Here is a 54,955-nt window from a genome sequence, read left to right on the forward strand (position 1 = left end):
GGTGCGGATGCCCTGCAGGTCGGTGCCCGCGCCGGGCTCGGTGAGCGCGATGCCGGTGCGCCGCTTCCCCGTCGCGAGTTCCGGCAGGTACGCGGCCTTCTGCTCCTCGGTGCCGTGCCGGGCGAGCATGAAGCAGGACACCGAGTGGCTGCCGAGGATGCCCGCGATGCCCATCCAGCCGCGCGAGATCTCCTCGAAGGCCAGGGCGAACGACACGGTGTCGGCTCCCAGCCCGCCGTGCTCCTCTGGGACGGCCAGGCCGAACAGGCCGAGCTGCTTCATCCCCTCGACGATCTCCGTCGGATAGCGGCCGGAGTGCTCCCAGTCGCGGGCGACCGGCACGATCTCGCGGTCGACGAAGTCGTGCAGCGTGTCGCGGAACAGCCGTTGTTCGTCGTTGAGCTTGAAGTCCACTGCCTCAACCCTTCCCCAGCACGCCCGCTCGTCGCAGCGAGGCGATCTTGTCGTCGTCGTAGCCCAGTTCCCGCAGCACGCGGCCGGTGTCGGCACCCATCGGGGGCGCCCCGCGGGTCGGCACCCTGTCGGCGCCCGGCGGGCCGACGCGCACCGCGCTGCGCAGCGTGCGCACCGTCCCGAGGTCGGGGTGCTCGGTGCTGGCGACGAGGTCGCGCTGCAGGGTGTGCGGATCGGTCATCGCGGCGGCGACGTCGTTGATCGGTGCGCACGGGATCGACGCCGCGTACAGCGGTTCCAGCCACTCGTCGACGGTGCGGGTGCGCAGGATTCCCTCCAGCACTGGGAGGAGCTCCTCGCGGTTGCGGTCCCGGTCGGCGAAGGTCAGGAAGCGCGGGTCCTCGGCCAGCTCGGGCCGTCCGACGACCTCGGTGAGCCGCTGCCAGAACTTCTCCTTGGCGCAGCCCACCACCAGCCACCCGTCGGACGCCTCGAACGCCTGGAACGGCACCAGCGACGGGTGCGCCGACTGCCGGGTGCGCGCGGGCTCGTAACCCGCGGTCAGGTGCCAGGTCCCGGGATAGGTGAGCAGACTGATCGCGGTGTCGTAGAGCGACAGGTCGCAGTCGGTGCCCACTCCGTCGCGGCGGGCCGCGTGGATGCCCGACAGCAGCGAGATCGCCGCCACGTAACCGCCGCAGTAGTCCACGAGGGACAGTCCGGTCTTCTGCGGCGCGCCACCGGGTTCGCCGGTCAGCGACATCCAGCCGCCGAGGGCCTGCAGCACGTAGTCGTAGCCCGGTTCCCCCGACCTCGGCCCCGTCATGCCGAAGCCGGTCAGCGAGCAGCAGACGATCCTCGGGTTGATGTCCTTGAGGTCGTCGTAGCGGATCCGCAGCTTCTCCGGGACGTCGCCGCGCAGGTTGGAGTACACGGCGTCGGCGTCCCGGACCAGGTCCTCGAACACCTCGCGTCCCTCCTCGGAGCGGATGTCGAGGGTGATCGAGGACTTGTCGCGGTTGAAGGACTGGAAGAACAGCGAGTCGCCCTCGACGGCGTAGGGCGGCACCGTCCGGCCGACGTCGCCGTCGACCGACGGGTCCTCCACCTTGATGATCTGCGCGCCCAGCTCGGCCAGGTGCATCGAGCCGAACGGACCCGCGCCGTACTGCTCCAGCGAGATGATCCGCACGTCCTCCAGAGGCCTCATGACTCCTCCAGACTCAGCGGCTCGGCGGCCTGCGGGAACAGCGTTCCCGCCCCGCCGGCCTCCCGCTTGTGCACGTAGAAGGTGCGCTTGAACGACAGCACCTCGACGGCGTCCTGGTTGAGAGTGCGGGTCTTGACCGTGACGATGCCCGCCTGCGGGCGCGATCCGGACTCGCGCTTGGCCAGCACGATCGACTCCGACCACAGGGTGTCTCCGGCGTAGACCGGTGCGGTCAGCTTGAGCTCGTCGAGACCCAGGTTCGCGAACGCGTTCTGGGTGAGGTCGGTGACCGACTGCCCTATCGCGATGGCGATCGTCAGGGGCGAGACCACCAGCATCCGACCGAACTCCGACGAGGAACCGACCTGCGCGTTGAAGTGCGCCTGGTTGGTGTTCATCGTCAGCAACGTGAACCACGTGTTGTCGGTTTCGTTGACCGTACGGCCGAGGGGGTGCTGGTAGACGTCCCCGATCTCGAAGTCCTCGAAGAATCGGCCCTGCCAGCCGGGTTTCACAGCCACAGCCACGTTCCCTTCCGAGAGTGCGCCGATGTCAGGCGCGTTCGATTTCTTCCAACCGGCGGTTGGTGGTGCGCTCGCCGAACAGCAGCATCACCAGCCCCATCGCCAGTGCCGCGACGGCCAGGTAGACGTAGACCGCCGACATGCCCAGCCCGGAGTACAGTCCGGCGACCAGCAGTCCCCCGACCACACCGGCCAGGCGGCCGGAGCCGTTGGCGATGCCGGAGCCGAGACCGCGCAGGTGCAGCGGGAAGACCTCGGCGATGTAGGTGTAGAGCGTGGCGACACCGGTCTGCATGAGCATCGCCGCGCCGAAGCCGCAGATCAGGATCGCCGCCGAGTGCGGGATCAGCCCGAACAGCAGCAGCAGGACCGCGACCGCGACCTGGAGCCCGAAGATCACCGTCTTGCGCTCGAACCGGTCGATGATCGGCATCGCGAGCAGCGCACCGGGCACCGCGGCGATCGCCAGGATCGAGGAGAAGGTCAGGCTCTGCGCCGTGGTGTACCCGCGCTCGACCAGCAGCGTCGGCACCCACGAGCTGAAGCCGTAGAACGACAGGATCAGGAACACGCACGCCGCCGAGGCGACGATCGTCTTGCGCAGTGTGGCGCCGCGCAGCAGCTCGCTCACCTTGCCCGCCCCGACCGGGCGCTCCAGCTCGGGTTCCGGAAGCGGCTGTCCCGTGCGCGTTTCGGCCTGGGCCTCCAGCTTCGCGACGAGCTCTTCCTCACCGCCGGTCAACCCGTGCGCGGCACGCCAGCGCACCGACTCGGGCAGCGCCCGCAGCGCCACCACGCCGGCGATCGCGCCCAGGGCTCCGACGACGAAGATCCACCGCCAGCCGCCCTCGCCCAACGGCACCACCAGGCGCGCGGCCCACGCCGCGATGGGAACCCCGGCCAGGCCGATGGCCAGCAGCAACGCCTGGTACCGGCCGCGATGGGCGCGCGGGAACATCTCGCTGACCCACACCAGCAGCACACCGGTCATCGCCTGCAGACCGAAACCGGTGAGCACGCGCAGGATTCCCAGCGACCACGGCCCGACGGCGAAGGCGCTCAGCAACGAGAACAGCGAGTAGAAGAACACCGCGCCGATGAGCACCGGGCGTCGGCCGATGCGGTCGGAGAGTCTGCCGCCGACGATCGCCCCGAAGAACATGCCGACGAAGCCCGCCGAGGTGATCGCGCCGACGCCGCCGATCGAGAGCCCCCACTCGGCGCGCAGCGCCGGGGCGGCGAAGGCGAAGGAGTTGAGGTCGACCAGGTCGAAGACGAACAGGGAGCCGAGCAGCCACGCCCAGCGGTGGTGCGTCCTGGTGACGACCGGGATCCGGTCGAGGCGAGCGGCGAGATCGGCTGTCCCGCTGCCCGGCGGGGACACCCCGGCATCGGGATCGGATGGTCGAGACACCATTGGTCGTCCTCCCTCCGGCGCGCAACGCTGCGCGCCTGTCGGGCCCCGCGCCTCCTCGCGCGGAGCGACCGGGTGGTCCCGGCCACACCGGCGACATTAATCATCAGACATTTAGAAGCGCAAGCCCTCAGGCGCCGTTCTCGCTGTCGCCCGCGCGCAGCAGGATCGAGCGGGCCCGCAGCTCCACCGGGCGGTCGATCAGCTTCCCGTCGAGCACCGCCACCCCGCCGGATCCGGCCGCGACCAGCACTTTCCGCGCCCACTCGATCTCCTCGCGACTGGGAGCGAAGGCCCGGGCCACCGCCGCCACCTGGGCCGGGTGGATGCAGAGCTTCGCCGTGAAGCCGAGGGAGAGGGCGTGCGCGCAGTCGGCGAGCAGCACCTCCTCGTCCCGCACCGCCGTGGTGACACCCTCGATCGGCGCGCCGACCCCGGCCACCCGGGCGGCCAGGACCAGAGCGGATCGCGCGTGGCGCAGGGCCTCCACGTCGGCCGGGTCGACGCCGAGCTCGGCCGCCAGATCGACGCTGCCGAAGGCGGGCCGGACGACACCCGGCGCGGCGCAGACCTCGACCGCCCGGTGCACGCCGAGCGCCGTCTCGATCAGCGGGATCACCCGCGCGTCCGGCCCCAGCTCGGAAGCCAGCGCGGCGACCTCCACCGGGTCCTGCGCCTTCGGCAGCATCACCGGCACCGCGGGCATCGCCGCGACGTCGGCGGAGTACCACGGGGTCGACGGCGGGTTGATGCGCACGGCGACGCGGGACGGCCCGGTGGCCAGCCAGTCGCTGACGGCCTTCCTCGCCTCCGGCTTGGCGTCGGGCGCGACCGCGTCCTCGAGGTCGAGGATCACCAGATCCGCGCCGGACGCAACGGCTTTCGCGAAGCGGTCAGGTCGATCACCGGGAACGAAAAGGACGGTTCGGGCGCCGATCAGCGATTCTTCACTCATACGTCTGACTTTTACACAGAAGGCCCCCGCACGGTAGCCGTGCGGGATAAGGTGGGATGGCAGTCAGAGCGGGTCACGAGGCCGTGACACCGCGAGCAGCACTCCGGAGCGTGAACAGATGAGCTCGAACCAGGACCCCCGGGGCACCGCGTCCTCGCCGGCCGACGAGGGGCACACCCCCTCCCCGGCCGCGCCCCGAGCGCACCTGCGGGTGCAGAAGGTCCGGCCCGCCTACCGGCAGGTCGCCGACGAGCTGCGCTCCCAGATCATGCGCGGCGTGCTCGATCCCGGCTCCCGGCTGCCGTCGGAATCCGAGCTGACGGGCATGTTCGGCGTGAGCCGTTCCACCGTGCGCGAAGCGCTGCGCGCCCTGGCCAGCCAGCACCTGATCGAGACGCGGCGCGGCGTGCAGGGCGGATCGTTCGTCGCCGCACCCGAACCGAACAAGCTCGTCGACGACCTCGGCGGAATGCTCGGCGTTCTGGTCGCCACACCGCAATTGGGCATCGGCGACCTGCTCGAGGCACGCCTGCTGCTCGAACCGGCCGCCGCCCGGCTGGCCGCGCAACGCGCCGACCCCGACACCATCGACGCGTTGCGCGCCGCGGCCGAAGCGCCGCGCGATTCCCGCGACCCCAGCGGCTTCGTCACGCACATGGACTTCCACACCATGATCCTCATGGCGACCGGGAACCTGATGCTCACGATGATGGGCCAGCCCGTCAGCGACGTGCTGCGCACCCGACTCGACCGCGCTTCGGTCGCCCAGGAGCAGTGGGACCAGGTCGACACCTGCCACCTGAGCATCGTCGACCACATCGCCAACGGCGAAGCGGCCGAAGCCGAGGAGGTCATGCGCAACCACCTCCTCGACCTGCGCGACCTCTACGGCGAGACCTGGCGGAGCCAAGACCGAGACTGATCGCACGCTGACCCGAAACACTCACCAAATCCCAGTTTTAGTCCAAACCGAGGACCCTCGACGCCCGAAATGTCCGCTCAGTTTGGACTAAAACTGGGCGCGGACGCCCTCATTCGCCCGAACTCCCTCGCCTCAGGAAAGCCATGATCCGGTAGTTGACCTCGATGTCGCGGTAGGTGGCGCCGGGTGCCACCGGGGTCGGGAGGTTGGTGCGTTCGCTTCCCGAGGTGGACCGCTCGTCGGTGTCCCCGGAGAAGTCGACCCTGCTCTCCGGCGCTTCCAGGAAGGTGATCTCCTCGGCGCGCGCGGTGCTGGTGAACGACACGTCCGCGCGATGTTCCCGGCTCACCGGCGTCGTTCTCTCCTGGAGGGCGCATCGCGACCGCTGCGGCGCGCTCGCCGCACCGGCTCCCTCGGTGCAGCACGCCTTTTCGGCGATTCCTCACCTCCGGAGTCGTCGCCGACGACGTCGCGGGCGCCCCGGCCGACCTGCTCGGCCGCGTCGCCGACGTCCTCGACGGCTCGACCGGCGCCTTCGCCCACGTCCTCGGCGGCTTCACCGACGTCCTCCACGGCGGAGCCGGCGCCTTCGCCGACGTTCTCCACCGCACCACCAGCACCGGATCCGACCTCCTTCACCGCCGAGCCCGCACCCTCGCCCACGTTCTCCACGGCACCACCGGCACCGGCACCGACGTCCTCGACCGCCGATCCGGCACCCTCCCCGACGCTCTGCACGGCACTGCCGGCACCGGATCCGACCTCCTCGACCGCCGAGCCCGCACCTTCACCCACTTCCTCGACCGCTTGACCGGCGCCCTCGCCCACTTCTTTCACGGCGGAGCCGGCGCCTTCGCCCACGTCTTCCACTGCGCGGCCCAGGCTTCTGGTGAGGTTCTCCAGAATCTGAGGATTGCGGTCGATCGTCGTCAGCACCCGGTCGAGGACGTTGGCGACGTTGTCCAGTCGGACGTCGAGCCGGGCCTGCGCCTCGACACCTTTGATCTGCAGCGCGACGCGACCGAGCTCGGCATCGACACCCACGTTGAGCTTCAGGAGGTCGAGGACCTCGGCCTGGAGCGACACCCGCGCGCGGAGGTTCTCCACCTCCAGGCTGATCTCGTCGACCTTGACCACCGGGACATCGAGGTAGACGTCCGGATGCTCATCACGTCGCCTGGCCTCGGGCACGGGTTCGCCCTCAACACCGGACTCCACCAGCTCCGCGTTCTCCGGGCGCTCATCCTCAGCGGCCATGGCCGAACCCCCTCTCCAGCGGTAACGCGCTCGACTTCACCACCAGCCTTAGTCGGCGGCGTTCTCACCGGGTAAGAGGACTTCGGCCCTACCAGGCACCAGCTCGCGCTCCTAGTTTTGCGCTCACGAGCACTCGAACAGGAGGCCCGGATGAGCAAGGCGCAGATCGCGACGGCCGTAGCGGTCGGCTACGCCCTCGGCCGGACCCGCCGGATGAAGCTGGCGCTCATGGCCGGCGGGGTCCTGGTGGGTCGGCGCGTGAAGAGTCCCACCGACCTGCTGGCGAAGGCGGGAAGCTCGGTGCCGACCGAGCTCACCGGCACGCTCCGCGATCGCCTGGTCGATGCCGCCAGATCCGCTGCCGTGTCCGCTGCCAGCGGCAAGATCGACTCCCTGGGCGACGACCTGTCGGAGCGGGCCGCCAAGATCCGTGCCGGGAAGGACGAACCCGACGACCAGCACGCCGAGCAAGACGAGTCCGAGGACCAGCCTGCCGAGTCCGGCGACCGGCAAGAGGAGTCCAACGACCAGCCCGCCGAGTCCGATGGCCGGAAGCCGGCGTCCTCGCAGCGGTCGGAGACCCAGGACGCGCCCGCGCGCGCACCCCGAAAGCCGTCCGCCCCGAGGAAGCCCAGGGCCGCCTCCACCCGCAAGGCCGGTGGGAACGATGGCTGACGACGAGCGCCAGGAGACCCGCGGACTGCTGAAGGAACTGCCGTTCGACCACCTCAAGGACGCCGCTGCAGACCTCCTCGAAGCGATCGTCTCCCGAGCGGTCGGTTCGGTGACCGGCAAGATCACCGATCTCACCGGCAAGCTGACCGATGTCGCCAACGACGGCGGCTCCGGGACGACCGCGGCGCTCACCGGAGCGAAGGACCTGGCCGAGGGGAAGTCGCCGGTCAAGGCCGCGCTGAACGCCGGAGCCGCAGGCGCCAAGGACAAGGTCCAGCAAGCGCTGGGCGGCGGTGGTGGCGGCAGCAGCGGCGGGAAGGTCGTCAACATCATCGAGGAGTTCGACGTCGGTCTCCCGGTTCGCGTCGCCTACGACCAGTGGACCACGTTCGAGGACTTCCCCAGCTTCACCAGGAAGGTGGAGAAGGTCGAGCAGGAGTCCGACGAGACGATCACCTGGCGCGCCCAGATCTTCTTCTCCCACCGGGACTGGGAATCGACCATCGTCGAGCAGGTTCCGGACGAGCGGATCGTGTGGAAGTCGACCGGGTCGAAGGGCTACGCCGACGGCGCGGTGACCTTCCACGAGCTCGCGCCCACGATGACCCGCGTCCTGCTGGTCATCGAGTACTACCCGAAGGGCTTCTTCGAGAAGACCGCGAACCTGTGGCGTGCGCAGGGAAGACGCGTCCGCTCGGACTTCAAGCACATCAAGCGGCACATGATGACGCGCACCATCCTCGAGCAGGACGAGATCGAGGGCTGGCGCGGCGAGATCCGGGACGAGCAGGTGGTCAGAACCCACGAAGAAGCCCTCGACGAGGACCAGGACGACTACGGCGAGGAGAGCGAGGAGAACGAGCCCGCCTCTCGCCGAGGGTGATCGGCCCTCCCCCGGAGGGCCTCGGCACCTCCCGCCGCACCGACGTCGGTACTGGCGATCGACCCCTTCCCAGGTGTTTCCCAGCTCATTCACCGCCCGCGTGCGCATTTCCGGGCTAACTTGGTGGTCGGAAGCGCACCGGGCGGGAGGATCGACCATGAGCGGTCGCGGCGCACCGTCCCCGGGGTTGCTGGGGCGGCTTCGCGGTCACGTCGTCGGCCAGGCCGTGATGTTCACCGCGGTCGGAGCCGCGACCACGCTCGCCAACGCCGTGCTCTACCTGCTGCTGCGCGGCACGTTCAGCGCCGAGGTCTCCAACGTCCTGTCGGTGCTGACCACCACGATCGCCAGCAGCCTCGCGCACCGCTGGTGGGTGTTCTCCGACCGCGACGAGCACCCGATGCGGATGCACCTGCAGACCATCGCGGTGTTCAGCTTCTACTGCGCGTCGAACCAGCTCGCGCTGCAGTTGCTCGGCCTGGCGGTCGACGACCCGTCGAGCGCGGCGGAGGCCGGCGCCGTGGCCGCGATGGCGTTGTTCGGCGGGACAAGCCGGTTCCTGGCGATGCGCCTCTGGGTCTTCGCCCGGCGCGCGCGGGTTCGTCAGCAGGGGCCCGGGAGCGGACGCGATCGCGGCGTGGTGCGCGAGCGTCCCGGGCGCTGAGCAGAAGGAACGCTGGAGTGAATTCGGTTGCGGGCCCCACCGCGCGGAACTAGCGTTGATCGAACGTTCGAATCTCTGGGGGAATGTTCGATGCGCGATCAACGATGGCGCCGACTGTCGGCTGCGGCTCTCGCGGTCGGTCTCGGCATGAGCATGCCGGTGACCGCTGCCGCTGCGGATCAGCCGGCGGCCGATTCCAAGCCGGTGCTGCTGGTGCACGGCTACAACGAGGGCGCCGACGCGGCCTGTGAAGACTTGTGGAGCAAGGCGCGCGCGGAGTTCACCGGGCGCACGGTCAAGACGATCGGCTATTACAAGGGCGATTCCGGCTGCGACGAGGACGTCGACGGCGCGGGTGACAACACCACCAACACCGAGATCCAGCACATCGCCAAGGAATTCGCCCAGCACATCTACTCGCAGTACACGAGCAAGGGCCAGTCGGTGGACATCGTCGCGCACTCGATGGGCGGCCTGGTGACCCGAGTCGCCGTGCTCGGAACCCGTGAGGGCTGGAACGGATTCCCCCCGAAGGTCGAGGTCGACGACGTGGTCACGCTCGGCACCCCGCACGGCGGCATCACCAAGGCCCCCTGCTCCGATCCCGCGAAGTGCGAGTATCAGTGGTGGCAGATGACGCGCGAGGAAGACGGCGGCTCGGGATTCATCAGCAAGCTCCACGAGTCCGCGAAGGGAGCCCACGATCGCGGGTTCGACGACCCGTGGGCCGAGGGGATCGACTGGAGCCTGGTCGGGTCGGAGGAGGACACGACGGTCGCCTACGACCGGGCCATCGACAAGGGCTACTGGGCTCACCAGAAGTACGGGTTCGACGAGGATCTGAACAACAACGGCACGGCCGACTGCACGAGCCCGAAGAACATCGACCACCAGGCCATCCGGTGGGAACGCGACGGCGACTACTGCCTCCGCTACTGGCACCACGGCGCCGACGGCGGCCCGTACACCACTGACAAGGGTTGGGCGCCACTGGAGATCGCGCGCAACGCGATCAACCACAAGGGCGACAACCTGCCCCGCTGAGGTCGCGGCCGGGGCGCGGTGACCCGCGTCCCGGCCGTGGTCACGGCTGCGACCAGGCGACCGCGATCACGGCGGTGATCACGCCCGCACCGATGAGGAAGGTCGCCAGGCGAACGCCGCGGAACTTCAGCGCGCCGAGCCGCGAGATCGTCAGCAGCTGCTGCCGGTACCAGCGCTGCGGGTCGGCGGTGATGCGCTCGACGAACACCGCCATCTCCTCGTCAGTCGTGCGCCGGTTGCGGAAACCGCTGCCGCGCAGGTGCGGTCGCACCACCGCGAGCAGAGTCAGCACCGCCAGCATGAGCAGCACCAGCGCGCACCACAGCGCGACGCGCCCGGCGGGCGGGATCGGGATCCGGGGCAGCACCGCGGCACCCACCGTCACGATCGGCCCGAACGTGGCCAGCAGCGTGCTCGCCTTCGTGTCGGTGCGGGCGATCGCGGCATCGGCTCGCGCGAGTTCCGCCCGCAGCACCTCCACCTCGGCGCCGCCCCGCGTGCTCCCGCACTCGTCGCACTCCGACCCATCCGCGAGGTCGCGGCTCATCTCCGACTCCTACCGATCGCTCGAATCGCTCGGCCACGATACGTCCCGGCACCGCAGGATCGAGCGCGATCGCGGTCACGCGTTCAGATCTGCTCCCTTGGGTTCGCGGACCATCGTGACGGCGATGATCGAGATGACGCTCAGCACCATGATGTAGGCGCCGACCGCGTAGGCGCTGCCGGTGGCTTGGGTGAGCGCTTCGGCGATGGTCGGCGCGAAGGCCCCGCCGAGGATCGCGCCGAACGCGTAGCCGATGGACACGCCGGAGTAGCGCACCTTGGCCGGGAACATCTCGGCGTACATCGCCGACATCGGCCCGTAGGACAGCCCGATCCCGAACGAGAGCACGACGATGGCCAGCGCGAACATCACCGCGCTCCCGGTCTCCATCAGCAGGAACATCGGCAGCATCCACACGAACACGGCCCCGTACCCGATCTGGAAGGTGCGCACCCGCCCGATCCGGTCGGACAGCGCCCCGGAGTGGACCGTGAACACCAGCCATCCGACCGCTCCGACGATGGTCGCCAGCAGCACCGTCGGCCGGGACAACCCGAGGCTCTTGCCGTAGCTGAGGAAGTAGGCGATCACCAGGTAGCCGGCGGCGTTGTTGGCGACGAAGATCAGCGCGGCCAGCACGACGTTGCGGCTGTTGCTGCGGAACAGCTCGCGCAGCGGCGCGGACGAGTGCGCCTTGCGCTCCAGCATCTCCTGGAACACCGGGCTCTCCTCGACGAGCCGCCGCACCAGGTAGCCGAACACGATGAGCACGACCGACAGCAGGAACGGGATCCGCCAGCCCCAGGCCAGGAACTGCTCCTCGCTGGTCGTGGAGCTGATCAACCACAGCACGCCGGTGGCCAGGATCAGGCCCAGCGGCACACCGGTCTGCGGGTAGGAGCCGAAGTACCCGCGCTTGTCCCGGGGCGCGTGCTCCACCGCCATCAGCGCGGCACCACCCCACTCCCCGCCTGCGGAGAAGCCCTGCACGACGCGCAGCACGATCAGCAGGATCGGCGCGGCGGCCCCGATCTGCGCGTAGGTGGGCAGCAACCCGATGAGCGCGGTCGCGGACCCCATCATGATCAGAGTCATCACCAGCATCGCCTTGCGACCGAGCCGGTCGCCGAACCGTCCCGCGACCACGGCCCCGAGCGGCCGGAACAGGAAGCTGATGCCGATCGTGGCCAGCGACAGCAGGCTGGCCACACCGGGCGCCTCCTGGCTCACCGGCTTGAAGAAGTGCGGCGCGAACACCAGGCTCGCCGCCTGCGCGTAGATGAAGAAGTCGTACCACTCGATGGTCGTCCCGACGAGCGTGCTGGCCAGCAGCCGCCGCTCATCCCTGGTCCGACCAGCACCCGCAGCCCGCTGCACGGAGTCCGACATGCCTGAACCTCGTCGTTCGTCGTCCTTGTGTTGGATGTCTGTCTAGTCGCGACGACACGCCAGGTCGAGACCCCACCCAGACCCATTCACGATGAATCCTCGCCGCGAAGGTCGCGCCCGCTCGACATCATCACGCGGGGTCACGGCGAGAACCGGAACCGCCGACGACCGGATCAGTATCGCTCCGTGGCGGAAGCGCCCGGACCTGCGGGTTTCGGTAGGAGCTCGGCGAGGAGTTCGTAGGAGTGGCGGCGGTCGTCGTGGCCGTGGACTGGGGTGGTCACCATGAGTTCTCGAACGTGGGTCTTGCTCAGCACGGCGTCGAGCTGCTGGCGGATCGCGTCCGGGGTTCCGGTGAGCAGACCTCGGGTGCGGTGGGCGACCTCGGCGCGTTCGTCCTGAGTCCAGGTGACCTCGGCCGCGGCCTGCGGGGTGGGCAGGCGGATCCTGCTGTCTCTCAGGCGGCTGAGGGTCTTCAGGCGGGTGGAGCCCGCGAGCCATTCGGCTCGGGTGTCGGATTCTGCCGCGATGGCGGCGACGCTGATGAGGACCCGGGGTTCGGGGTTCGCGGCGGAGGGCCAGAACGCTTCCTCGTAGGTCTGGATCTGCTCCAAGCAGTCGGGGTTGAGGTGGTGGGCGACCGCGTACGGGAGTCCGTTCGCCCCGGCGAGCCGGGCGCTGGTGCTGGACTGGCCGAGCAGCCAGACGTCCGGGCGGTTCCCGACCGCCGGGATCGCCGCCACGGTTCCGCGTTCGGGCTCGCTCATCGCGAAGTAGCCGAGGAGTTCGGCGAGCTGGTCGGCGAGCTGGTCGGCGAGCTGGTCGGCGAAGTCGCCGCGATCCGGGGTGGTCTTGCGGACCGCTGCCACCGCTCGGGAGTTGCCGCCGGGTGCTCGGCCGATGCCCAGGTCGATCCGGCCGGGGTGCAGCGCTTCGAGGGTCCCGAACTGCTCGGCGATCACCACGGGCGCGTGGTTCGGGAGGAGCACTCCGCCACTTCCCACGCGCAGCCCGTTGGTGGCATCCGCGATGCGGGCCACCAGCACCGCCGGAGCCGCACTGGCGACTCCTCGCATGCTGTGGTGCTCCGGCACCCAGTACCGGTGGTAGCCGAGGGCGTCCGCCGCGCGGGCCAGGTCGACGGTGTTGTGCAGCGCCTCCCGCGCGGTGGATCCCTCCACGATCGGCGAGGTGTCCAGCACCGACAGGCGCACGTCGTCGTCCCGCACTGCCAACCGTCACCTCCGCACTGCTCAGATCGAGAACCGATCGTCCTTCACCGCGTCGAGGAACGCACGCCACTGGGCGGGACTCGCCGTGAAGTACCCCGTCTCCGGCGACTTGGAATCGCGCACCGCCGCGTGATCCGCCACGCGCCCGACTTCGACGCAGTCGCCGTTGGGGTGGCTGAAGCGCGACTTGCGCCAGCCGACCACGTGACCGACCTCGACGCAGTTGCCGATCGGATTGCTGCGGGTCGACTTCCGCCAGCCGTGGACCTCACTCATCTCGCACGCTCCCTCTCATCCGCGATCGTGCCGATGAGCTCCGCACTAGCCTCGGGGCTCAGTGCCAGCTTGCCGATCTCCAGCACGGCTTGTCGATACCCCCGCACCTCGGCGGCATCGACGACGAACGTCCCGGAGCGGTGGTGCTCGAAGTGGATCGTCGGCGGGGAATCCGGGAACTCGTAGAGGACGAACGGGCCCACGAGCCCCGGATGCCAGCCGACGTGCGAGGGAACGACCTGCAGCGTCACGTTCACCAGCTCCGCCGTGCTCCGCAGGTGGCGGAGCTGGTCGGCCATCACCTCGGAATCGCCGATCACGTCACGGATCGCGTACTCGCCGATCAACGCGTGCAGGCGCAGCGGAGACCTCCGCATGAGCACCTCGCGCCGGGACGCTCGCACCATCGCGCGGGTCTCGACGTCGCTCGGGGACAAGCCCGCCGCCAGCGACGCCGCGCGGGCGTAGTCGGTGATCTGCAGCAGACCCGGCACCGCCATCGGCGACCACTGAACGACATCGGACGCGGCTCGCTCGCATTCCACGACACCGGCGAGCTGATGCGGAATGCCGGGAATTCCCACGGCGAGCCAGTTCGGCTCGCCGGCGTTGCGGGCCATCTCGAGGAGCCGGCGCTTCTCGTCCCCTGTCACCCCGGCTGCCGCGAGCAGCGAGACCACGTCGGCCTGCGTGGGCACCCTTCGACCGGTCTCCCAGTGCGACATGGTCCCGTGGCTCATACCGAGCCGTTTGCTCAGCTCTCGTCCGCTGATCCCGGATTCTTCGCGAACCGTTCGAATGGCTGCGGCGAGCGCCCGAGCTCGCGGTGTCACCGCACCGATGTCTCCAGGCACGAATCGAATCGTAGGAACACCTGCCCGGTATATCCATCCCACTACCGGGTCATTGATCAATGACTACTAGACGTTGATTCTGTTCCTGACACCGAAAACAGCTGGGGGCTGGGATGTATCCATTTCACTGGGTTCCCACGAACGCGTCGCGGCACGCGAGCACCGATCGGCGACCCGAAGGCACTCTCGCGTATCCGACCGGAACCGCGGTCACGACGTTGTGCGGACTTTCCGGCCAGGTCGCCGACAACTCCGAACTCGCGTGGCTGTGGCCGTCCTGCCCGGAGTGCTACCGAGCAGCGGTCGAGATGGCCAGAGCGACCGTCGGATGAGCGCCGACACCACGCGGCTGGCGGTGTTGCTCCGCAGCACGCAGTGGATGCTCGACGATCTGGCCCACGAAGTCGGTTCCGGAGCGCTCAACAGCACCGAACTCGCCACGACCGCAACCGCCCTCGACGAAGTCGCCGCGCTCCTGCACGACCTCTCCCGAAGCCAACACCCATTCGCATGACCCGAACCATCGCAGACCGAATTCACGTCGAGAACTGTGCGCGCGAAATCCGCAGTTGTCCCGATACTTCTGAGGAAATCCACCTAGTAACTGTCTAGTATTGCGTCAGTTTCAGGTGTGGGACTCAGCTCGCACTCCGGGTTCTCGATCAGGCCGGGGCGCGCGGGCGAACCGACGAGCGCGAAGACCGAGCCAGGTCAGGAGTGCGAGCACCGCGACCACGAGGTACTCGATCAGCGGGATCCGGACGATCTCACCGAGATCGGCCAGCGAACGGGTCGAGTACACCCCGATCGCCGCCGCGAGGTAGCCCGAGACCAGCACCCAGCGGGTGGGTTTCGACAGGCCCAGGCCGTGCATCTGGGTGATGATGAAGACCCCGAGGAAGCCGAACAGGAACATCGGCCACAGCCCGTCCGGACCGGTGTTCATCACCGCCACCAGGGTTCCGTGCACGACGACCAGCACCTCCAGCGTCAGGGTCCACCAGCGGTCGGTGTGGGCGCGGGTGAAGAACAGGCTCCCCTGCAGCAGAAGCAAGAACATGTAGACGAAACCGATGAGATGGCCGCTGGTGCTCTCCATCGGGTGGAACCAGAACGTGTAGACGGCGGCCCAGCTGAACAGATAGCCGTGGTAGGTCCGGAAGAAGCGGGTGACCTCGGCCGAGATCGGCGCGGGCCGGCCGAAGAACATCCCCCGGCGGCGGTTCTCCATGATCAGCACGACGATCAGCAGCACGACCACCGACGCCTGCGAGCTGAACACCGACACGTCTTGGGCGAGCCCGTCGTAGAACACCTGCGTTTGCAGCTCGTGCAGCGCGATGAACGCGCCGTTCGCGACGAGCGCGACCACGTTCACCGGGTGCAGGCCCCGCGCGTACTCGCGGACGTGCCGCTGCGCGTAGAAGATCAGCCCCCAGCTGAGCAGCTGGTGCGCGGCGTAGCCGCCCCAGGCCGAAGCCCTGGTCCAGAACGTGGGCTCGGGCAGCTTCCAGTAGTACCAGGACGCGCCCCGATCGGGCAGCAGAGCGACGTCCAACCACCACCCACCTGCCCAAACACCGGCGGTGAGCAGCAGGCACGCGGCCACCCCCAGACCGAGCACGGTACGTGAGTTCGTCAGCATTCCCGGATTATCCACCCTCCGCGGACCGGAGATCACCGTCTTGACCAGGGGTGACCGGCGACGTAGCTTGCCTAGCAAGCGCTTGGTTCGGATGAGGAAGTGGTGTCAATGGCGATACCGGGTTCGGTGCCGGTTGCAGAGGCGGTGGACAGGGGCCAGGTGCGGAAGGTGGCCCTGTCTGGGCTGCTGGGCACCGTCATCGAGTACTACGACTTCCTGCTCTACTCCACGATGGCCGCGCTGGTCTTCGGGTCGCTGTACTTCCCGGGTTCGGACCCGGCCCTGGCCACGATCGCCGCATTCGGGACGCTCGCCGCCGGCTACGTCGCGCGCCCGCTCGGCGGGCTGCTGTTCGGCCACTTCGGCGACAAGATCGGGCGGAAGTCCGCGCTGGTCACGAGCATGGTGCTGATGGGAGTCGCCAGCGTGCTCATCGGCGTGCTGCCCACCTACTCCTCGATCGGGCTCACCGCGCCGGTCCTGCTGGTGCTGCTGCGCTGCGTGCAGGGCATCGCGGTCGGTGGCGAGTACGGCGGCGCGGCGCTGATGGTCATCGAGCACGCCGACTCACGGCGGCGCGGCGCGTGGGTGGGGATCATGCAGGCCGGGTCGCCGCTGGGTTCCCTGCTGTCGAACGGCGCGGTGGCGCTGGTGACGATGCTCCCCCACGAGGACTTCGTGTCCTGGGGGTGGCGGATCCCGTTCCTGGCGAGCGCGATCCTGCTGATCATCGGGCTCTACGTGCGGTTGAGCGTGGTGGAGAGCCCGCTGTTCAAGCAGGCGATGGAGAAGGCGGAGAAGCGGGAAACGCTGCCACTGCTGAAAGTGCTGCGGCACCCCCGCGCCGTGCTGCTGGCCTGCGCCGCGGGCATCGGCCCGTTCGCGATGACGGCGCTGATCGGCTCGCACAGCGTCGCCTACGCCAAGGGGCTCGGGTACGACCTGCCGGACATCATGCGCGCCCACCTGCTGATCAGCCTCGCCGGGCTGATCGGCATCCCGCTGTTCTCGGCGCTGTCGGACCGCATCGGCAGGCGCAGGGTGCTGCTGATCGGCGCGACGGGGGCGGTGCTGTTCGCGTTCCCGATGTACGCGCTGCTGGGCATGCGGACCGTGCCCGCGATGATCGCGGCGCTGGTGATCGCCCAGGTCTTCCAGAACCTGATGTACGCGCCGCTGGCCCCGATGCTGTCGGAGATGTTCGGCACCCGCGTGCGCTACACCGGGGTTTCGCTGGGCTACCAGATGGCGAGCCTGATCGGAGCCGGCTTCACCCCCATGATCGCCGCCGCGCTCGTCGCCGGGACGGGCGGGTCGAGCCTGCCGCTGAGCTGCATCATCGTCGGCGCGGTCGGGATCTCGGTCCTCTCGGTGCTGATGATCTCCGAGACCCGGGGCCGCGATCTCGGTGAGACGCCGTGAGCACGTTCGCCGAGATCGCGTGGTCCCGCTGCGGCGACCAGCGGGTCGGGCTGCGCTTCGAGGACCGGTCGTGGACGTGGGCGCAGGTCGTGGCCGAAGGCGCGCGGCGAGCGGGGCTGCTGCGCAGGCTCGGCGTCCGCCACGTCGGGTTGCTGCTGGAGAACGTGCCCGACTACGTGTTCTGGATCGTCGGTGCCGCGTTGGAGGGCGCGGTCGTGGTGGGGATCAACCCGACTCGGCGCGGGGCCGGGCTGGCTCGCGACATCCGGCACACCGACTGCGAGGTGGTCATCACCGAGCAGCGCCTGGCCGGACTGCTCGACGGACTCGATCACGGGGCGGCGGTGCTCGACGTCGACAGCGACGAGTACCGGCCCCTGCTCGGCGAGGAGACGATGCCCGAGGGGTTGCCGGATCCGGATCGCACGTTGCTGCTGCTGTTCAGCTCGGGATCGACCGGGGCGCCGAAAGCGGTGAAGTGCTCGCAGGGCCGTCTCGGAGCGCTCGCCGAATCGCTGGGCGAGCGGACCGAGCTCACGCGGGATTCGGTGTCGTACCTGTGCATGCCGTTGTTCCACGGGAACTCGGCGATGATGAACCTGGCGCCCGCCATGCACGTCGGGTCGACCGTGTGCTTGGCGCGGAAGTTCTCGGCGTCCGGATTCGCGCGCGACGTCCACCGCCACGGCGTCACCTTCGTCAACTACGTCGGTCGCGCGCTGTCCTACGTGCTCGCCCAGCCGGAGGGTGCCGCGGATCGGGCCAGCACACTACGACTCGCGGTCGGGACGGAAGCCTCGCCGGTCGACGCCGAGCGCTTCGCCGAGCGGTTCGGCTGCCGCGTGTCCGAGGGGTACGGGATGAGCGAAGGCGTGCTGCGGATCAACCGGACCGCCGACAGCCCACCCGACTCGCTGGGACTGCCCGTCGGTGGTGCCGACGTGCGCGTGCTGCGGGAGGACACCGCAGCGGAGTGCCCACCAGCGGAGTTCGACGAGCACGGCCGGCTGTGCAACTCCGCGGAGGCCATCGGGCAGATCGTCGCCCTCGGCAAGGCATCGGCGTTCGAGGGCTACTACAACAACCCCGAGGCTCAGGCCGAGCGCGTGCGTGGCGCGGACTTCTGGACCGGCGACCTCGCCTACCGCGACGCCGACGGCTACTTCTACTTCGCCGGCCGCACCGCCGACTGGATCCGCGTGGACGGGGAGAACTTCGCGGCGGCGTCGCTGGAACGCATCATCCAGCGGTGGGAGCCCGTCGAAGCGGTCGCGGTCTACCCCGTCGCGGACCCGCGCAGCGGCGATCAGGTGATGGCGGCGCTGCAGATCCGGGGCGAGTTCGATCCCGAGGTCTTCGCGAACTTCCTCACCGCGCAGCCGGATCTGGGAACCAAGTGGCTCCCCCGCTTCGTCCGCATCACACCCGAGCTCCCCACCACGGCCAGCAACAAGACGGCCAAGTCACCGCTGCGCCGGTCGGCCTGGCGAACCCACGACCCGATCTACCACCGCCCCACCCAGCACCCCACCTACAGCCTCTTCACCCCACACGCCCGAGAGCACTGGGAACGCGACTTCACCACCCACGACCGCACGTCCCTGCTACCTCCCGACCTCGGCATCTCCCAGTTTTAGTCATAACTGAGCCGACATTTCGGGCACGAAGCCTCCTCGGTTTGGACTAAAACTGGGAAATGCCCACGTCATCACCGCCGAGCCGGAATTCGTCGACGCAGCAGCGCAGCTCTTCTCCGCCATGACCAGCACGGCCGAGGCCAGGACGTCGCGCCGACCTCGACAGAGCGATCCGCGCTGCTGGTGGTGGATCTGCTGTGGGCAGCGCGGGGCGCCTGGGACGCTGTCGTGGCGGCATGGTCGGAGCATGGCCAACGACGAGAAGCAGCCGATGTTCGACCACCGGCTTCGCGAACGGTTCTACAGCCAGCGGGTCCTGGTGCTCGACGGCCCGCTCGACGACGACAACGGGACGGTGCTGATCACTCAGCTGCTGTCCCTCGCCCACGCCGATCCGGACAAGGACATCGCGCTGTGGATCCACTCCCCCGGCGGTTCGGTGCCCTCGATGCTGGCGATCCGCGACGTGATGCGGCTCGTGCCGTGCGACGTCTCCACGCTCGCGCTCGGATTGGCCTGCAGCGCAGGGCAGTTCCTGCTGTCGGCCGGTACCTCGGGCAAGCGCTTCGCGCTGCCGCACTCGCGAATCCTGATGCACCAGGGCTCGGCGGGGATCAGCGGCTCGGCCGTCGAGGTGGAGGTGCAGGCCGACGACCTGCGCTACACACGAGACACGGTGCTGGGGCTCATCGCCGAGGACACCGGTCAGCCCGTGGAGCGGGTGTTCTCCGATTCCCTGCACGACCGTTGGTTCAGCGCCCAGCAGGCGCGCGAGTACGGCTTCGTCGACCACATCGTGGAGGGTCTAGGCCAGCTGATGCCGATGCGCTACCCGGTGGGCCTCGGCGTGGATTCGGGGGTGCGGGCATGAGCAGCTACACGATCCCCAACGTCATCACGCGCAGCACGAACGGCGAGCGGATCATGGACGTCTACTCGCACCTGCTCGCCGAGCGCATCGTCTACCTCGGCACCCCGATCGATTCCGGGGTCGCCAACGCCCTGATCGCCCAGCTGCTGCACCTGGAGGCCGACAGCCCCGACCGGGAGATCAACCTCTACATCAACTCCGAGGGCGGCGACCCGTCGGCGATGCTCGCGCTCTACGACACCATCCGCTACATCAAGGCCCCCGTCGCCACGACCTGCGTCGGGCAGGCGGTCGCCGCCAGCGCGGTGCTGCTGGCCGCCGGAGCACCCGGCCGCCGCGCGGTGCTGCCGCACACGCGGGTGGTGCTGCACCAGCCGGCCGCTCAAGGGCGGGGCACCATCCCGGACCTGATCCTGCAGGCGGACGAGGTGGTCCGGGTGCGCACCCAGCTGGAGGAGATCCTCTCCCGGCACACCGGCCGGGAGGTGGCGACGCTGCGGCACGACACCGACCGCGATCGCGTCTTCGACGCGCAGGAGTCGGTCACCTACGGCCTCGCCGACCACGTCCTGGACGAGCGGAGCTAGACCGCCATGAGGACCGGGCCGGACGGGCCACCGACGGGAGCGGAGAACATGCCCTGGGTCGTCCGGACCTGGCCGGCGATGCCGGTGAGCAGTTCCGCGAGGTCGACGTCGAGCGCGCCGCTGACCGCGGCGATCATCTCGCTCGACGGCTCCTTGCACCCCCGCTCCATCTCCGAGAGGTACTGAGGGGACACACCGGCTCGTTCGGCGACGTCGACGAGCCGGTCACCCCGCTCTTCCCTGATCGCGCGAAGCGCGCGGCCGAGCTCCTCGCGCCAGAGCGGGTCGGGCTCGGCCTTGCGCTTCCGCTTGAAGTCAAGAACGTCCGCCATGCACCAATCCTGACACCGGCCGAGCGCTCCGGGGACGCCGTTCCGCTGACAGCGGAACCGATCAGGCCTGAACGAGACGTGCCGTGTAGCCGGCGTCGAGCAGGCGGCGGTAAGCGTCCTCGACCTCGGCGGGGACCTCCTGCGGAATGGCGAAGCCGCGCTCGGCGTAGACGGTGATGCGCTGGGTGTCGCCGACGAGCATGTCGATGACGCGGTCGGCATCACCGATGGCGGCGACGTACTCGTCCAGCGGGATGCGCTGCGAGCTGCAGCGGACGTCGACCTCCGGCCAGACCTTCTTGGCCGTGGCGAACGCCCGTCGCTGCTGGTAGGGCTTGGACACCAGCAGCAGAGAACCCACGTCCCGGCCGGCGAGGAGCTCGCGGGTGAACTCGATGTTCTCCGCGGTGTTGGTCGCTCTCGGCTCGACCAGGATCGCCTCGTCAGTGACGCCGAGGGCGACGGCGTGCTCCCGGTAGTGAACGGCCTCACCCCTCGGGAACCGCTCGGCGGTCGTCGGCGCGTTGGCTCCGGTGAACACGACCAGCGGGAACCACCCGGCGCCGTGCAACTCGGCGACGTGGTCGGCGACCCCGAGGTCATGACTTCCCAGCCCGACTCCGACATCGCATCGTCGCAGCTCGTGGCCCATGTCGTGGTAGTCCCACAGCCGCTGCACGTCGGCCCGCAGCCGTTCCGGAACCACCGCGCTGCTCTCCATGCCCACTCACCTCGGACGCTCGACCGGTCGCGGCGAACCTACCGGTCGGCTCACCCCGGGAGGGAGACCGAGATAATAGTTTCAGTGTTACTACTCGGACCTACGATCGGGGCATGAACCACAACACGCGCAAGACGCGATGCCCGCGAGGGCATCTGCTGGAGGCGCCGAACCTGGTCACGGCCTCGGCCAAGCGCGGCCTCCGCGCTTGCCTGGTCTGCCACCGCGCGCGGCGGGCGAAGAACTACTACGGGTGGAGCGACGAGCGCTTCACCTGCGACGCGAACCGCCGCTACCGCGCGATGAGCCTGGAAAACTCGTCCACCGTCTGAGAACCGCTGGGACTTGCTTTGCGTGGTCATGTGGTGGGGGAAGTTTTCATGAAAACTTCCCCCACCCAACGGATCAGGCCGCTGCGTCTTGGAGCTCGGTCGGTTCGGCGATCACGTCGACCATCGCTCCGTTGCGGGTCACGGTGATCTGCAACGGCTTTCCGATGGCCTCGGCGAACATCAGCCGCTGCAGGCCCTGGGCGTTGCGGACCGGCTCGCCTGCGGCGGTCAGGACGAGATCACCGGGGTGCAGGCCCGCACGATCGGCGGGACTGCGGCGCACGACGTCCACGACGCGCAGGCCGGTTCGCTGCTCCAGCCGCGTGGCCAGGCCCTCCGGGAGCGGAGCGGGCGTGGTGACCAGGCCCAGGTAGGCGCGCCGAACCCGCCCGGTCCGCATCAGCGAGTAGATGATCCGCCGGGTCGTCGAGTTGATCGGAATCGCCAGCCCCACACCGATTCCCGCCACGGCGGTGTTGATGCCGACCACGACTCCCCGCGCGTCGGCGAGCGCTCCCCCGGAGTTGCCGGGGTTGAGCGCGGCATCGGTCTGGATCACGTCCTCGATCATCCGCGCGGAGTGACCGCCGCCCGAGGGCATCGACCGCCCGAGCCCGCTGACGACGCCGGCCGTGACCGAACCGGTCAAGCCGAGCGGATTTCCGACCGCCACCACCAGCTGACCCACGACGAGATCGTCGCTGTCACCGAGCTCGACCGGTTTCGGCGTCGGCCCGTCGACGCGGACGACCGCCAGGTCCGACAGCGGATCGGCGCCCACCACCGACAGCTCACCGCTGGTGCCGTCCGCGAAGTACGCCGTGCCAGCCCGCGATCCGCCGAGCACGTGAGCGTTGGTCAGCAGGAACCCGTCTTCGGTGAACACCACCGCCGACCCCTTGGCCTCTCCCCACTCACCGCGCGTCCGCAAGCTCGCCACGCTCGGCGTGATCTGCGCGGCGACCGAGCTGACGGTGCGCGAGTACGCATCCATGGCACCGGACGAGTCCGGGACTCCGATCCCAGCCATCGCACCCTCCCCACCTCGTGCCGATGCACCGGTAACGCCACCAGCCCACCAGGACATTCCCGGTGCGCAGGCGGAGAACGCGCCGATCACGGGCGGGTACGACCGGTCAGCCCCGCCCCCGGTGCTGGCGGAGCATCGTGGTGAAGTTCCGGAACTTCGCGGCTGCGTCCGCTGGCACGGGGTCGGAGTGGAAGTGCAGGAGCTTGTTGCGCAGATCGCGGATCTCATCCAGTCGCGCGATCACCGTGGCGCGGTCCAACCGCCACTGCAACCGCTCCCACATGGCCTTGTTCTCCATGACGCGCTTGTAGTCGCCCATGGTGAGTCGTTCGAAGCTCGTGATGTCCCTGCCGCACACCTGTGCCACGGTCTCGATGTCGAACGCGGTCCGGAGGATCCAGCGCAACGTCCGATCCAGCTCGCCCACCTGGAGAATCGGCGCGGAAACCTCTCCGAAGAATCGCACCACGTCCGAGGTCGTGACGATTCCCTTGACCGCCTTCGTCTCGTCCCACACGAACACGAACTCCTTGCGCTGGAGCTCTGGAAGCACGTCGAACAGATCCCGGTAGTAGGGGACGGACTCCACGTCAGCATCAATCGCGTCGGTGAGGTTCGGCTCCGCTTTGCGGTGGAAAGCGTTCACGATCGACCGCCACGTCACAGCACCCCGCAGGTTCCTCGCCCCGCTGAGAACGGCGAGCTGGGAGTAGTTGTTCAGGGTGAGGCTCGTGATAGCGGCGTCCAACGACTCGTTGGGATTGACGAAGCCCACGCCGATCAGCGGTGAGAGGTTTCCGACCGTGAAGTGGATCTCCAGGTCGACATCGTCCTCTTCATCATCAACAACCCGCACACCTTCGATGCCCGAGGTCTCCTCGACGACCTCCTCTGGTGGCGTGATCAGTGAAACCACCGTGTCCAGGGTTACCGCTCGGAAGCTAGGTGAGGTCGTCAGACCGTGGTTGGCGAGATCCGCCTCGATCTGGCCCACCTGATCACCGCGTTGTCCGATGCCCCACAGCAGTAGCAGCTCCCGCACCGAGACGCGCTCGGGTTCGCCGTGGTCCGCGTGTTCGCGCGCTTCTCGAAGCCGTTGGTGGATGCTCTTGTGCTTCGCATCCGCCGCCGTGCCCTCCAGGAGCTCCTGCCGCAACGCGTCCAGCAGCCTGCCCTGCCCGACCTCCTTCCACGCTCTCCAGCCGTCGATGGCCCGCGCTCCGGCGGCCACGCTGGCCGCCCGCGAGGGCGATCGGAACTCCTCACCGCCGTGGTCGAGTCTGATCCGCCCCTGGGCCGTCACGGTCGCGTTGTAGGAGACCCCGATCCGAGAGCGTTCGAACCTCAACTCGGTCCCAGCGCTGATCAACCCCGCGGCCAACAGGTCCGAGACCGTGACACGTCGGCCGTCGATGAGGTACTTGGCACGGCAGGACGCCTCCTCTGTCACGTCGGCGCCACCCTCCACGCTCACCACTCCCGCAGTCCCGCGTACTTCCGGCGCGCACCGATCGCTTGTTTGAGGACCCGCCGCTTCAGCTTACGCAGGCTCAGGCGGTTCACCCGGGTGAGCCCCAGCGCAGCAGCAACGGCCAGCAGCGACTCCCTGTTCAAGCGCAGGGAGTCGAGGTAGAGCATTCCCTCCTCTTCCGTCTCCGTCTCGCGCAGCCGTGCACCGATGGCCTCTGCGCGCGGGTCCGTCGCCGTGTCGTCCCGCTCGGGTTCCTTCGGCGGCGGAACCGGTTTCGGAGAACCGGAGGCGAGCAGGTCTAGCAGCCGGTCCCGTGACAGTTTGCTGTACCCGGTGAACCCGTTCTGCTTCGCGAGCTCCTTCAGTTCCTTCACCGACAGCCCGGCGTTGATCAGATGCGCGCGCCGTTCATCTTCCGACGAGAGCTCGGCGAGCCCGCCCGATGTCTTCGCCTCCCCGCGAGGTTCAACCCGATCGGCCTCAGCGCGCACATTCTCGGCAGGAGCGGACAACGACAAGCCCATCGCACCGCTGACGAGGGCATCGATCGTGCGATCGTCCTGCTCGGCGAAGAACTCCCACGCGAGGGCGTTGAGAGCGATCATTCTGCGCAGGTCGCTCATCCGCTGACCTCCCCGGTCAGCGAGAGCGAATCCAGCACCTCATCGGTGAGCCGCTCGAACTCCTGGACCACCTCGTCGCTACCTGGTGCCGAGAGCATCGGCGGAACAGCCTTCTCCGGTTCTCCGGCGAAGTGCCGGGTGCTGTTGCGTATCGTGCTTTCCAGCACCGGTACCCCGGAGTTGACCTGCGCCTCGTCGATGTAGTTCTGGTGGGCAGCCGTCACCCGCTGCGAGTAGATCTGCACCATCGTGAACACGACCCCGAGGAATTCCGGGTTGATCGGACCGTGCTCGCCCTTCCCGCCGTAGCCGGCGAAGTCGTTGAACTCCCGCACGAGCTTCCGGCAATTGCCCTCCAGGTAGGTCAACCCGAGCGTGGAGAGGTAGTCGGCCTTGGCAGGAACCAGGATCCGCTCGCTCGCCACGATCGCGGTCTTGGTGACCAGGCCGAAATTCGGTGCGCAATCGAACAGCACGAGGTCGTAGTCGCTCAAGCGCTCATCGGCGAGCTCGCGGCGGAGGCAGTCGTGCAGTTCGAGGAACCGCTGCTGAGAGCTGGCCAGGGTGGTCGTACCTCCCAGCAGAGCGGCGAGCTTGAGGTCGACGTCGATGAGCCCGAGGTGCGAGGAGATCAGGTCGAGCCGTCCGGTTGCGCTACCCAGCTGCTCGTTCACGGCCTCCGGTGTCACCACGAGATCCGCGAGCGAGACCTCCCGCCCTGGCATGTCGCCCTCGTACCACTGCTTGATGGTGTGCGAGTCCTTGATCCGGTCGTGCCATTCGTCGATAGAGAAGAACGAGAAGGTCAGGTTCGTCTGCGGGTCGAGGTCGATGAGCAGGACCCGCAGACCGCGACTGGCGGCCACTGCTCCGAGATTCGCGGTGAGGGTCGTCTTCCCCACCCCGCCCTTGTAGTTCATGACTGCAACGACCCGCACGAGTGCCCCCAAAGCCATCTCAGTGCTCGGCAAATTGGTCAGCAGCTCTCAAGATCATCCTTTGGGCTGCTCAATGACCTTGGCAGAAGGCACGTTCCGAGGACAACCGAAAGGCAGCCGCATCGACACGAACGTACGTGCGGTCGTGACCCGTTTGCCGCAACGACATTCGCGACGGCGTCGGATTCAGCCGGATTCAGCTATAGGCGCGGAGGAAGGTGTCGACTCCGTCTGCGATGAGGTCGTGGAGCTCTTCGGGTTTGCTCGCGATGTCCGGGGTCTCGTCGATGACGTCGAGGGCCAGACGCATGGTCAGCGCGATGAAGTGCTGGACCGCGCGGCGCGGGTTCGGAACGCGGAGATCCCCGGCTTCGGCGTAGCGGAGGAAGCGCTCCTGCAGGGAGCGCTCGGGCTCGTCGTCGAGCTCTTCCGGGAGGCGCGAGGTCTGACTGTGGAGTCGGCGGAAGTTGACGTAGACCGACGACGGGAACGTTTCCGTCGTGACCCGCTGGGCGAAGGCGTGCAGCGCCTCGCGGAGGTCTCGGTCTTCGGTGAGCTCTTCGTCGATGGCGGCGCGGATGGTCCGCAGCAGCACCTCGCCGGAGCGTTCCAGGACCCCGTGGAACAGGGCTCGCTTGTCGCCGAAGTGGTCGTAGACGGTGCGCTTGGAGACCTCTGCGCGGGCGGCGATGGCGTCCACGCTGACGACGTCGAAGCCTTCGGAGACGAACAGCTCCTCGGCGGCGTCCAGGATCGCCGCGCGCTTCATCTCGGTCCGCCGCTGCCGCCCGGGCGCCTGCGGGGCCGTCTTCGGTGTCGCCATGGTCCTCATCCTATTCTCAGGCAAACCACACTACACCGTGTAGTGTAGTTTCTGTCAGGCAACGAGCACGTCGACGCGAGGAGTGGCGCATGCAGGTCATCGACGGCGTGGAGAGCGGGCTCCACACCAGGTGGAACCGACGGCTCATCGGCCTGGTGACGGTGCTGGTCCTGGTCAACTTCATGGTCGACACCGCCATCACCGCACCGCTGATCGTCCTGCCGCAGATGCTCGAGCACTTCGGCACCGACCAGGCCGCGTGGCTCAACGCCAGCGCGATGCTCGCGGGCGCGATGTGGGCTCCCCTGCTCGGCAAGAGCGCCGACGTCCACGGCAAGCGCAAGATCCTGGTGCTCACGCTGCTGATCAGCTGCGCGGGTGCCCTGGTGTGCGCGGTGGCGCCCACCACGTGGGCGTTCGTGGCGGGCCGGCTGCTGCAGGGCTCAGCCGTGGCGGCGTTGTTCCTGACGGTGGCGATCGTGCGCGACGTCTGCGCGCCGCGGCTGGCGATGGTCGTCGTCGGCATCGTGACCTCGGGATCAGCCGTGCTCAACATCGTGTCGCGCTTCGCGACGGAGAATCTCGCCGCCGAGAACGGTTTCCAGGTCCTGTTCGTCCTCTCCGCCGCGGTCGCGGCCGCGATGGCGCTGGCGGTGCGAGCCGTGGTCGCCGAGTCGCCGATCACCACCCCGGGCAGGATCGATTTCGGCGGAGCAGCACTGCTCGGCACCGGCCTGATCGGCGTGCTCAGCTACATCAGCCTCGGCTCCGAGCTCGGGTGGCTGGAGATCGGACCTCTCGTGCTGCTCATCGCCGGTGCGGCGGCCCTTGCGCGGTGGTGGGTCGTCTCCGCTCGCGCGGAGGAGCCGTTGATCGACGTGCGGGGCCTCGGCGGTCCGCTGCTGCTCACCCTGCTGATCGTGGTGCTGGCGACCGGCTCGTACCAGAGCATGCTGCAACTGCTGCCGCTCGTCGGGGACGTCCCGCTCAGCCAGGGCCTCGGGTACGGACTCGCCGGCCAGGGATCGACCGCGATGCTGCTGGCCGCACCGGGTGTCGGCGTCATGATCGGCGGACCGCTGGCCGGGGTCCTGGCGGCGCGCTTCGGACCGGTGGTGACGCTGGCCGGGGCCGTGGCCCTCGGAACGATCGGCACCGCGGGCATGTTCGCCGGAGTCGGCTCGTTCCCGACCGCCCTGGTGTTCGCGCTCCTGCTGGGTTTCACCGTGGGAGCGCTGGGCACCTCGGGGTTCAACGTCGCGGGCAGCCTCGCGCCCGCGAGTCAGCAGGCGACGGTGTCGAGCCTGGTCATGGTCGTGGTGGCGATCGGTTCCGTGGTGTTCAACTTCGTCGGCTCGGCCGTGCTGCGAGCCACCGCGCTGCCCGCCGCGTACTCGGGGGCGGGCGTGTTCACCTACATCGCGATCGCCTCCGTCGCCTTCGGCGTGTCCACCGCGCTCGCCGTCGTGCTCATCCGTCAGCGCAAGTCCACCAGGTGAAGGAGAAGGACATGAGAGTGTTGGTATCAGGTGCGAGCATCGCCGGACCGGCGACAGCGTTCTGGCTGCACCGCAACGGGTTCGAGGTCACGGTCGTCGAGAAGGCCGCGGCGGTGCGCGATGGCGGCTACCCGATCGACGTGCGGGGAACCGCGCTGGAAGTCGTCCGGCGGATGGGGATCTTGCCGCAGCTGCAGGACGCCGACATCGAGACCCGGCGGCTGACGTTCCTCGAGGCCGACGGAACCGTGGCGGCGGCCGTGCACCCGCAGCACGTCGCGGGCGGCGTCGACGGGCAGGACCTGGAGGTCCGCCGCGGCGACCTGACCTCGGTGCTCTACGAAGCCGTGCGCGACGACGTGGAGTTCGTGTTCCACGACTCGATCGACGTGCTGGACGAGCACCCGGAGGGAGTGCGGGTCACCTTCCGCAGCGGCGCGCAGCGGGACTTCGACCTGGTGGTGGGCGCCGACGGGATGCACTCCCGGACACGGGAGCTCACCTTCGGCCCCGAGCTCCCGTTCCACCGCTACCTGGGGTTCTGCTTCGCCGGGTTCACCATGCCCAACACCTTCGGGCTCTCCCACGAGATCATCATGTGGAACGCTCCGGGCCGTGGCGCGGCGCTCTACGGCGTCCAGGACGGCGACGTGGTGCACGGGTTCCTCAACTTCGTCGGCCCGCAGCCGCCGATGGAGCTGCTGCGGGATCCCGAGGCGCAGCGCGAGCTGGTCGCCGACGCGTTCGCCGGTGACGGCTGGGAGGTCCCGTCGATGGTCAAGGCCATGCGCGAGGCCGACGACCTGTTCTTCGACACGGTCAGCCAGATCCACCTGCCCGCGTGGTCCCGGGGCCGCGTCGCCCTGGTCGGCGACGCCGCCTACGCCCCGTCCTTCCTGACCGGTCAGGGGTCGAGCCTCGCGCTGGTCGGGGCTTACCTGCTCGCCGACGCGCTGGCGTCCACCACCGACCACGCCGAGGCGTTCGCCGCCTACGAAGCGAACCTTCGGGAGTTCGTCGAGCTCAACCAAGCCCTCGTCGGGGAGGGGGACGCGGCTTTGTTCCCGACCACGGAGGAGGCGTTGGAGAAGCGCAACTCGGGCCTCCGCGGGATCACCGAACCACCACCGGCGACCGGGCACCCCGAGCATTCCGCGCTGACCCTCCCCGACTGACCGTCACGCGCTCACGGCAGGAGGTCTCGTCGAGCCGCTTCGGTCATCTCCGCCGCGTGGTGGAGGCCGGTTTCGGTGAAGTGGGCGTGCAGCTCGCCCAGTTCCCGCTCGACCGCGGTCGGCTCGGCGCCTCGGCGGGCTCGGCTCTTGACCAGGCCGAGCCGGGCCAGCGCCTCGCCCCGGGGCTCGCTGATGCTCGTGAACTCCTCCACCGTGTCCCGGTACACGCGCTCGGCCTCGGCGTAGCGGCCGGCGCGGTAGAGGACGTTGCCGCGCATCTTGTGGTTGTAGGCGAGCGCCGCTTCGAGACGCATCCGGCGGCAGGCGCCTTCTGCTTCGGCGAGCAGGGCCAACGCCTCGTCGACCTCACCTCGCAGCGAGGTGAGGTCGGCGATCCCCCGCAGCGCCCAGGCCCGGCCGCGCTGGTCGTCACCGTCGGTCGCGATCTGGCAGGCCTCGGTGAACATCGCCAGCGCGACGTCGTGATCGCCGTCGTGCCGGTGGATCTGCGCGATCCCCTCCAGCGCCCACACGATGTGCCTGGGCTGACCGTCGGCCCGCGCCTCGGCGAGGAGCTGCTCGTGCAACCGCAGAGTTCCGGCGAAATCCCCTTGCACCCGGCCTGTTTCGGCGAGCCCGGCGAGCGCGTACCCGCGCGCCACGCGGTCGGTGCCCGTTTCGGCGGCTGCCGCGGCGCGGCTCAGCAAGCGGTGCGCCAGCACGTACCGCCCGCGTTGCCGGGCGAGGGTCCCCCCGCTCCACAGCGCCCACGCCATCGCGTCCCGATCGGCCGCCTCGCGCGCCGCGCGATAGCTCGCGCGCCAGGCGCGCTCCGCCCGGTCCACCCTGCCCAGTCGCCTGCACGCCTCGGCGATCGCCAGCAGCGCCCCCGCGCGCTCACCGGGCCCGGTCGCGGCCGCGTCGTGCCGCTCGGCCTGTTCCAGCACCTCGTCGAGCGACGCGTTCACCGACAACGCTGCGAGCCCACCGCGGTATTCGGCCGCCTTGGCGTGCATGGGTCTCCCTCCAGTAAGCGGATCACCCGGCCCTCGGTGAGGACCGGGTGATCATGTCCACTGGAGAAATTACGGACGCTGCAGTGCCGAAACCTCCGGCCGAATCCCGGAAAAAACCAGGTCGGGAACCCTGAGAACGACCCGTACGACCAAAGTCGTAGGACCCTGAGCGAAGCGGCCGATCAGTCGAAGAGCCCCTGACCCCAGAAACCCCCCGGTTCCACTCCGGGCGGACAGGCGAACAGGCCGGAACCGTTGTGCTGCAAGTACTCCATCATCGTGTCGTCGCGGGCCAGCGCGCGCTGCACCGGGACGAACTGCCGGTGCGGGTCGCGGTTGAAGCAGACGAAGAACAGTCCCGCGTCCAGCCTGCCGAGACCGTCCGAACCATCGGTGAAGTTGTAGCCGCGACGCAGGATCCGCGCCCCGGTGTTCCCGGCCGAGGCCAGCCTGATGTGGCTGTCCTCCGGGATCGCGCGCAGGTCGACCGGGGCGAACTCATCGGTGGCACCCAGCGGGGCACCGCTCCCCTTGGTGCGGCCGACGATCTGCTCCTGCTCCGCCAGCGAGGTCCGGTCCCAGGTCTCGACGTGCATCCGGATCCGGCGGGCCACCAGGTAGCTACCGCCGACCATCCACTCGGGACCGTCCTCCCCGTGCACCCAGACGTGCTCGTCGAGCGCGGCCGCGTCCTCGGACTTGATGTTGTTGGTGCCGTCCTTGAAGCCGAACAGGTTGCGCGGTGTGGCCTGCTCCCGCGAGGTGCTGGAGGTGCGGCCGAAACCGAGCTGCGACCAGCGCACCGAGACCGCGCCGAATCCGATGCGCGCGAGGTTGCGGATGGCGTGCACGGCGACCTGCGGGTCGTTCGCGCACGCCTGCACGCACAGGTCTCCCCCGCACCTGGCGGGGTCGAGGTCGTCCTGCGAGAAGTGCGGGAGTTCGGCCAGCGCGGGCGGGCGCTGCCCCGCGAGCCCGAACCGCCCGTCGAACAGCGACGGCCCGAAGCCGATGGTGAGCGTCAGCGCGGACGGCGGAAGTCCCAGCGCCTCGCCCGTGTCGCCGGGTGGTTCCTCCTGCCCACCGCCGGTCGCACCGCGTTCGACGGCTTCCCGACCGGCGGTCATCCGCTCGGCCGCGCGGGTCCAGTCCTGCAGCAGGCGAACGAGTTCCGCGCGGTCGGAGGTGGTCACGTCGAAGGCCACGAAGTGCATCCGGTCCTGCGCCGGGGTGGTGATCCCCGCTTGGTGGGGACCGTGGAACGGCACCTGCTCGGCACCGCGGCTCTCCGCCCCGCTGGAGACGACCGCGCCGAGCGCTCCCCCGGTGCCGGCGATCGCCACGCCGACGCCGGTGAGGCCGAACATGTTCCGCCGCGAGAGCGTCATCGCGCGACGACCCCGGCGGTCTTGCTCAGCGGCTCGCCGAGCGAATTCACCGACTCCGAGAGCTCCTTGACCTGCTCGGGCCTCAGCTCCTGGTAGAGCCGGAAGCCCTCACCGGTGCGGTAGCGGTCCAGCAGGGCCTGCACCGACCCGAAGTTGCGGTCGAGCTCGGCCAGCAGCTCGGGGTCCTTCGAGGACAGGACCGGGCGCAGCGACTCGACGACCTGCTTGGCGCCCGCCACGTTGGCCTGGAAGTCCCAGAGGTCGGTGTGCGAGAAGATCTCCTCCTCGCCGGTGACCTTGCCGGTCGCGACCTCGTCGAGCAGCTCCTTGGCCCCGTTCGCCGCGTCGGCCGGGGTGAGCTCGACGCCGTGCGCCTCGGCCACCAGCTGGTCGACGTCGGCGCGCAGCTGATCGGCGATGGCGGGGGTGTCGGGCTGCGGCCCGGTCACCCACAGGTCCTTCTCCAGCCGGTGGTAGCCGGTGAACTGCTGGCCGGGTTCGAGGTCGGCCTCCCGCCCGTCGATCTTCGGGTCGAGGTCGCCGAAGCTCTCGGCGACCGGCTCGATCCGCTCCCACGGGAGCCGGGCCGCCGGGTACAGCGCCTTGGCCTGCTCGACGTCCCCGGACTTGACGGCTTGGACGAACTTCCCGGTCTCCGCCGCGAGCGCGTCGGCCTGCTGGTCCACGTAGGACTTGTAGGCCGTCACGGCCTGGGCCGCCTCCGGGCTGGTCACCGCCTGCGCCGAACCGGTCACGGTGAACTCGCCGCGGATCCCGTCGCCCTGCATGCCCGGCTTGCAGGCGGTCGTGTACTTGCCGCCCTGCGGCACCTGCGCGACCAGCTGGCGGTTCATGCCGGGCCCGATGTTCTCCACCTCGCTGACGATCTTGTCTCCGTCGCCCAGCAGGTAGAACTCGGTGACCTGGGAACCGGTGTTGCGCACGTCGAAGGTGATCGTCCCGGCAGCCGCCGAGGTGCTGGACACCTTGCAGGAATCATCACCTGCTTCGACGCTGATCGCGCCGGGCGCGGGACCGGCCTGCTGGCCGCACGAGGCCAGCAGCAGCAGGGACAGCGGAAGGGCTTTTCGGACAGCGGTTCTCACGACATCTCTCCAGTCTTCGCGGGGACGGCGGCACGCTTCGGCCGCAGGAACAGGGCGAGCACGACCAGCGCGTAGGAGGTCCAGACGGCCGCTTCGAGAACGGTGGTCCGCGGCGAGAAGTTGAAGATCCCCTTCAGCAGCGTCCCGTACCAGGAGGACGGCGGGATCTGCTCGCTGACGTCGAAGGCCAGCGCGTGCAGGCCCGGCAGCACGGCCGCCTCCTGCAGGTCGTGCACCCCGTAGGCGAGGACCCCGGCGGCGACGAAGATCAGCAGGACTCCGGTCGCGGTGAAGAACTTGCCGAGGTCGACCTTGATCGCGCCGAGGTAGAGCAGTCGGCCGAGGACCACCGACACCGCGATCCCGGCCAGGAACCCGGACAGCGGCAGGATGGTTCCGCCTGCGGACTGGACGCTGGAGAAGAAGAACACCGCCGTTTCCAGTCCTTCTCGCGCCACCGCGAGGAACGCGACGATGAACACCGACCAGGATCCGAGCTGCATCGCTTCGCCCATCTGCCCGCGCAGCTGCGCGGCGAGGGTGCGCGCGGTGGTGCGCATCCAGAAGATCATCGTCGTCACGAAGACCACGGCCAGGATCGACATCCCGCCGCCGAACATCTCCTGCTGCTCGAAGGACATCGTCGCCGAGGTATAGGTCAGCAGGGCACCGACCGCCACCGACAGGACCACCGCGGCGACGACCCCGATCCACACCGGGCGCAGCGCCCATCGGTGCTGACCGCGCACCAGGAATGCGATCAGGATGCTGACCACGAGGACGGCTTCCAGCCCCTCGCGCAACCCGATCAACGCATTGCCGATCAGCACGAGAACTCCTCTCACCAACGCCTCGCCCTGAGGCGTGAAAGGACGATAGGCATGCCTAACCTCATCGGCAAACAACTGTGCCCGCTGTCACTGGAAAATGCGGCGGATGGCGAACCGGAAACGAATCCGAATTCGACTCCTCATCGCCTCTGACCTGCTATGACAATTTGTCCAGACCTTCCCCGGGAATCAATTGGAAAACATTCGGAGCATCATTCTCCGCTTTCTCGGGAAATCGCGACAAAGGGATTTCGAGGACGAATCGACCTCAATGCACCAGACGCGGAACATTTCCGCACATCGGTCCCGAAGTGGAATGAACGCATCAGCGAAGCGGCGCTTGATCGAGATGGTTCGGGGAACAGGACGTCGCCGTGCGGCGTTCACACCGGTTGGGCCGCGTGGTCCCAGCACGGAGGGAAACCGATGAGCCTTCGCCAGTTCGAGTACGCCCTGGCCGTGGCCGAGCAGGGCTCGGTGACGGCGGCGGCCGAATCGCTGCACGTCGCCCAACCTTCGGTCTCGCAGCAGATCCGGGGACTGGAGCGCGAGCTCGGGGTGACGCTCTTCGCGCGAACGCCCAACGGCCTGGTACCGACGTCGGTGGGACGGGCGTTCCTGCGGGAGGCCGAGGTCGCGGTGACCGCGGCCCGGCGAGCCCGGGCGACCGCGCGCGCCGGCGGCGAGGAGCTGGTGGGCGAGCTCGTGGTGGCGGCTCAGCTGGGGTTCGGCACGCGGCAGCTGCCGGGTGCGCTACGCGCGCTGCGGCGCCGCTACCCGCGCGTGGAGGTCACCGTCTTCGAGGAGCCGAGCTCCGCCGAGCTCGACCGGCTGTGCAAGCGAGGAGTGCTGGACCTGTCGCTGATGGCGGCGTGCGAGCGGAGTCCCGAGCGCGCTCACCACCTCGGAGACGAGCAGTTCGTGGTGGTGCTCGACGAAGCGCACCCGCTGCTGGCCGCCGACGAGGTCGATCTGCGCGAGCTCGGCGCACGACCGTGGGTCCGCTTCGACCGCGACAGCGCGCTGGACGCGGTGCTGCTCAGCGTCCTGCGCGACACCGGTCTGACCCCGGCCACCGCCGCTCGCACCTCCCAGACCGCGACGGCCGTCCGCTGGGCCGCCCACGGCCTGGGAGTCGCGCTGGTCCCCGCCTCCGCCGTCCCCGAGAGCTACGAGCACCTCGCCCGCCCGGTCTCGCCGGCGGTCACTCAGCCCGTCATCGCCGTGCTCCGCCAGGATCCGGGCCCGGCGGAGTCGGCGCTCCTGCGGTTCCTCCGCCAGGAGCTCTGGCACAACGCCCCGCCGACCGGCTCGGTGCCCGCGGCGCAGATGTCCGGGCGCTGAGGCCCAGAAGCGTTCAGCCCCGGTGGAACTCACCGCCGTCGACGACGAGCTTGCTGCCGGTCACCCACTGCGCTCGGCCGGAGGCGAGGAACAGGACCGCGTTGGCGATGTCCTCCGGCGCTCCTTCCCGGCCGAGCGGGACCGGGGCCGCGTCCTGCCCCGGCTCCAGCTGCGCCCACTGCCGGCGCGTCTGTTCCCCGCCCGGCGTCGCCACCCGGCCCGGCGTGACGGTGTTGACCCGCACCCCGTGCGGCGCCAGCTCAGCGGCCAGTCCCCTGCTGTAGGTCTCCAGCGCCATCTTCGCCGCCGCGTAGTGCAGGAACTGCGGCGGTGGGCTGTAGATCGCCGCCGAGGACACGTGCACGATCGCCCCCGACCGACGTTCCCGCATGCCCGGTGCCAGCAGCGAGTCCAAGCGCACCGAGGCGAGGAAGTTCAGGTCCAGCGCCTCCTGCCACTCCTCGTCCGGGATCGCCGTGGCCTGCTCGTGCGGTTGCGCGCCGCCCACGTTCTCGACCAGCACGTCCACCCCGCCCAGCACGTCGTGAGCGGCCTCGACGATCTCCTCGACCCCGGCGCGTCCGCGCACGTCGGCGGTGACGAGTGACGCCCCTTCCGGCGCACTGGTGGCCGTTCTGGCGGTCGTGAGCACCTGGGCCCCCGCGTCGAGCAGACCGCGCACGACGGCCGCTCCAATCCCCCGGGAACCACCCGTCACCAGGGCGCGCTTCCCCTCGAACTCCCGAATTCCGAACGCGGTCATGACCTCTCCTCGAAGTTCTTTCCGAAATCAGCCGCGCGCAGCGTTTTTCGAACTCACACCCGTCGCGACCCGAACGACTTCACGCTACGTCCGCTCGAAACGCGCGGGCAAAGACGAAAACGCAGCCGACCGCATAGGCGCTCCCTATGCCACCGCGCAGCACGTTCTCGGAAGCGCACCCGGGGCGCACCGGGTGAGGATGCTTCCCCGAGGTCTTCACCAGGAGGGGCGATCGATGCGGGAAGCGGTTCTGGCGCTGGGTGCGGTCTTCTTCGCCGGGATGGGGGTGTCGGCGCTGGTGGTTCCCGCCGCGCTGGTGCGGCCGTTCGGGCTGGTCGTCTCCAGCGCCACCAGCAGGTCGGAAGTGCGTGCCGTCTACGGCGGTTTCGGCTTGGCCGTGGCCGGGGTGCTCGGGTGGTGCGCGGCGGGAGACGACCCGCTGCGCACCGGCGCGGCCTGGGCAGTCGGCATCGCGTTGGCGGGCATGGCCGCCGGACGGCTGATCTCGCGGCTCGTCGACTCCCCGACCGCCTTCTACCCGATCTGGTTCTACTTCCTGGTGGAAGCCGTCGCGGGCGGGCTGATCATCGGCGTCGTGCGACCATGACGGCCATGACCGCCGAACGCGCGAGGGTGTGGCTGTGGCCGGGCCAGGCCGCGTACCTGGGTCCGCAGTTGCGGTGGGACCTGCACTCCACCCCGGTCCACTGCCTCGCGTTCGGCGTGGATGACGCGTTCGTGGTGCACGCCCCCGACGGTGTCTGGCACCGTCGCAGCGCGCTGATCCCGGCACGTCTCCCGCACCGGATCGAGGCCGGCGCGGGCCGGATGCTGTTCCACTACTTGGATTCCCGCACCGATTCCGCGGGCGTGCGCGAGCTCATGGCCGAAGCACTGGGAACGATCACCGCCACGCACCGCGACGAACTGGCCGTGCTCGACCACGTGCACGAACCCGACGAACTCCACCGGTTCGCACTCGGCGCACCATCGCAGCGGTGCATCGACCGGAGGATCCGGGCGGCGATGGACTCGCTGCTGGCCGAACCCGAGCGCGAACGGGACGCCGGTGAGCTCGCCGCCGAGTTCGGGCTGTCGAAATCCCGCTTCCTCCACCTGTTCTCGGAGAACGCGGGCACCAGCTTCCGCCGGTTCCGGGTCTGGTCCCGGATGCTGCGCGTCGGCGCCGCCGTCGAAGCGGGCGCGAGCCTCACCACGGCGGCGACCGACGCGGGTTTCGCCTCCGCGAGCCACTTCAGCGACACCTTCCGCCGCATGTTCGGCCTGTCCGCAACGACCCTGCTGGCCGGTGGCACCCAGATCACCACCGCGCCCGCGATCACGCGAAGCGCGCCAGCACACCGGCCGTGAGCGCACGCTGAGGGCGAGCGCTGCGATCCACTTCGCCCTCGCCGCAGGGGTGCGCCGGATCCCGTCAGCGGGGCCCGGAAATCTTCGAGCGAATCAGACCAGGGGTTTTCCCGCGCGCATGCGGCGGCGGAGGTCCCAGAGGAAGTAGTTGAAGGGGAATCGGCGCAGCGGCATCGGCAGCCGGAGCGCCACCGCGCCGATCGTGCGGGTGATCCGGTCGAAGCGGCGCTGGTCGCGGCGGGTCCAGCTCAGACCCATCTGGTCGCGGAAGGTCTGCGGCAGGAAACCGGTGGTGATGAACCTGTTGAACGGGGCGAGCGGAACTCGCAGGGCCGCGGGGAGGAAGCGGAGCTCGGCGATGTCCAGGAGGTGCCTGCGGACCGGTTCGTCGATGCGGACCTCGGCGAGGTTCTTCTCCCAGTAGTCGTCGAACTCCTCACGCGTCGCGGGCCACATCTCGGGCTTGACCTGCAGCGTCGTCCCGAGCGGAGCGGAGGCGGCGTAGATCGCCTCGCGGCGGTCTTCCGGGACGGGCCGCCCCGACATCGCGACGAACGAGTCCTCGTAACCCTTGTACAGGCACGCCGCCACCCACAGCTGCAGCTGCGGGTCGAACGCGTTGTACTTCACCGGGCTCGACTCACCGGAGCGGACCTGGGCGTGCGACCGGTTGACCGACCGCCGGTAGGCCTTCTTCTCCTCGTCGGTCCCCAGCGTCGCCACCGACAGGTAGGTGAAGGTGGTGCGGGAGCGCTTGTAGGGGTGTGTGAAGAGGTTTCCGCTGTCCACCGTGCTCTCCAGGACGCCGTAGCCGACTCCCGGGCGCCCCAGCTGCATGATCACGTTCGCCGCACCGGCCATCAGGCCCGCGCCGACGATGACGTCGCCGAACTCCTCCGCCGGTGTCATGACCGCCTCCTGTCCTCACCCGGCCGGGATCGAGGTTTCGCATGTCGCGAGAAATGCGAATCCACCCCCACGCCGCGCCGGATGGACCCGGGCCGGCCGGTGGCCCGGCTGAGAATTCTGCCTTCTATTGACTGGCTGTCAATAGATCCTGTTGGACCTGTCCTCATGTATACGGCTCTGTTCGGTTGGGTTCGCTGTCTTCGCGAACGATCGGGCGAAAGCTGTTGACATCTCGGCAACAGCGGTTCAGCGTGTCGACGCAGTAGGTGCGCCCAGGGTTCGCAACGGAGGGAACAGGCCGTGACCACAACCGAGCAGGTACACCGAGCCGTCGACGGCCTGACCATCCCGGGCCTGCTGCGCCGCAACGCGCAGGACTTCCCCGACCAGCCCGCGCTCACCAGCGGGATCGACCCCGACGCCGGCACCCTGACCTGGTCCCAGCTGCGCACCGAGGTCGCCGCGCTGACCACCGGGTTCACCGCTCTGGGCGTGCGACGCGGCGACCGCGTGCTGATCTCGATGTCCAAGCGGCCTGAGCACTGGGTGGTCGACCTCGCGGCGATCCACATCGGTGCGCTGCCCTGCACCACCTACGACACCCTGAGCACCGAGCAGATCCGCTTCGTCGCCCAGCACAGCAAGGCGACGGTCCTGGTGCTGGAGGGCGAGGAGCAGCTGCGCCGCTGGCGCCCGGTGCTCGGCGAGCTGCCCCACCTGCGGACCGTCGTGACCGTGGACCCGGACATCACCCCCGACCCGAGCTTCGTCGACTACGCCGACCTCCGCGGTGAACCTCCGCACCCCGACGCCGCTTTCGAGAAGCTCGTCGACCAGGCCGATCCGGACTCGCCGCTGACCGTCGTCTACACCTCCGGCACCACCGGCGACCCCAAGGGCGTCGTGCTCACGCATCGCAACGTCATCCACGAGTCGCTGATGCAGGATCACCTCGTCCACGTCCCCGAGCACCCGCGGTCGGTCGCCTACCTGCCGCTGGCGCACATCGCCGAGCGCGTGCTGGGCATCTACATGCCGATCTGCAACGCCGGCCACGTCACCCTCTGCGAGGACCAGGCCCAGCTGCTGCCGACGCTGGCTTCGGTGCGCCCCCACGGCTTCTTCGGCGTTCCCCGGGTGTGGGAGAAGCTCGCCGCGGGCCTGCGGGCGAAGCTGGCCGCGCTCCCGGCGGATCAGGCCGGGGCGATCGAGCAGGCGCGCGAGATCGCGCTGGAGGTCTTCCGGCTGCGATCAGCGGGCGAGGCGGTTCCGGCCGAGCTGGCGCAGCGCTACGAGCAGGTCGACGAAGCGGCACTGCGACCGATCCGCGCGGCCATCGGGCTCGAGGACTGCCACCGCGCGTTCAGCGGCGCCGCCCCGATCCCCACGAGTGCGCTGGAATTCCTGGCGAGCATCGGGCTCGCCGTCTACGAGGTGTGGGGGCTCAGCGAGACGACCGGCGCGGCGACGGTGAGCACCCCGGAGGTCTTCGCGCTCGGCGCGGTCGGGCGGCCGGGCCCCGGCATGGAGGTCCGCGTGGCCGAGGACGGCGAGCTGCTGGTGCGCGGCCCGGTGGTCTTCGCGGGCTACCTGCAGGAGGACGGCGCGATCGACCCGGCCACCGACGCCGAGGGGTGGCTGCCCACCGGCGACATCGGGGCGCTGGACGAGCGCGGCATCGTGCGGATCACCGACCGCAAGAAGGAGATCATCATCACCGCGGGTGGCAAGAACATCGCGCCCACCAAGGTCGAATCGCTGCTGCGGGCGCACCCGCTCGTCGGCCAGGCCGTGGCGATCGGCGACGAGCGCCGCTACGTGACCGCGCTGCTGGTGCTCGACGAGGACGCCGCTCCCGGGTGGGCCAAGTCCCACGGCGTCGACACGACCGATCTCCGGGAGCTCGCCGCCCACCCCGAGGTGCGCAGCGCTCTGGAGGAAGCGGTGGCGCGGGCCAACCAGGCGCTGGCCCGGGTCGAGCAGGTCAAGACCTTCCGGGTTCTCGCGGGTCCGTGGAGCGCCGAGTCCGGCGAGCTCACGCCCAAGCTCAGCCTCCGCCGGAAGGTGATCGCCGAGCGTTACGCGGACACCGTCGAAGGGATGTACCGGTGAGATATTGGCAGCCGGACAACACCGCACATCCCGGCCGCGACCAGCACCGCTGGCCGCGTCAACAAGACGCTTGCGGTACCTTGTTGACACACGAACGGTCATCGGTGAGGAGTCGGCATGAACGCCCAGCGCCCGGTCCAGCGGCGACGGATGGAGCCCGACGCGCGGCGCGCCGAGATCCTGGCGGTGGCCCGCAAGCTGTTCGGCAGGGGCAGCTTCTCGACGGTGTCCACTTCGGACATCGCGGCCGAGGCGGGCGTGGCGCGAGCGCTGATCAACCACTACTTCGGCAGCAAGCGCGAACTCTACCTGGAGGTCGTGCGGCAGATGATGGTCATCCCGGCGTCGGTCTCCGAGCGGCTGCCCCCGACGACCGCCGAGGAGCGGCTGTCGATCTGCGTGGACCGCTGGCTGGACGTCGTCGAGCGGAACCGGGACATGTGGTTGTCGGCGATCGGCTCGGAGGCGATCGGCCACGACGACGAGGTCGAGCGGATCATGCTGGAGGCCGACGAGATCGCGACCGATCGGGTGCTGGAGGCCGCGATGATGGCCGACGTCACCGAGGGTCGCGAGAAGCTGCGGGCGATGATCCGGGCGCAGAGCGCCATGCTCAAGGCCGCGTCCCGGGAGTGGCTGGTGCGCGGCAGCCTCAGCCGCAGCGATCTGCACGTGATGCTGACCCGCTCGGTGCTGCACCTGGTGAACGTGGTGTTCCCCGCCGTTCGCGACAGCTGACCCGGAACCCGCTCTCCGGCAGCAGTTCTCGTGCGCGCGTGACGTCTCCCCGATCGGGGAGCAGCGGATGAGCCGAACTCCCGGTCCCGTCGTGGACGCGCTGCTGCAAGCGGGGCTGCTGCTGGACTTCGGCGCGAGGACGGTCGCGGCCACCGCCCGCGTGCTCGCCCGCGCGCGGCTCGCCTGGCGGGAGTGCCTGCACCAGGTCCACTTCCTGGCCGTGGTCACCACGCTCCCGTCGCTGCTGGTGACGATCCCGCTGGGCGTTGTGGTGGCGCTCAACGTGGGGTCGCTGGCCAGTCAGATCGGCGCCGAGGGCTACGGCGGGGCGGTGGTCGCCTTCGTCGTGGTCGGGCAGGCCGCTCCCCTGGTGTGCGCGCTGATGATCGCCGGGATCGGCGGATCGGCGATGTGCGCCGACCTGGGCGCGCGCACGATCCGCGAGGAGATCGACGCGCTCGAGGTGATGGGCGTGCGCACGCTCGAACGCCTCGTGGTGCCGCGGGTGATCGCGGCCGTGGTGACCACGATGCTGCTGGCCTGCATCGTGATGCTGGTCGGCATCGCCACCACGTTCCTGTTCCAGGTCTCGGTCCTGGGCGCCTCGCCCGGCATGTTCCTGCAGACGCTGGTGCAGTACTCGCGCGTCTCGGACTTCGTGATGGCGCTGGTCAAAGCGGCGGCGTTCGCCGTGCTCACGGCGCTGGTGGCCTGTTTCAAGGGGATGACCGCCCAGGGCGGGCCGGGCGGGGTGGCCAACGCCGTGAACGAGGCCGTGGTGATCTGCTTCGTGTGCGTGTTCATCGCCAACACGGCCCTCACCGAGCTCTACCCCGTCCTGGTCCCGGCGAAGGGTGAGTTCTGATGCTCGCCGCGCCGTCCCGGATCGCCTCGTCGGTCGTGAGCAACCTGGCGCTGATCGGGCTGCACGTGACCTTCTACGTCCGCGCGATCGCGGGCGTCCCGGCCGTTCTGGTGCGCTACCCCAAGCACATCGTGCGGCTGGTGACCGAGATCAGCTTCGGCTCGGCGTCGCTGCTGGCCGGTGGCGGGACGGTCGGCGTGGTCTTCGCGATGTCGTTCGTCTCCAGCACGCAGGTCGGCCTGGAGGGCTACCGAGGCCTCGACCTGCTGGGCATGTCACCGATGACCGGGCTGATGGGCGCACTGGTCAACACCCGCGAGATCGCGCCGATCGTGGCCAGCATCGCGCTCGCGGCGAAGGTCGGGACCGGTTTCACCGCGCAGCTGGGCACCATGCGGGTCGCGGAGGAGATCGACGCGCTGGAATCGCTGGCGATCCCGTCGCTGCGCTACCTGGTCAGCACCCGGATGGCCGCGGCGTTCATCTCGGTGATCCCGCTGTACCTGGTGGGGTTGTTCGCCTCGTACATGGCCACCGGATTCGCCATCGTCTACCTCAACGGCGACTCCCCCGGCACCTACAACGCCTACTTCCACCTGGCGCTCACCCCGACCGACGTGCTGTTCTCGCTGGTCAAGGCAGTGGTGTTCGCGCTGATCGTGACCTTGATCCACTGCGCGCACGGCTACTACGCGACCGGCGGCCCGGAGGGCGTCGGCAAGGCGGCCGGGCGTGCGCTGCGCACCAGCATCGTGGCGATCACGGTGGTCGACGTGCTGCTGAGCCTGCTGTTCTGGGGCGTGCGGCCCTCGCTGCCGGCGCTGGGGTTGTGAGCCGATGGCACGCAGGAGCGAACGGGCGTCCCTGGCCTTGCGCGGAGCTGCGGCGATCGCGGTCCTGGCTCTCGGCGCGGTGGCCGCCGTCGCGGGCAGTGCCGGGATGTTCCGGTCCGAACCGGAGGTGACGACGACGCTGCCCGCCGCGGCAGGACCGATCCGGGAGAGCACCCCGGTGCAGTTCCGCGGCATCGAGGTCGGGACGCTCGCGGAGGTCGAACCGGACGACGGCGGTGCGCGGCTGACCCTGCGGCTCGACCCGGAGCGGATCAGCGAGATCCCGGCCGACGTCGTGGTCAGGCTGCTTCCCCGAACCCTGTTCGGCAACCAGTACCTCGACCTCGCCGGACCCGAGAGGCGCAGCGGCGCAAGGCTCGTGGCGGGGGCGGAACTCGCCCCGGACACCTCGCGGCCCACCGCGCAGCTCTACACCACCTACACGCGGATGTACCAGCTGCTCGACGCGCTGGAACCCGCGCAGCTGCAGGTGGCCCTGACGGCTGTGGCAGACTCGCTGCGGGGGCGCGGGGCGCGGCTGGGCGGGATGATCGACGACAGCGCCGCGCTGATGGACGAGGCCGCGCCCGTCCTGGACGGCCTCGGAGCCGACCTGCGGACGATGGCCGCGGTCAGCGACGATCTGCGGGCCGCTGCCCCGGATCTCGTCCGGACGCTGGACAACGCGGTCGCGCTGTCGGCGGTGGTGGTCCAGGAGCGGGAGAACATCGGTTCGCTGCTCTCCGGCGGCATCGAGGCCACCGACCGGGCCCAGCGCTTCCTCGACGCCAACGGCGATCGGGCCGTGCAGCTGGTGCGCACCGCCGACCCGATCACCGACATCCTGAACGCGAATCCGGGCGCGCTCGGCGACGCCAAGGCGGGCGTCGACGCCTTCCTGGACGGCGCGAACCGCGCGTTCTCCACGGGGTTCTTCAAGATCCGCGCGAAGGCGAGCCTGGAGAGCCCGCACCCCTACGACGCGCGGGACTGCCCGCGCTACGGCGCGCTGCGCGGCCCGAACTGCGCGGCGGCCGACGCCGGCCCGATCGGTCCCGTCGGCTCGCCGCAGGAGGACGAGGTCCTGCGGCGGCTCGCTCCGCTGCTGCCCGCGCCGGAGGGCGCGCCGCCGGCTCCCCCGTCGCCGGACCTGCTCGGGTGATGCTCGGCCCGGTGGTGCGCGGCTCGGAGGTGATGACGCCGTGAAGCGCGTGCCGTGGATCAGGCTCGCAGGGTTCGTGGTCGTCTCGCTGCTGTGCGGGACCGTCGTGATCAACACCATCGGCAACCCGGTCCTCGGCTCGACCCGGCAGTACCGCGCGGTGTTCACCAACGCCGAGGGGCTGATCCCGGGCAGCGACGTGATGGTCGCGGGCGTGCGCGTCGGCAAGGTCAGCGAGGTCGCGCTCGACGACGGGCTCGCCCGGGTGTCCTTCGAGCTCGCCGCCGACCAGCGGATCCCGTCGGGTGGCGTGGCGGCGGTGCGCTACGCGGACATGCTCGGCGGCCGATTCCTGTCGCTCGCACCCGGTTCGGGCGGGCCGCCGCTGACCGAGGGCGCGGAGATCCCGCTGGAGCGGACGCGTCCGCCGCTGGATCTCACGGCTCTGCTCAACGGGTTCAAGCCGCTGTTCGAGGCGATCGATCCGCAGCAGGTGAACCAGCTGGCGGGTGAGATCGTCGCGGTCTTCGACGGCGAGCGCGGGACGATCACCGACCTGCTGGCCAAGGTCGTCGCGGTCACCTCCGCGCTCGCCGAGCAGGACCAGGTCATCGGGCAGGTGGTGGACAACCTCAACACCGTGCTGGGCACGCTGCACCAGAACCGCGAGCAGATGCGCGGCCTGATCTCCGGGCTCTCGCAGCTGACCTCGGCGGCGGCGCAGCAGGCCCCGCAGATCGCCGAATCGGTGGACAGCGGTGCGGCGCTGGCGGGTTCGCTGAACGACGTGCTCGGCGACATCGGCCCGGGCCTGTCGCACGACGTGCGCTCGATGCAGCGGATCAGCGCCGCGATGGTGCGCGACCAGCAGCGCTTCGCCACCGCCGCGCACGAGCTGCCCGGCTTCCTCACCTCGCTCAACCGGGCCGGCGGGTACGGGTCGTGGGTCAACGTCTACATCTGCAACCTCAGCGTCACGGCCGGCGGATTGGGCGTGAACCTGGGCGCGGGACCGCACACGGAGGTGTGCCGATGACTCAGGTGCTGCCGGGCAAGGCGCTGCGCAACGGCACGATCGCCGCGATCACGGCCGCCGCGCTGCTGCTGGCCGCGGTCCTGGTGCCGCAGCTGGCCTTTCGCGCCCGGACCGACGAGCACGTCGCGGAGTTCGCCAACGCCGCCGGGCTGACCACCGGCACGCCGGTCAGCGTCGCCGGGGTCCCCGCCGGGAGGGTGACCGGCGTGGAGCTGGCGGGCGACCGGGTGCTGGTGACCTTCCGGGTCGACGCGGGGCAGCGGCTGGGGACCGGCACGCGCGCCGGGATCAAGATCCGCACCGTGCTCGGGACCCGCTACCTCCAGGTCGAACCGGCCGGGCCGGGCGAGCTGGACGGCCCGATCCCGCTGGAGCGCACCGCGGTTCCCTACAGCCTCGACGAGATCAGCCGGGGCGCCACCGCCACCACCGCGGGTCTGGACGCCGACCAGCTGCAGCGGATGATCAGCACCCTGCGCCAGGCTGCTCCGGCCGATCCGCGGCTCACCGGCGACGCGCTGGCCGGGATCAGCGACGCGGCGCAGGTCCTCGGCCAGCGCGGCGAGCAGATCGACGCACTGCTGCGCGGCACCCAGTCGCTGACCGCCACGCTGCTCGACGAGCAGCGCTCGCTGGTCACCATGCTCGGCGACGCCCGCCTGATCGCCGGGGTGCTCGACCAGCGGCGCGCCACGCTGCGGCAGCTGATCACCGACCTCGACGGCATCACCGCGCAGCTCGACGGTCTCCTGCGCGACAACCGCGAGGTCATCGACCCGCTGCTGACCGACCTGCACACCATCACCGACGCGCTGGAGCGCAGCGACCGCGACATCGCCGAGAGCCTGCGCCAGCTGGGTCCCGCGAGCCGCTACGTCACCAACGCGTCCGGGAACGGTCCGTGGGGCGATGTTTCGGCGCCGCTCGGTCCCGTCCCGGACAACGTCCTGTGCGTCGCGGGGCTGCTCGAGGGGTGCCGATGAACACCGCGACGAAGATCGCCGCCGCCGCGTGCCTGCTCGCGGCGCTGGCCACCACGGGCTGGTACGGACTGCTGCGTCCGCACCAGACCCTGGCCGTGTCAGCGGATTTCGCGTTCGCCGACGGCATCTACCCCGGAAACCGGGTCGCGATCCTCGGGGTTCCGGTCGGCACCGTGCGGTCTGTGCAGCCCTCCGGAACCGCGGTGGAGGTGACGATGGACCTGCCGCCGGACACCGAGATCCCCGGCGACGCCCACGCCTACATCGTCAGCCCGGCGGTGATCTCCGACCGCTACGTCGAGCTCGGCCCGGCCTACACCGGCGGCCCGAAGCTCGCCGACGGCGCATCGATCCCGTTGCAGCGCACGCATTCCCCGATCAAGTGGGACGAGCTCACCGGTTCGCTGGACACCCTGCTCAAGGCCCTCGGCCCGCAAGGCGGAGCACCGGGCGGGCTCGGCGAGCTGATGCGCGTCGGCGCGGACTCGCTGGACGGCCAGGGGCCCGCGATCCGGGAGGCGATCACCCACGTCAGCCAGGCGACCGAGGTGCTCGCCGACGGCAGCGGCGACATCAAGGCGGTGCTGGCCAACGTCGACCGGCTGCTCGCGCTGCTCGTCGAGCGGAAGTCCACAATAGACTCCATCGCGTCCAGCACCACCGGCCTCACCGCCGACTTCAACGCCCAGGGCCAGCAGATCGGCGACGCCCTGACCCGCCTGTCGTCGTCGCTGACGCAGGTCAACGACCTGATCCGGAACCACGGCGACCAGCTCACCGGCGACGTCGCGCAGCTCACCAGGCTGTCGCAGACGCTGTCGGACCACCAGCAGCAACTCGGCGAAACCCTCGACGTGCTGCCGTTGGGACTGGACAACCTGCAGCGCACCCTCGCCCCCGACGAGCGGATGCGGCTGCGGCTGGACGTGTCGACCAACCTCCGGCAGTTCGACACCACCGCCGCCCTGTGCGCACGGCTGCCGCTCCCGCTGTGCGACGGCCCCGGCATCGTCAACCCGATCCCCATTCCGATCCCCCTCCCGCTGCCCGGCGGCTCCACCGGAGGTGGCCGATGAGACGACGCGCGATCGCCGCGCTGCTCGCGGTGCTGACGACCTCGTCGTGCGGGCTGAACCTGCAGAACGCGGGAATCGGCACCGGCCTCGGCGTCCCGAGCAAGCACGTCACCGCCGTGTTCGCCGACGCGGGCAGGCTGCCGCTGGGCGGTGTCGTGCGTTCCGGGCAGGCCGAGGTCGGCCGGGTCACCGCCATCCGCACCCGCGACTTCCTGGCGCTCGTGGAGATGGACATCGACGCGGACCTCCCGCTGCCCAGCGGCACGTCCGCCCAGCTGCAGCTGGCGTCACCGCTCGGCGAGGCGTTCGTGATGCTGGACCGGCCGCCCGGCGGCCCCCAGCTGGCCGACGGCGCGGTCATCCCGATCGAGCGCACCACGCGCGGACCCGACATCGAGGACACCCTGGCGGCTGTGGGAACCGTGCTCAACGGTTCCGGTCTCGACCAGGCGCGCACCGTCGTCGGCGAGCTCAACACCGCCTTGCACGGCCGCGAGGACGATGTCCGCGACCTGCTGCACGAGCTGCAGTCGGTGCTGGGGTCGCTGCAACGGCACCGCGAGGACATCGACCAGATCATCACCTCGATGCACGCGGCCTCCGAGGAGCTGGCGCGCAACGAGCCGCTGCTGGAAGCGACGTTCACCGAGATCAAGCCCGGGATCGACGTGCTGCTGGCCGAGCGCGAGCGCTTCGGCCGGCTGCTGACCAACACCGCGTCGCTGAGCGCCAGCACCCACGAGCTCACCCGGCGCACCGCAGGCACCCTCACCCACGAGGTGCACCAGCTGCGCCCGGTCCTCGACGAGCTGCGCGGCTTCGACGGGGAGTTGGGGCGCACGCTCGACGGACTCGCCCACTTCTCGCGGCTGTTCCAGCAGGCCACGCCGGGTGACTACGTGCTGTTCAACGGAACCCTGGACGTGCCGGGCACTCTCGGCGAGATCGTCGCCCCGGGCGCCGCACCGCCCGCGCCACCGGGAGGGGGACCGCCGTGAAGCAGGACCGGTTGATGCTCGTGCAGATCGCCCTGTTCGTGCTGATCAGCATCGGCTGCACGCTCTACGTGGTGACCAACGTGGTGCGCCCGCACATGATCTCCGAACCGAACCACGTGTCCGTGCGGATGCCCGACAGCGCCGGCATCACACCGGATTCGCTGGTGACGTTCCGCGGCGTCGAGATCGGCGCCGTCACCGACGTGCGCATCGAGGACTCCGGGGTCAGCGTGCTGGTCTCGATCAACGCCTCGGCACGCATCCCCGCCTCCTCCCGGGCGGTGATCGCCCAGGACACCCCGATGGCGTTGCAGCACCTCGACCTGCGCGCGGACACCGACGCGGGCCCGTTCCTGCGCGACGGCAGCGTCATCGAGGCCGAGCGCACCACCCGCCCGCTGCCGCTGGAGACGCTGCTGACCGACTTCACCGCGATCGGCGACAGCATCGATCCGCGCGACGTCGACCGGCTCGGCGAGGCGCTGGCGACCGGCCTCAACGGCGCCGGTCCCGAGCTCACCCGGATCCTGGACAACACGGCCGAGCTGCTGCGCGCGACCCGCGAGAGCGTGCCGCAGCTGCGGCGGAGCCTCGACAACGGCCGCGCCTTCGTGGGCCCCGGCGGTGAGCAGGGCGACCGGCTGCGGGTGCTCGCCGCCAACCTCAGATCGCTGAGCGACCAGGCGCGCGGCCAGGAACCGCAGGTCCGGTCGCTGCTGGAGAACGCCCCCGAGGGGACTCGGCAGGTGGCGCGGCTGATGGCCGACAACGAGCCCGCGGTGACCGCGCTGCTCGGCAACCTCGTCACGACGGGCCAGATCGTCAGCGTCCGCGGACCGGCGATGCAGCACGCGCTGGTCACGCTGCCCGGAACCTTCGGGGGCCTGGGCGAGATCGTGCACGGAGACACCGCCGACTTCGACCTGGTGATCACCCAGGGGCCGGTGTGCGTCACGCCGACCGAGCGCCGCTCCCCCGCCGACGCAGAACCACGCGATCCGGCGCTGGACTGGCACTGCCCGGGCGACGATCCTCGGACGGGTCAGCGCGGCGCCGCCAACGCGCCCCGACCGATGGCCACCTACGACCCCGCGACCGGCGACACCGGTGCCGGGTTCCGACTCGGCACCTCCGGCGGGCAGAGCGACGTGCTCGGCTCCCGCTCCTGGTACTCGATCCCGTTGCAAGGAGTCCGATGATGACCGACACGACCACCCGGGCCGAACCGGACACCGCCGCGCCAGGACCGCTGCGCCGGAGCGCGAAAGCCCTGCGCAGGCCGCGAGTTCTGGTGACAGCGGTGGTCGCCGCGCTCCTGCTCGGCACCCTGGCCCTCACAGGCCTGCAGCTGCGCGAGCACGCCGCGGCGGAGTCGGCCGCCGCGTCCGCGAAGGAAGCCGCCCGGCGCTACGCGACGGACCTCTCCACCTACGACTACCAGCGGCTGGACCAGAACTTCGCCGCCGTCACCGCCAACGCGCACGGCCAGTTCGCCCAGCAGTACGAGCAGGTCAGCGCCAGCCTGACCGAGCTGATCCGGCAGAACCAGGCCATCTCGCGGGGAACCGTCCTCACCGCGGCCACCGTCGAGGCCGATCAGAACCGGGCGGTGATCGCCCTGTTCGTCGACCAGGAGATCACCAACAAGAACAACCCCGAGCCCCGCGTCGACCGGAACCGCATGCAGATGACCCTCGTCCACGAGGACGACCGCTGGCAGATCGAGGGAATTCAGCTCCTCTGATGCGTGCTCAGGACTCGGAGCGCTCGTGGGGCAGCAGTTCGCCCGCCGTGACCTCGAACGGCAGGTGGTTCCCCTCCGGCGGCAGCGGGCAGGTGGCGAGATCGGTGAAGGCGCAGGGCAGGTTGATCGCGCGGTTGAAGTCGAGCGTGACGGTGCCGTCGGCGGCCGGTTCGGCGGTGAGCACCGAGCGGTTCGCCGGGTAGGTGGTCACGCCGCTGGTGGCGTCGGTGAACAGGATGTTGAGTCCGCTCCCGGTCTTGCCGTTGAACGCCGTCAGCACGTGCTCGGTGCCGTTGCGCTCGAAGCGCACGAGACCGGGCGCCTGGTACACGTGACTCAGGCCGGGCGTGACGGCACCGACCGTGGTCGGCCGGGGCTCGGCGAACGGCTCGAAAGTGCCCGTCACCACCCATCCCGGGTCGGGCTGGTAGGCCGGAACTCCGCGGAAGTCGCGCAGCGCTTCGGCTTTCGGCGAATGCACCCGGATCAGGTAGCCGGACCGGCGCGCCACTTCGACTTCCACATCACCGGCCGACACCCGCGTGCCGGGCCCGCTGTTGACCAGCTCGAAGCGCTGCACCCCGGTGATCGGCTCGCCCTCGTGGAACAGCTCGGCGCCCTGCGGGTCGACGTAGGCGGCTTCGTCGTCCTGCCACCACACGCCCGGCGCTGCGGGGTAGGTGGCGGGAACGTCGGTCAGCCAGTCCAAGGAGACCAGGGCCAGCCAGCCGAAGGGGTCGGCGAGCTCGCGCTCCCGGTTGGCGTGCCAGTCCTGCCACTGCTCGGTGTACGTGCTCACGGCCCCTCCATCACGTCGCGTCGTCCCGGTCCGGCGGACGAGGACGCCTCACCGCGGGGACACCCTCGACGATACGACGCTGGAAGCAGGCCGGCGGCGCCGTCCACAGCGTGGAACCGCCCACGCGCAAGGCGACGGAGCCCCGCACCGCCGAGCAAACCGACCCTGAAACAGCTCCTCAGAGGCCGTAGGTCTTGCCGATGATGTCCCGCTGGATCTCGCTGGTCCCTCCGTAGACCGTCGACACCACGGTCGAGCGCAGCATCGACTCCATCCCGTACTCGGTGGCGTAGCCGTAGCCGCCGAGCATCTGCATCCCCTCCAGGGACACGTGCTTGGCGAGCTCGGTGCTCTTGAGCTTCACCATCGAGGCCTCCCGCGCGAAGATCCGGTCCGGCTCGCGGTCGATGGCACCGGCGACGTTGTAGAGCAGCAGTTGGGCGCACTCGATCTCGGTGGCCATGTCGGCGATGCGGTGCTTGAGGGCCTGGAACGACCCGATCGGCCGACCGAACTGCTCCCGCTGCTTGACGTAGTCCAGCGTGTCGTCGAAGGCCCGGCGGGCGGCGCCGACCATGCTCGCGCCCAGGATCATCCGCTCCAGGTTCAGGCCCGCCATCAGCTGCGCCCACGCCTGCCCGACGGTGCCGACCACCGCGGAGTCCGGCAGGAAGCAGTCGGTGAAGTACAGGTCGTTGACCTCGCGGCCGCCCATCGTCTCGATGCCGCTGATCTGCAGCCCTTCGACGTCCGTGGGCACCATGAACTGAGTGAGCCCGCGATGCTTGGAGTCCTCGGACGAGGTCCGCGCGATCAGCAGGACGTGGTCGGCGATGTGGGCGTTGGAGCACCAGGTCTTCTGCCCGTTGACCACCCAGCCGCCGTCGGTCCGCTCCGCGCGGCAGATCAGCGCGCCCACGTCGGACCCGGCACCGGGCTCGGACATCGACACCGCTTCGACGCGGCCGCGAGCGACCCCTTCGAGCACCGTGCGCTTCTGCTCCTGCGAGGCGAACTTCTCGTAGGCGGCCGCGGTGATGATGGTGGTCGCGAACCCGCTCATCGGCACTCGCCCGTAGGCGGTCTCCTCCAGGAACAGGCACAGCTCGGTCATGCCCTGACCGGCACCGCCGTACTCCTCGGGCAGGGAGATGCCCAGCCACCCCAGGTCGGCCAGCTTGTTGTAGAGCTCCTGGTTGTGCGGCTCCTCGCCGCGAGCGGTCAGCTCGTCCCGCTGCTCCTGGGTGCCGCACTCGCGGCGGCAGAACTCCCCGACGGCGTCGACCAGGTCGCGCTGCTCATCGGTCAGGACTCTTGGCATGACGTGCCCTCCAGGCATGGCTGCGAGCGCGCGATCCGCGCCGCGCCCGCGTCATCCGGCGCGGCACAGCTCGCACGAGATGTACCTCCGCCGAGTCTGACCACACTGTTGGCAGTGTGTCAATAAATGCCTTGCCGGCGCTCTGCCATGATGCCCCGATTAGCAGCGTTGTCAGGATTTTCAGCTCTGTTGACCTGTGCACAACAAGGCGTTAGCTTCGAGACGTCGACGGTGTTGGGGAGGTACCCTGAAATGCGGCGCTTCGATCGCCTGAAGACGATCCTCGCTCTGGACCCCGAGCAGGACTGCGACGAGATCTACCGACTGCTGTCCCAGTACGAATTCCCCTGGGACTTCACGCGTTCACTCGAACTCGCCCTGTTCCGCACCTACGCGGTCCCGACGATCGGCCGGCTGCTCGACCGCACCGGCGAATTCACCCGGTGCACGCAGAAGCGCTACGACGACACGGTTCTGGTGCTCTACGAGATCCTGCTCGGCGACTCCGCGCGCGACCGGGAACAGGCGCTGGACCACCTCAACCAGATCCACTGGCGCTACCGGATCAGCAACGAGGACTACCTCTACACCCTGGCGACATTCGTGGTCATGCCGGTGCGCTGGATCAACGAGTTCGGCTGGCGCCGATTGCACCGCAACGAGATCCACGCGCTGACGCGAGTGTGGAGCCGAATGGGCGAGGGCATGCGCATCGAGGGGATCCCGGACACCTACGAGGATTTCGCGCGGTTGCTCGACGACTACGAGCGCGAGCGATTCGCCTTCGACGAGGGCGGCAAGCGCGTCGCCGAATCCACCATGAGCCTGTTCGGCTCGTGGTTCCCCCGGCCGCTCTCGTCGACCGTCAGCGACGCGACCCGCCTGCTCATGGACCCGCACCTGCTCGACGCGCTGCGGCTGCCCCGGCCGCCGCAGTTCGCGCGCGGAGCCGTGAAGCTGGCGCTCAAGGCGCGCGGCCAGCTCCTCCGCCTCGGCTCACCACCCCGCCCGGATTCCCGACCCGTCACTCCGAGGGCCGCCACCTACCCGGGCGGATACCGGATCCACGACCTGGGACCGGCTTCCTTCCACCGCAAGTCAGCACGACGCGACGCCCCGCCACCGATGTCGTGCCCCGTCTCCGCCGAACCCGAGGCCGCCACCTCTCCTCAGCTCAGCTGAGGAGACCCCGGATGGTCGAGGGGAGGTCGTCGCCGACGCTGTCGGCCGGATCGAAAGTCGGGTTGTAGCGGCCTTCGAGGCGGCTGACCCACCCGGTTCGAAGGCCCGCCCTCGTGGCTCCGTGGCAGTCCCACGCGTGTGCGGCGACGAGCGCCACGCGGTGCGGCTGAAGTCCCAACCACTCCGCGGCGTAGTGGTAAGCCCCGGGCGCGGGTTTCCAGATCCCGACGTCGGCACAGGACAACACCGCCTCGACGTGCTCGGACAGCCCGTTGTGGCCGAAGAATCCCCTGATCGTCTCGGCCGAGCCGGTCGTCAGGCCGATCACGCGCACTCCCGCCTCGCGGAGTTGTTCCAGCGCTGGGAGCACGTCGTCGTGGGCGGGAAACCGGTCCCACCCTCCGAGCACGTAATCCACCGTCGCCTGACCGTCCTGACCAGTGATGTCGCGCAACGCGGCGGCGCAAATCTCGTCGAAGCTGCGGTAGCCACCTGCGGCGGCGAGCGCCATGCCGTCGCGCACGGCCCGGTCGAACCACGCACCGAAGAGCTCGGCCGGATGGCCGCCTTCGGCCAGGCGCCCAGGCACCTCCTCCAGCGACATCAGGGTTTCGACGACGTCGAACGCGACAGCCTCGATCTCGGGCATGTCCCCTCCCAGGGTGAAACGGTCGTTCTAGTAGAACGACCGTTACCCTAGTGGTGTGATGACGAATCGGGCAACCCCGGCTCGCGACCGCCTGCTCGCGGCGGCGGATGAGCTGTTCTACGCGCGCGGCATCAACGCCACCGGCATCGACGCGATCGTCGAACGCGCCGGCGTGTCGCTCGCGACCTGCTACAAGCACTTCGGCGGCAAGGACAACCTGGTCACCGCCTACCTCGCCGAACGCGATGAGCAGTGGCGGGCCGACTGGGAAGCGGTCATCGCCGAGAGCGACGATCCCCTGCTGGCCCTGTTCGACGCCCTGGAGCGGTGGTGGACCACCACCGGCCACCGGCGCGGCTGCGCGCACGTGGACGCGACGGTGGAGCTCACCAACCCGGATCACCCCGCGCTCGCCGTGGTCGCCGAGCACAAGCGTCACCTGCTCGGCCGGCTCACCGAAATCGCTTCTGCCGAGGGGTTTTCAGCCCCCGCAGAACTCGCCGCAGACGTCCTCCTGATCTACGAGGGCACCCTCACCACACTCCTGCTGAACATCACCCCGGCCCCTTTCACGCAGGCCCGGCGCCTCGCCGCAGCACGCACCTCACGCTGACTGCACGACGCGGACTTTCGCTGAGACGGAACGCGTGCAGGGACGCGTCGTCAGGACTGCGACCAGACCGAGCGTGGTCATCGCGGCTCCGACCAACGCCAGCACCGCGCCGGAATGGGGGTGGGGGAAGTTTTCATGAAAACTTCCCCCACCCCCCAGTTTCAACCGCCACGCAGAACGACCACGGCCATCTCTCACGAGGTCTGGGCGCGCTTGAAGTCCTCCAGCCAGGCGTAGTTGGGTGCTGCGTGACCGTTCGGTTCGGGGCGCACGGTCGCGGAGGCGTAGATGCTGTTGAGCAGCCACGGGGTGCTCTTCTCGGTGAATTCGTTCTCGGACATCGCCGCGTCCTGGCCGATTCCGTAGGTGGCGACGGCGAGCTTCTCGGTGGCGCGGAACTTCGCCATCTGCTCGCTGAGGTAGTGCTTGTTGCCCTCGAACCAAGGACTTTCGCGCAGGAAGTCGTACCAGCGCTCCTTCGGGAAGGCCTCGTCCAGGGCGTTGCGGATGACCTGCCAGACCTCGGTGTCCGCCGGAACTTTGTACTTCTGGGCGTAGGCGGCCGGGATCTTCTCCTCGAGGTGGTCCCCCCACAGGTGCACCAGGGAGAACTCGGTGGCGAGGAACTTCTTGTCCCCGAGCCTGGGCAGGATGTAATCGAGGTACACCTGGGCACCGTCGGGCTTGTTGACGTGCGGGTGGATGTCGGTGCCCTCGATCTCGGGCGTCTCGCGGACGTACTTCATCCAGC

60 protein-coding genes (2 of these 60 only partly in view) are annotated in these 54,955 nt (G+C 69.6%); 30 read left to right on the top strand and 30 right to left on the bottom strand.

Going from position 1 to position 54,955, the window contains the following annotated elements; all coding sequences use genetic code 11:
- From FHU35_RS02205 to FHU35_RS02225, 5 genes are all read right to left on the bottom strand, one after another.
- Window positions 1–414, bottom strand: the start of a protein-coding gene (locus tag FHU35_RS02205) for an acyl-CoA dehydrogenase family protein (RefSeq protein WP_145736184.1). The gene continues 750 nt to the left of window position 1, outside the view; 414 of the gene's 1,164 nt are visible here — the first part of the coding sequence; its start codon is at window positions 412–414; its stop codon lies off the left edge, out of view.
- Window positions 415–418: 4 nt separating this feature from the next.
- Window positions 419–1,624, bottom strand: coding sequence for a CaiB/BaiF CoA transferase family protein (locus tag FHU35_RS02210; protein WP_145736186.1), 1,206 nt, complete (start codon window positions 1,622–1,624; stop codon window positions 419–421).
- Window positions 1,621–2,151, bottom strand: a complete 531-nt coding sequence (locus FHU35_RS02215; RefSeq protein WP_425474091.1) for a MaoC family dehydratase — start codon at window positions 2,149–2,151, stop codon at window positions 1,621–1,623. Before FHU35_RS02215 ends, FHU35_RS02210 begins: the two co-directional genes overlap by 4 nt.
- 25 nt (window positions 2,152–2,176) lie before the next feature.
- Complete coding sequence (locus FHU35_RS02220) at window positions 2,177–3,565, bottom strand: MFS transporter (protein WP_145736189.1); 1,389 nt, start codon at window positions 3,563–3,565, stop codon at window positions 2,177–2,179.
- A gap of 127 nt (window positions 3,566–3,692) precedes the next feature.
- Window positions 3,693–4,517 carry an HpcH/HpaI aldolase/citrate lyase family protein gene (locus FHU35_RS02225; protein WP_145736190.1) on the bottom strand — a complete coding sequence of 275 codons (825 nt, stop codon included), beginning with the start codon at window positions 4,515–4,517 and terminating at the stop codon, window positions 3,693–3,695.
- A 118-nt stretch (window positions 4,518–4,635) separates the two neighbouring features.
- Here FHU35_RS02225 and FHU35_RS02230 point away from each other — a divergent pair, with 118 nt between their 5' ends.
- The gene (locus FHU35_RS02230) at window positions 4,636–5,439 is read left to right on the top strand and encodes a FadR/GntR family transcriptional regulator (protein ID WP_145736192.1); all 804 of its coding nucleotides are present in this window, start codon (window positions 4,636–4,638) and stop codon (window positions 5,437–5,439) included.
- 109 nt (window positions 5,440–5,548) lie between these two features.
- Here FHU35_RS02230 and FHU35_RS02235 read toward each other — a convergent pair whose 3' ends face one another.
- Complete coding sequence (locus FHU35_RS02235; RefSeq protein ID WP_145736194.1) at window positions 5,549–5,788, bottom strand: hypothetical protein; 240 nt, start codon at window positions 5,786–5,788, stop codon at window positions 5,549–5,551.
- The gene (locus FHU35_RS02240) at window positions 5,785–6,696 is read right to left on the bottom strand and encodes a TrbL/VirB6 family protein (RefSeq protein WP_145736196.1); all 912 of its coding nucleotides are present in this window, start codon (window positions 6,694–6,696) and stop codon (window positions 5,785–5,787) included. Before FHU35_RS02240 ends, FHU35_RS02235 begins: the two co-directional genes overlap by 4 nt.
- A gap of 150 nt (window positions 6,697–6,846) precedes the next feature.
- Here FHU35_RS02240 and FHU35_RS02245 point away from each other — a divergent pair, with 150 nt between their 5' ends.
- From FHU35_RS02245 to FHU35_RS02260, 4 genes are all read left to right on the top strand, one after another.
- Window positions 6,847–7,371 (top strand): hypothetical protein, encoded by a 525-nt coding sequence (locus FHU35_RS02245; protein WP_145736197.1) that lies wholly within the window; start codon window positions 6,847–6,849, stop codon window positions 7,369–7,371.
- Window positions 7,364–8,254 carry an SRPBCC family protein gene (locus tag FHU35_RS02250; protein WP_145736199.1) on the top strand — a complete coding sequence of 297 codons (891 nt, stop codon included), beginning with the start codon at window positions 7,364–7,366 and terminating at the stop codon, window positions 8,252–8,254. The genes FHU35_RS02245 and FHU35_RS02250 overlap by 8 nt, the downstream gene beginning before the upstream one ends.
- A 157-nt stretch (window positions 8,255–8,411) precedes the next feature.
- The gene (locus FHU35_RS02255) at window positions 8,412–8,918 is read left to right on the top strand and encodes a GtrA family protein (protein ID WP_145736201.1); all 507 of its coding nucleotides are present in this window, start codon (window positions 8,412–8,414) and stop codon (window positions 8,916–8,918) included.
- A 90-nt stretch (window positions 8,919–9,008) separates the two neighbouring features.
- A complete protein-coding gene (locus FHU35_RS02260) occupies window positions 9,009–9,962 on the top strand; it encodes an esterase/lipase family protein (RefSeq protein WP_145736203.1) in 954 nt (317 codons plus the stop codon).
- Window positions 9,963–10,002: 40 nt separating this feature from the next.
- On the opposite strand, the gene FHU35_RS02265 is transcribed toward FHU35_RS02260, so the two are convergent.
- The 5 genes from FHU35_RS02265 to FHU35_RS02285 all read right to left on the bottom strand — a co-directional run bounded on the left by FHU35_RS02265 (window position 10,003) and on the right by FHU35_RS02285 (window position 14,260).
- Window positions 10,003–10,509 carry a Pycsar system effector family protein gene (locus FHU35_RS02265; RefSeq protein WP_222429262.1) on the bottom strand — a complete coding sequence of 169 codons (507 nt, stop codon included), beginning with the start codon at window positions 10,507–10,509 and terminating at the stop codon, window positions 10,003–10,005.
- 75 nt (window positions 10,510–10,584) lie between these two features.
- Window positions 10,585–11,898 (bottom strand): MFS transporter, encoded by a 1,314-nt coding sequence (locus FHU35_RS02270; RefSeq protein WP_145736205.1) that lies wholly within the window; start codon window positions 11,896–11,898, stop codon window positions 10,585–10,587.
- A 173-nt stretch (window positions 11,899–12,071) separates the two neighbouring features.
- On the bottom strand, window positions 12,072–13,127 hold the full coding sequence (locus FHU35_RS02275; protein WP_425474110.1) for an LLM class flavin-dependent oxidoreductase: 1,056 nt from the start codon (window positions 13,125–13,127) through the stop codon (window positions 12,072–12,074).
- Window positions 13,128–13,151: 24 nt separating this feature from the next.
- Window positions 13,152–13,406, bottom strand: a complete 255-nt coding sequence (locus tag FHU35_RS02280) for a DUF397 domain-containing protein (RefSeq protein ID WP_145736210.1) — start codon at window positions 13,404–13,406, stop codon at window positions 13,152–13,154.
- Entirely contained in the window at window positions 13,403–14,260 is an 858-nt protein-coding gene (locus FHU35_RS02285; RefSeq protein ID WP_246110023.1) for a helix-turn-helix domain-containing protein, read from the bottom strand. The genes FHU35_RS02280 and FHU35_RS02285 overlap by 4 nt, the downstream gene beginning before the upstream one ends.
- Before the next feature lie 113 nt (window positions 14,261–14,373).
- Here FHU35_RS02285 and FHU35_RS02290 point away from each other — a divergent pair, with 113 nt between their 5' ends.
- Together FHU35_RS02290 and FHU35_RS02295 are read left to right on the top strand one after the other, a co-directional pair.
- Entirely contained in the window at window positions 14,374–14,592 is a 219-nt protein-coding gene (locus FHU35_RS02290; protein ID WP_145736212.1) for an HC3 family zinc finger protein, read from the top strand.
- The gene (locus tag FHU35_RS02295; protein WP_145736214.1) at window positions 14,589–14,774 is read left to right on the top strand and encodes a hypothetical protein; all 186 of its coding nucleotides are present in this window, start codon (window positions 14,589–14,591) and stop codon (window positions 14,772–14,774) included. Before FHU35_RS02290 ends, FHU35_RS02295 begins: the two co-directional genes overlap by 4 nt.
- Before the next feature lie 111 nt (window positions 14,775–14,885).
- Here the strand turns inward: FHU35_RS02295 and FHU35_RS02300 are convergent, their stop codons facing one another.
- The gene (locus FHU35_RS02300; RefSeq protein ID WP_186459224.1) at window positions 14,886–15,905 is read right to left on the bottom strand and encodes a hypothetical protein; all 1,020 of its coding nucleotides are present in this window, start codon (window positions 15,903–15,905) and stop codon (window positions 14,886–14,888) included.
- Window positions 15,906–16,073: 168 nt separating this feature from the next.
- On the opposite strand from FHU35_RS02300, the gene FHU35_RS02305 reads away from it, so the two are divergent.
- From FHU35_RS02305 to FHU35_RS02320, 4 genes are all read left to right on the top strand, one after another.
- Window positions 16,074–17,327 carry an MFS transporter gene (locus tag FHU35_RS02305; protein ID WP_246110024.1) on the top strand — a complete coding sequence of 418 codons (1,254 nt, stop codon included), beginning with the start codon at window positions 16,074–16,076 and terminating at the stop codon, window positions 17,325–17,327.
- Complete coding sequence (locus FHU35_RS02310) at window positions 17,324–18,964, top strand: AMP-binding protein (protein WP_145736219.1); 1,641 nt, start codon at window positions 17,324–17,326, stop codon at window positions 18,962–18,964. The genes FHU35_RS02305 and FHU35_RS02310 overlap by 4 nt, the downstream gene beginning before the upstream one ends.
- A 247-nt stretch (window positions 18,965–19,211) precedes the next feature.
- Entirely contained in the window at window positions 19,212–19,835 is a 624-nt protein-coding gene (locus tag FHU35_RS02315) for a ClpP family protease (RefSeq protein ID WP_145736222.1), read from the top strand.
- Window positions 19,832–20,422, top strand: coding sequence for a ClpP family protease (locus FHU35_RS02320; RefSeq protein WP_145736224.1), 591 nt, complete (start codon window positions 19,832–19,834; stop codon window positions 20,420–20,422). The genes FHU35_RS02315 and FHU35_RS02320 overlap by 4 nt, the downstream gene beginning before the upstream one ends.
- On the opposite strand, the gene FHU35_RS02325 is transcribed toward FHU35_RS02320, so the two are convergent.
- Window positions 20,419–20,754 (bottom strand): helix-turn-helix domain-containing protein, encoded by a 336-nt coding sequence (locus FHU35_RS02325; protein ID WP_145736226.1) that lies wholly within the window; start codon window positions 20,752–20,754, stop codon window positions 20,419–20,421. The two genes, FHU35_RS02320 and FHU35_RS02325, sit on opposite strands and share 4 nt — an antisense overlap.
- Window positions 20,755–20,815: 61 nt before the next feature.
- Window positions 20,816–21,475 carry a YdcF family protein gene (locus FHU35_RS02330; RefSeq protein WP_145736228.1) on the bottom strand — a complete coding sequence of 220 codons (660 nt, stop codon included), beginning with the start codon at window positions 21,473–21,475 and terminating at the stop codon, window positions 20,816–20,818.
- Between the two features lie 113 nt (window positions 21,476–21,588).
- Here FHU35_RS02330 and FHU35_RS02335 point away from each other — a divergent pair, with 113 nt between their 5' ends.
- The gene (locus FHU35_RS02335; RefSeq protein ID WP_145736231.1) at window positions 21,589–21,807 is read left to right on the top strand and encodes a hypothetical protein; all 219 of its coding nucleotides are present in this window, start codon (window positions 21,589–21,591) and stop codon (window positions 21,805–21,807) included.
- 73 nt (window positions 21,808–21,880) lie between these two features.
- On the opposite strand, the gene FHU35_RS02340 is transcribed toward FHU35_RS02335, so the two are convergent.
- From FHU35_RS02340 to FHU35_RS02360, 5 genes are all read right to left on the bottom strand, one after another.
- The gene (locus FHU35_RS02340) at window positions 21,881–22,837 is read right to left on the bottom strand and encodes a S1C family serine protease (protein ID WP_145736233.1); all 957 of its coding nucleotides are present in this window, start codon (window positions 22,835–22,837) and stop codon (window positions 21,881–21,883) included.
- 106 nt (window positions 22,838–22,943) lie between these two features.
- Entirely contained in the window at window positions 22,944–24,287 is a 1,344-nt protein-coding gene (locus tag FHU35_RS02345) for a restriction system modified-DNA reader domain-containing protein (protein ID WP_246110025.1), read from the bottom strand.
- 20 nt (window positions 24,288–24,307) lie between these two features.
- On the bottom strand, window positions 24,308–24,931 hold the full coding sequence (locus tag FHU35_RS02350) for a hypothetical protein (RefSeq protein WP_145736235.1): 624 nt from the start codon (window positions 24,929–24,931) through the stop codon (window positions 24,308–24,310).
- Window positions 24,928–25,869: a ParA family protein gene (locus FHU35_RS02355; RefSeq protein ID WP_145736237.1), complete on the bottom strand. Its 942-nt coding sequence runs from the start codon at window positions 25,867–25,869 to the stop codon at window positions 24,928–24,930. Before FHU35_RS02355 ends, FHU35_RS02350 begins: the two co-directional genes overlap by 4 nt.
- Before the next feature lie 196 nt (window positions 25,870–26,065).
- The gene (locus FHU35_RS02360) at window positions 26,066–26,692 is read right to left on the bottom strand and encodes a TetR/AcrR family transcriptional regulator (RefSeq protein ID WP_145736239.1); all 627 of its coding nucleotides are present in this window, start codon (window positions 26,690–26,692) and stop codon (window positions 26,066–26,068) included.
- An 89-nt stretch (window positions 26,693–26,781) separates the two neighbouring features.
- Between FHU35_RS02360 and FHU35_RS02365 the strand changes: the two genes are divergently transcribed.
- Window positions 26,782–28,191, top strand: coding sequence for an MFS transporter (locus FHU35_RS02365; RefSeq protein ID WP_145736242.1), 1,410 nt, complete (start codon window positions 26,782–26,784; stop codon window positions 28,189–28,191).
- An 11-nt stretch (window positions 28,192–28,202) separates the two neighbouring features.
- A complete protein-coding gene (locus FHU35_RS02370; RefSeq protein WP_145736244.1) occupies window positions 28,203–29,366 on the top strand; it encodes an FAD-dependent monooxygenase in 1,164 nt (387 codons plus the stop codon).
- A gap of 11 nt (window positions 29,367–29,377) precedes the next feature.
- Here the strand turns inward: FHU35_RS02370 and FHU35_RS02375 are convergent, their stop codons facing one another.
- The 4 genes from FHU35_RS02375 to efeU all read right to left on the bottom strand — a co-directional run bounded on the left by FHU35_RS02375 (window position 29,378) and on the right by efeU (window position 33,706).
- Entirely contained in the window at window positions 29,378–30,382 is a 1,005-nt protein-coding gene (locus FHU35_RS02375) for a tetratricopeptide repeat protein (protein ID WP_145736246.1), read from the bottom strand.
- A gap of 182 nt (window positions 30,383–30,564) precedes the next feature.
- On the bottom strand, window positions 30,565–31,770 hold the full coding sequence (gene efeB, locus FHU35_RS02380; RefSeq protein ID WP_145736248.1) for an iron uptake transporter deferrochelatase/peroxidase subunit: 1,206 nt from the start codon (window positions 31,768–31,770) through the stop codon (window positions 30,565–30,567).
- The gene (gene efeO / locus FHU35_RS02385; protein ID WP_145736250.1) at window positions 31,767–32,876 is read right to left on the bottom strand and encodes an iron uptake system protein EfeO; all 1,110 of its coding nucleotides are present in this window, start codon (window positions 32,874–32,876) and stop codon (window positions 31,767–31,769) included. The genes efeB and efeO overlap by 4 nt, the downstream gene beginning before the upstream one ends.
- Window positions 32,873–33,706 carry an iron uptake transporter permease EfeU gene (gene efeU, locus FHU35_RS02390; RefSeq protein ID WP_145736252.1) on the bottom strand — a complete coding sequence of 278 codons (834 nt, stop codon included), beginning with the start codon at window positions 33,704–33,706 and terminating at the stop codon, window positions 32,873–32,875. Before efeU ends, efeO begins: the two co-directional genes overlap by 4 nt.
- 426 nt (window positions 33,707–34,132) lie before the next feature.
- Between efeU and FHU35_RS02395 the strand changes: the two genes are divergently transcribed.
- Window positions 34,133–35,050: a LysR family transcriptional regulator gene (locus tag FHU35_RS02395; protein WP_145736254.1), complete on the top strand. Its 918-nt coding sequence runs from the start codon at window positions 34,133–34,135 to the stop codon at window positions 35,048–35,050.
- Between the two features lie 13 nt (window positions 35,051–35,063).
- Here FHU35_RS02395 and FHU35_RS02400 read toward each other — a convergent pair whose 3' ends face one another.
- Window positions 35,064–35,813, bottom strand: a complete 750-nt coding sequence (locus FHU35_RS02400; RefSeq protein WP_145736256.1) for an oxidoreductase — start codon at window positions 35,811–35,813, stop codon at window positions 35,064–35,066.
- A gap of 235 nt (window positions 35,814–36,048) precedes the next feature.
- Here FHU35_RS02400 and FHU35_RS02405 point away from each other — a divergent pair, with 235 nt between their 5' ends.
- Both FHU35_RS02405 and FHU35_RS02410 read left to right on the top strand, forming a co-directional pair.
- Entirely contained in the window at window positions 36,049–36,420 is a 372-nt protein-coding gene (locus FHU35_RS02405; RefSeq protein WP_145736258.1) for a DUF4345 domain-containing protein, read from the top strand.
- A 5-nt stretch (window positions 36,421–36,425) separates the two neighbouring features.
- Window positions 36,426–37,184, top strand: coding sequence for an AraC family transcriptional regulator (locus FHU35_RS02410; RefSeq protein WP_186459225.1), 759 nt, complete (start codon window positions 36,426–36,428; stop codon window positions 37,182–37,184).
- 93 nt (window positions 37,185–37,277) lie between these two features.
- Here the strand turns inward: FHU35_RS02410 and FHU35_RS02415 are convergent, their stop codons facing one another.
- Window positions 37,278–38,093 (bottom strand): oxygenase MpaB family protein, encoded by an 816-nt coding sequence (locus tag FHU35_RS02415; protein WP_145736262.1) that lies wholly within the window; start codon window positions 38,091–38,093, stop codon window positions 37,278–37,280.
- A gap of 300 nt (window positions 38,094–38,393) precedes the next feature.
- On the opposite strand from FHU35_RS02415, the gene FHU35_RS02420 reads away from it, so the two are divergent.
- The 11 genes from FHU35_RS02420 to FHU35_RS02470 all read left to right on the top strand — a co-directional run bounded on the left by FHU35_RS02420 (window position 38,394) and on the right by FHU35_RS02470 (window position 49,640).
- Entirely contained in the window at window positions 38,394–40,205 is a 1,812-nt protein-coding gene (locus FHU35_RS02420) for an AMP-dependent synthetase/ligase (RefSeq protein ID WP_145736264.1), read from the top strand.
- 117 nt (window positions 40,206–40,322) lie between these two features.
- On the top strand, window positions 40,323–40,943 hold the full coding sequence (locus tag FHU35_RS02425; RefSeq protein ID WP_222429263.1) for a TetR/AcrR family transcriptional regulator: 621 nt from the start codon (window positions 40,323–40,325) through the stop codon (window positions 40,941–40,943).
- A 67-nt stretch (window positions 40,944–41,010) separates the two neighbouring features.
- Entirely contained in the window at window positions 41,011–41,808 is a 798-nt protein-coding gene (locus tag FHU35_RS02430; RefSeq protein WP_145736265.1) for an MlaE family ABC transporter permease, read from the top strand.
- Complete coding sequence (locus FHU35_RS02435; protein ID WP_145736267.1) at window positions 41,808–42,641, top strand: MlaE family ABC transporter permease; 834 nt, start codon at window positions 41,808–41,810, stop codon at window positions 42,639–42,641. The genes FHU35_RS02430 and FHU35_RS02435 overlap by 1 nt, the downstream gene beginning before the upstream one ends.
- Window positions 42,642–42,645: 4 nt before the next feature.
- Window positions 42,646–43,803 carry an MCE family protein gene (locus FHU35_RS02440; RefSeq protein ID WP_246110026.1) on the top strand — a complete coding sequence of 386 codons (1,158 nt, stop codon included), beginning with the start codon at window positions 42,646–42,648 and terminating at the stop codon, window positions 43,801–43,803.
- Between the two features lie 40 nt (window positions 43,804–43,843).
- Window positions 43,844–44,839, top strand: coding sequence for an MCE family protein (locus FHU35_RS02445; RefSeq protein WP_145736269.1), 996 nt, complete (start codon window positions 43,844–43,846; stop codon window positions 44,837–44,839).
- Window positions 44,836–45,822, top strand: coding sequence for an MCE family protein (locus tag FHU35_RS02450; protein ID WP_145736271.1), 987 nt, complete (start codon window positions 44,836–44,838; stop codon window positions 45,820–45,822). The genes FHU35_RS02445 and FHU35_RS02450 overlap by 4 nt, the downstream gene beginning before the upstream one ends.
- On the top strand, window positions 45,819–46,898 hold the full coding sequence (locus tag FHU35_RS02455; RefSeq protein ID WP_145736273.1) for an MCE family protein: 1,080 nt from the start codon (window positions 45,819–45,821) through the stop codon (window positions 46,896–46,898). The genes FHU35_RS02450 and FHU35_RS02455 overlap by 4 nt, the downstream gene beginning before the upstream one ends.
- Entirely contained in the window at window positions 46,895–47,896 is a 1,002-nt protein-coding gene (locus tag FHU35_RS02460) for an MCE family protein (protein WP_145736275.1), read from the top strand. The genes FHU35_RS02455 and FHU35_RS02460 overlap by 4 nt, the downstream gene beginning before the upstream one ends.
- Window positions 47,893–49,095, top strand: coding sequence for an MCE family protein (locus FHU35_RS02465; protein ID WP_145736277.1), 1,203 nt, complete (start codon window positions 47,893–47,895; stop codon window positions 49,093–49,095). The genes FHU35_RS02460 and FHU35_RS02465 overlap by 4 nt, the downstream gene beginning before the upstream one ends.
- Window positions 49,095–49,640, top strand: coding sequence for a hypothetical protein (locus FHU35_RS02470; RefSeq protein WP_145736279.1), 546 nt, complete (start codon window positions 49,095–49,097; stop codon window positions 49,638–49,640). The genes FHU35_RS02465 and FHU35_RS02470 overlap by 1 nt, the downstream gene beginning before the upstream one ends.
- A 7-nt stretch (window positions 49,641–49,647) precedes the next feature.
- Here the strand turns inward: FHU35_RS02470 and FHU35_RS02475 are convergent, their stop codons facing one another.
- Both FHU35_RS02475 and FHU35_RS02480 read right to left on the bottom strand, forming a co-directional pair.
- Entirely contained in the window at window positions 49,648–50,439 is a 792-nt protein-coding gene (locus FHU35_RS02475; RefSeq protein WP_145736280.1) for a DUF1684 domain-containing protein, read from the bottom strand.
- Window positions 50,440–50,617: 178 nt separating this feature from the next.
- Entirely contained in the window at window positions 50,618–51,760 is a 1,143-nt protein-coding gene (locus tag FHU35_RS02480) for an acyl-CoA dehydrogenase family protein (protein ID WP_145736282.1), read from the bottom strand.
- A gap of 252 nt (window positions 51,761–52,012) precedes the next feature.
- Here FHU35_RS02480 and FHU35_RS02485 point away from each other — a divergent pair, with 252 nt between their 5' ends.
- The gene (locus FHU35_RS02485) at window positions 52,013–52,942 is read left to right on the top strand and encodes an oxygenase MpaB family protein (RefSeq protein ID WP_145736285.1); all 930 of its coding nucleotides are present in this window, start codon (window positions 52,013–52,015) and stop codon (window positions 52,940–52,942) included.
- Here FHU35_RS02485 and FHU35_RS02490 read toward each other — a convergent pair.
- Window positions 52,935–53,591, bottom strand: a complete 657-nt coding sequence (locus FHU35_RS02490) for a haloacid dehalogenase type II (RefSeq protein WP_145736288.1) — start codon at window positions 53,589–53,591, stop codon at window positions 52,935–52,937. The genes FHU35_RS02485 and FHU35_RS02490 overlap by 8 nt on opposite strands.
- Window positions 53,592–53,649: 58 nt before the next feature.
- Between FHU35_RS02490 and FHU35_RS02495 the strand changes: the two genes are divergently transcribed.
- Window positions 53,650–54,204 (top strand): TetR/AcrR family transcriptional regulator, encoded by a 555-nt coding sequence (locus FHU35_RS02495; protein WP_145736290.1) that lies wholly within the window; start codon window positions 53,650–53,652, stop codon window positions 54,202–54,204.
- Window positions 54,205–54,398: 194 nt separating this feature from the next.
- Here the strand turns inward: FHU35_RS02495 and FHU35_RS02500 are convergent, their stop codons facing one another.
- Window positions 54,399–54,955, bottom strand: partial view of a hypothetical protein gene (locus FHU35_RS02500; protein ID WP_246110027.1) — the 3' portion only. It continues 538 nt past the right edge of the window; only the last 557 of its 1,095 coding nucleotides appear in the window; the start codon falls outside the window, past its right edge; its stop codon occupies window positions 54,399–54,401.

This window comes from Saccharopolyspora dendranthemae, assembly GCF_007829955.1.
Taxonomy (GTDB): domain Bacteria; phylum Actinomycetota; class Actinomycetes; order Mycobacteriales; family Pseudonocardiaceae; genus Saccharopolyspora; species Saccharopolyspora dendranthemae.

Coding starts and splice junctions, on each gene's coding strand:
- FHU35_RS02350 (WP_145736235.1), bottom strand. CDS start 24,931: ATGAGCGACCTGCGCAGAATGATCGCTCTCAACGCCCTCGCGTGGGAG.
- FHU35_RS02395 (WP_145736254.1), top strand. CDS start 34,133: ATGAGCCTTCGCCAGTTCGAGTACGCCCTGGCCGTGGCCGAGCAGGGC.
- FHU35_RS02330 (WP_145736228.1), bottom strand. CDS start 21,475: ATGGAGAGCAGCGCGGTGGTTCCGGAACGGCTGCGGGCCGACGTGCAG.
- FHU35_RS02425 (WP_222429263.1), top strand. CDS start 40,323: ATGAACGCCCAGCGCCCGGTCCAGCGGCGACGGATGGAGCCCGACGCG.
- FHU35_RS02405 (WP_145736258.1), top strand. CDS start 36,049: ATGCGGGAAGCGGTTCTGGCGCTGGGTGCGGTCTTCTTCGCCGGGATG.
- FHU35_RS02265 (WP_222429262.1), bottom strand. CDS start 10,509: ATGAGCCGCGACCTCGCGGATGGGTCGGAGTGCGACGAGTGCGGGAGC.
- FHU35_RS02365 (WP_145736242.1), top strand. CDS start 26,782: ATGCAGGTCATCGACGGCGTGGAGAGCGGGCTCCACACCAGGTGGAAC.
- FHU35_RS02435 (WP_145736267.1), top strand. CDS start 41,808: ATGCTCGCCGCGCCGTCCCGGATCGCCTCGTCGGTCGTGAGCAACCTG.
- FHU35_RS02260 (WP_145736203.1), top strand. CDS start 9,009: ATGCGCGATCAACGATGGCGCCGACTGTCGGCTGCGGCTCTCGCGGTC.
- FHU35_RS02340 (WP_145736233.1), bottom strand. CDS start 22,837: ATGGCTGGGATCGGAGTCCCGGACTCGTCCGGTGCCATGGATGCGTAC.
- FHU35_RS02335 (WP_145736231.1), top strand. CDS start 21,589: ATGAACCACAACACGCGCAAGACGCGATGCCCGCGAGGGCATCTGCTG.
- FHU35_RS02485 (WP_145736285.1), top strand. CDS start 52,013: ATGCGGCGCTTCGATCGCCTGAAGACGATCCTCGCTCTGGACCCCGAG.
- FHU35_RS02225 (WP_145736190.1), bottom strand. CDS start 4,517: ATGAGTGAAGAATCGCTGATCGGCGCCCGAACCGTCCTTTTCGTTCCC.
- FHU35_RS02325 (WP_145736226.1), bottom strand. CDS start 20,754: ATGGCGGACGTTCTTGACTTCAAGCGGAAGCGCAAGGCCGAGCCCGAC.
- FHU35_RS02460 (WP_145736275.1), top strand. CDS start 46,895: ATGAGACGACGCGCGATCGCCGCGCTGCTCGCGGTGCTGACGACCTCG.
- FHU35_RS02220 (WP_145736189.1), bottom strand. CDS start 3,565: ATGGTGTCTCGACCATCCGATCCCGATGCCGGGGTGTCCCCGCCGGGC.
- FHU35_RS02455 (WP_145736273.1), top strand. CDS start 45,819: ATGAACACCGCGACGAAGATCGCCGCCGCCGCGTGCCTGCTCGCGGCG.
- FHU35_RS02495 (WP_145736290.1), top strand. CDS start 53,650: ATGACGAATCGGGCAACCCCGGCTCGCGACCGCCTGCTCGCGGCGGCG.
- FHU35_RS02230 (WP_145736192.1), top strand. CDS start 4,636: ATGAGCTCGAACCAGGACCCCCGGGGCACCGCGTCCTCGCCGGCCGAC.
- FHU35_RS02410 (WP_186459225.1), top strand. CDS start 36,426: ATGACCGCCGAACGCGCGAGGGTGTGGCTGTGGCCGGGCCAGGCCGCG.
- FHU35_RS02470 (WP_145736279.1), top strand. CDS start 49,095: ATGACCGACACGACCACCCGGGCCGAACCGGACACCGCCGCGCCAGGA.
- FHU35_RS02480 (WP_145736282.1), bottom strand. CDS start 51,760: ATGCCAAGAGTCCTGACCGATGAGCAGCGCGACCTGGTCGACGCCGTC.
- FHU35_RS02320 (WP_145736224.1), top strand. CDS start 19,832: ATGAGCAGCTACACGATCCCCAACGTCATCACGCGCAGCACGAACGGC.
- efeB (WP_145736248.1), bottom strand. CDS start 31,770: ATGACGCTCTCGCGGCGGAACATGTTCGGCCTCACCGGCGTCGGCGTG.
- FHU35_RS02430 (WP_145736265.1), top strand. CDS start 41,011: ATGAGCCGAACTCCCGGTCCCGTCGTGGACGCGCTGCTGCAAGCGGGG.
- FHU35_RS02255 (WP_145736201.1), top strand. CDS start 8,412: ATGAGCGGTCGCGGCGCACCGTCCCCGGGGTTGCTGGGGCGGCTTCGC.
- FHU35_RS02280 (WP_145736210.1), bottom strand. CDS start 13,406: ATGAGTGAGGTCCACGGCTGGCGGAAGTCGACCCGCAGCAATCCGATC.
- FHU35_RS02315 (WP_145736222.1), top strand. CDS start 19,212: ATGGCCAACGACGAGAAGCAGCCGATGTTCGACCACCGGCTTCGCGAA.
- FHU35_RS02245 (WP_145736197.1), top strand. CDS start 6,847: ATGAGCAAGGCGCAGATCGCGACGGCCGTAGCGGTCGGCTACGCCCTC.
- FHU35_RS02250 (WP_145736199.1), top strand. CDS start 7,364: ATGGCTGACGACGAGCGCCAGGAGACCCGCGGACTGCTGAAGGAACTG.
- FHU35_RS02210 (WP_145736186.1), bottom strand. CDS start 1,624: ATGAGGCCTCTGGAGGACGTGCGGATCATCTCGCTGGAGCAGTACGGC.
- FHU35_RS02490 (WP_145736288.1), bottom strand. CDS start 53,591: ATGCCCGAGATCGAGGCTGTCGCGTTCGACGTCGTCGAAACCCTGATG.
- FHU35_RS02360 (WP_145736239.1), bottom strand. CDS start 26,692: ATGGCGACACCGAAGACGGCCCCGCAGGCGCCCGGGCGGCAGCGGCGG.
- FHU35_RS02440 (WP_246110026.1), top strand. CDS start 42,646: ATGGCACGCAGGAGCGAACGGGCGTCCCTGGCCTTGCGCGGAGCTGCG.
- FHU35_RS02375 (WP_145736246.1), bottom strand. CDS start 30,382: ATGCACGCCAAGGCGGCCGAATACCGCGGTGGGCTCGCAGCGTTGTCG.
- FHU35_RS02400 (WP_145736256.1), bottom strand. CDS start 35,813: ATGACCGCGTTCGGAATTCGGGAGTTCGAGGGGAAGCGCGCCCTGGTG.
- FHU35_RS02240 (WP_145736196.1), bottom strand. CDS start 6,696: ATGGCCGCTGAGGATGAGCGCCCGGAGAACGCGGAGCTGGTGGAGTCC.
- FHU35_RS02290 (WP_145736212.1), top strand. CDS start 14,374: ATGTATCCATTTCACTGGGTTCCCACGAACGCGTCGCGGCACGCGAGC.
- FHU35_RS02370 (WP_145736244.1), top strand. CDS start 28,203: ATGAGAGTGTTGGTATCAGGTGCGAGCATCGCCGGACCGGCGACAGCG.
- FHU35_RS02295 (WP_145736214.1), top strand. CDS start 14,589: ATGAGCGCCGACACCACGCGGCTGGCGGTGTTGCTCCGCAGCACGCAG.
- FHU35_RS02270 (WP_145736205.1), bottom strand. CDS start 11,898: ATGTCGGACTCCGTGCAGCGGGCTGCGGGTGCTGGTCGGACCAGGGAT.
- FHU35_RS02450 (WP_145736271.1), top strand. CDS start 44,836: ATGACTCAGGTGCTGCCGGGCAAGGCGCTGCGCAACGGCACGATCGCC.
- FHU35_RS02415 (WP_145736262.1), bottom strand. CDS start 38,093: ATGACACCGGCGGAGGAGTTCGGCGACGTCATCGTCGGCGCGGGCCTG.
- FHU35_RS02300 (WP_186459224.1), bottom strand. CDS start 15,905: ATGCTGACGAACTCACGTACCGTGCTCGGTCTGGGGGTGGCCGCGTGC.